The following is a 55,760-nucleotide window of genomic DNA, read 5'->3' as shown; positions in this document are numbered from 1 at the left end:
GGAGAGCATCGTGTTGCTGGCCGCGTAGGTGAGTATGCGCCTGCTGCTGGATGAGATATTTCCTGGCGCTTGGCCGCTTATCTGCGGCCGCATTGCGCGGCGGTGCTGCACGTCCGGGACATTCAACTGGATAATAGCCCTGACACGAGTATCTGGCGCTACGCCAAGCAGCATGGCTACGACGTAATCAAAGACGAGGACTTCCTGCGGCTGGTGCTGACAGAAGGCTTTCCGCCCCGCTGGTAGCCGTGCAAAACGCGCAAGTGCCGGTGGCCAAGCTGGCCGAGTATCTGCTGGCGCGTTTGCCGCAGATAGAGTCATTTTTAAGTGAGCAAACTGAGTTTGGCTTCTCACAGCTTCGCTTGCCATAACTGTGAGAAACTCTTGCTATCCTTGCCGCAGCCGTAACGGCGGGGTGGACCGCACCCGCGAGGAAGTAGTGGAGCGCCTCAAGCAGCACATGCGCCCCGAATTCCTGAACCGCATCGACGAAATCGTGATGTTCCAGCCCCTCAAGCGCAAGGAAATCCGCCGCATCGTGGATATCCAGTTCAAGCAAATCCAGTAGCGCCTGGCCGAAGCCGGCATTCAATTGGAGGCTACGAACGAGGTGTTGGATTACCTGGGCGAGTCCGGCTTCGACCCACAGTTCGGTGCCCGGCCCCTCAAGCGCGTGCTACAGCGCGTGATTCTCAACGAGCTGTCGAAGGACATCCTTTCCGGCCGCGTGTCGAAGGATGCTGTTGTTGAAGCCGTGATGGAAGACGGCGCGGTGAAGTTCGAGAACGTGGAGTTGCCCACGGTGTAATTCGTGAGTTGGGTTTTGAATGGGAAAGCCCCGTCAGCGTCGTGCTGGCGGGGCTGTTTTATTTATTCCAATTCGGGAGGTACCATCTTAATTATTTCCTCCATGAGCATTTTGGGGGAATCATAGGTGATTTTAGATGTCTTGTTGTGAATGAATGTGTCAAAAGAGATTATCCGCTGTAAGATATTTGGATTAGAAATAGCTTCAAAATAATTATTCAAACAGTTGTTGAGTTTAAGCCGTCCATCACGAAATAAATCTTGAAACTTTATTAAGCCGTCTAGACTTAATAAAGTCAAATTTTTGATATTAGTATCATTTTCAAATCCGGCATGTTTAAGCTGTGTTTTGAATTCAGTATTAAGAATTATATTGATACCAGGCACAACTAAAGAAAAGTCAGTATAAACTATTACAGGATATATTATGCAATTTTTGTTTAATTGCTTATCTATTTTGTTGGTGAAGTTTCCTTTTCGGATTTCTTTAATTGATTCAATTAGTTGACCAACGCCTGTTTTGTGTGATTTGTCATCTATTACAAACTTTTTATAAATTTCGTCTATCTTTCTCTCGATAGTTGTATTTATTTTTGATTCAGCACTTATTAGCTTGTCCTTGTATTCAAAAAGATACACCTTGTTTTTGCTTCGCATATAGTAATCTGGTTCGCCCTGTCCTAATATAGTTTTCATATCTTCTCCACTCATACGGAAGTATTTACTCTTTTCGAAAGAATAATTCATTATCTTATAGAATAAATTATTCTCGGAGAATTCACTTCCAAAAATGCTTTTAAAATCAGGATAGTTTTTGATTGGCTTGCCTTTGTAGTGAGCTTTGGCCTTTACTAATGCCTTAGCAAAATCAAACTGAATGCCTTGATATATTTTATCAATAAGAAAGTTTAAATTTAAAAACAAAAACTCGGTGTCATTGATTTTAAAAATAGGGCGTTCGCGAAGCTCCGTAAAGTCTGGCTTAGGTGAATACTTATCAGCGTCGATACATAGTTCTTCTAACCAGCTAATCATATCAGCATATTCCTCACCGATTGCCATAATAGATGGTATTCTCAATGGCTCGAACTTTCTTACATAACTACTTAATATATTTATTAGGTATTGATGCCAGTTGGGGAGGTTGATTTCCTTTAAGAAGATACTCAAGTAGCTGTTGAACAATGGGTCTTGTTCACAGAATTTAAAAAAGTAGACCGCCTTAATAAACTGAAGGCGAAAATCCTTAAATTCAATCAGTTCCGCATACGGCATTTGAAATTGAATAATGAATTTGGCAAAATCAAGTTCAGAGTTTGGTTTAACGCCTTTGACAGAATTTGCTTGTTCATCTGTCCATTGTTTTGAGCAGTATAGATAAGATTTAAATAAAAGCAGTTCTTGTTTAGCTGTTAGTTCTTCTTGGTCAAGTGAATTATAATTTTTGAAAATGTGCTGTATCAGCTTGAGCGATGAGATATTATTGATAAAGTTAAAATCAGAAGTCTGCATACTATTTGCAGGCTTCTGACTCATTATGTTACTAATTTCAATTATTACTCTGTTTTTTACATCATTTGGCAACCTGTTGCCCCATATCTGTAACATCTCAAACTGTACATTTATATTTCTTTCTTTGGTATGCATTTGGGCTAGAAAGTGCCCTATAACTTCTAGCGATTTTTTTGAAGGAATCTGTTTAAGCACGTTATCCAAATCGAAGCTTTCATAATCATCGAAAATGTTATTATAATCGAATGAAACACTCATATGATAAGTCGTGTCTAATTGGCGCATGGTTTTCAAGGTTTGAGGGTTGGAGACAAATATAAGAGGGCTAACAATCGTGTCGTTCCAAACTAGTATGGTTTGCGCTAAACTCGTACTATCATACATTCAGGAGAAACACCCGCTACCCACGCCGCGGCCGCTACGGCGGCGGGATAGGGCCAGAATAATTCCCAACCAAGCTCCCCAGCCACTTTTCTCGCCTGCCCAGCCCCCAGGTAAGCCCCAAAAGTTCTTTCGCGCCCTGCCGAGGAGCCAAATAAGCCTCAAAACAGCTTCTGCTGCCTACCAGGCTCCTAGGTAGCTGGCAAAATCAGATTTACCCCTTAGCTAGGAGCCAGGTAAGGCGCCCACGCTCATTTCGGGCCTACCCAGGCGGCACCCCTGCCCGGCGCGGGTAAATGCCGGAAATTCTGCTACTTTCACGGCAGTAGTGTACCCCTAACCCCTTGCCTCATGGAACCCACGCCGACCCCGAACGACCCGACGCCCACCCCAGCCATTCCGACCGCCCTGCGCGGCCAAGCCGATTTGGCTCTGCGCCTGAAAGATGCGTGGGCCGATAACTCCCAATAGGTGTTCCTCTGGACCACGGCGGCCGAGTTCGGGCCCAAAGCCATAGCCTTTGAGGCGGCCGTGACGGCTCGCGAAACCGCTGGTCAGCTGCGCCCCCAGGTATCGGGCGACCTGCGCGCCCTCGACGCTAAAATGGAAGACGGGCTCAACTACGTGAAGGGGTACATTGCCGAGCAGTTTACCAAGGCCCGCGCCAAGGAGCACTACGCCCAGTTTGGCATCGTCACCTACCGCGACAGCTACATCCTGCCCGCCGACCAGGGCGAACGGCTCAAGGCCCTCGACAAGCTGCTGGCCGCCCTCGCCGCCAACAACCTGGCCGACCGCACCTACGGCACAGCCTTCTGGCAGCCCATCCGCGAGGAATACGCCACCGCCACTGGCCAGGCCACCGACGCGGCCCAGGGCGTGACCAAAGCCATTGCCGACCGCGACCTCCTGCAAGCCTACGTGCTCGACGTGCTACAGGCCATGCTCAGCCTGCTCGACGCCCAGTACCGCGACCCCAAGGCCCGCGCCGCCAAGCGCCGCGAGCTGGGCTATCTGGACGAGTTCAACTAGGGCCCGCCCGCGAGAAACGCCCGCTCCCCCGGCCGCGGCCGCCACGGCAGAGCAGCAAAAAGCCCCGCCAGCATTGCGCTGACGGGGCTTTTGCATGTTAAAACCACCCTACCGAAAGCTGCCCAGAAACTCCTGCAAACTGACCACCGGCACCCGAGGAAACTCCAGGTGCTGGAGTACCTCAAAGTGCGGGTCGTTGGTGACGAGGTAATCGGCGCTGGCCGCAAGGGCGACGTCCGCGGATTTGTTGTCGTCGGGGGCGGCCTCAATGAGCTGCCATTTGTAGTAAGCTTCCTGGAATGAGGTATTGGGGGCGTTCAGCAGAAGCTGCCCCTGCTGGTACAGGCTGTCGCCGTTTAGTCGCGGTACTTCGGAGGCCTCGTACCAAATAAAGCGACGTTTTACCAGCCCCGTTGGGACCAGCCAGTACGTACACGGTGGGAACCGTAGCGCCGCTCATTGCAGCTTAAGCCGATAATATCTCAATTTGCCCGGTAGCGGGCCATTCACGTACCAGACGGCCCTGCTGGTCGCGGTAGGTAAGAAAAGAGTTGGCTGCTTTTGCGCGTGCTACCACACTGGCCCGAAACCCGCGCTTAAATTCCGGTGATGCCACGCGCTCAGCCATGTTAGCCAAATTGTCGAGTTGTTGCGCGACTAAGGCAGTAGGTGAAGAGGTGATGGAATCCATGCGTGAAATTGTAGAGGTCAGCAGCAAGTTAACGCCAAAGGTCTACAAAATGGTGCAAGCGTTACAATACCCGGCAGCCACTCTTGTAAGATACGTTCTCAGAAACTCCCGCCCCGCCGCTGCGGCAGCCACAGCGGCGGGGCAGGGAAGAAGAAATGCTCGGCTTAGTAGTTGACTATCTCCGCGCCGCGCCCTTTTCCAGCCGTTCGTTCAAAGCCACTCCCAGGCCGATATAGGGCAGCCGTTCGGCAAGCAGCTGCTGCATGCCTAGCGCGTCGAGGTGGTGCAGGGCGGCGTACAGACCATGGGCGGCCTCGGCTAAATCACCACGACCGGGGCTCAGCACCACTTGCTGCGCGGCGGGGAGGCCAGGCAGTGGCTCGCGCAAGGTGAGCGCGCCAGTGGTAGCCGGGTCAAAAACAGGCAATGCGGCCTGCCCCGGGCCGAATAATTGCAGTGGTGTGTGCGGCGAATAATGGTACGGCAGCAGGCCCGGGCTGGCGGCGGGCCGGGCCTTCTCCGAAGCAGTGCGCAAACGGGTGGCGGGTACTACGGCCTGTAACATTTCCAGCGAGATGGCGCCGGGGCGGTACACCACCGGCTCGCCGGCCGGCCCAAACCCCACCACCGTGCTCTCAATGCCGGCCTGGCAAGGCCCGCCATCGAGCACGTAGGGAATCTGGCCACCCAACTGGCCCAGCACGTGTTCGGGCCGTGTGGGGCTGATGTAGCCAAACGGATTGGCCGAGGGCGCCGCAAGGGGGAAGTCGAGTTGCCGCAGCAGGGCTTGTACGAGGGGGTGCGCCGGGATGCGCACGGCCACGTCGGGCAGGCCGGCGGTCACGAGGTCGGGCACCACGGCCGGTTCGCGGGGGAGCAGCAGCGTGAGAGGTCCCGGACTAAACGCCGCCAGTAGCTGGTGCGCTGCCGCGGGCACAGCCGCGAAACGGACGTAACCGGGCAGCTGCTCCACGCTGGCAAAATGCAGGATGAGCGGGTTGGTCAGGGGGCGTCCCTTTACCGCGAAAATGCGGCGTAGGCTGTCCTCCCGCAGGCCATGGCCGGCCAGCCCATATACGGTTTCGGTGGGGATGGCCACCAGCTCGCCCGCGCGGAGCAAAGCTGCGGCGTAGACCAAATCGGTGTCGAGTAAAGTGTCCATAGCAAGCGGTTGCGTTCCCAGTAAGGAGTGATGAAGCCTCAAAAGTAAGGGGACTCCGATTGGTGCACGGCAGCGGTGCAAAAGTTGCGACTACTTGTAATCGATGGGGTGAGGCTCGCCAACTGAGCTTCCATTGCCGCGTGGCGTCAAGTGGTAACCGGGCATTCTAGCCCCGTCCGATGTTCAAATGCGAGTTACGTTGCGCTAAACGCACGCCAGCATTGGCCGCATTGCGGCCTCAGAATCTTCCGCTCCGCCGTTGTGTGGGCCCCGGCTGCAGGCCGGAGTATCAGTCTGGAAAAATGCTCCGAGCAATGTGCTAACGACCTCCTACCTTGCGGCATCTAATCGATTATTTATCAAACGATATGGCAGACGACGAATCCCCTGAGCAACCGGCCGATGACGAGGCCGCCAAGAAGCCTTACCACGATTACCATCAGCAGGAGGCCAACAAGCACCAGCAGCAAGCCTTGGTCGACGCGCAAGTGGCGGAGGACCTGATGCACAACCCGCGCTATGATGCTTTTTTTGCGCCCTACCAGCCCCAGGTGCGCGAGCAGTTTGTGCGTGAATACGTGAGCAGGCGTCATCTCTGGACGCAGTTTGGCAATTTCTGCGAGCGGCATTTGGCCAGGCAGCTCACGCAATTTGAGGAGCAGGCATACGTCCGGCTATGGGATATTCAGCATAAGAAGCTGTTCGACCTGCAGTGCGAGTGGCGGGCCGAACTGGTAGCGGTGCCGGGGGTGAGCACCAGCGCCGACTTCGACACGTTGGGCGGCCGCATCGAGAATTGTACGGTGATACCGCCTATTACCGCCGCCGAGCTGGAAATGTATCTGGAGTGGGTGCAGGAGGCCGATTACGAGGATGATTTGCGAGACAGTGGAGGTGTGCGCGGCTGGCAGCAGTACGACGACGTGAAAGCCCAGTTAGACCCCGAATCTGATGAGGCGGGTCAACACTCTTTTTTGTTTGGAGAGGTCTCGGAGTGGTACGAATTTCACAACCAACGCACGGGCAATGGCCGCCTGCTGCGCTTGCCCGACCTGCGCGGCCAAAAAGAAGAACATTACCTGAACACCTGGCGAGCGCACAATCGTGCCGAGCGTGAGGCCAACCCAACACCCCCTGCGTCGCCGCCTGATCCGCGCCCGGCCTATATCCGCTACGACGAAGCCCGGAAGCTGCAAGGAGTCTTTGCCCAGCAATTCGAGTCGGCAGCCCTCAACCGGCAGCGCACTTCCTACGAAACCGCCAACCCACCCAGCACCTGGGAAGACGAAGAGCTGGAGCGAGTGCTGAGTTTTTTGAAAGACATTGACGAGCCCGTATCGATAGCCGCCGGCGACGACTGGCGGCTGGCGCTACGCCAGGCCAGCTACGCCTTCCGCAAGCAGAAGCTGCTCGACAGCCTGCCACAGGCTTATGAAGCCTACTGCCAGCGGCAGGAGTGGGGCATTGCGCAGCCCGCCTGCTCGGAGCGTGAGCCGCACAGCACTGCCGTCTGGTACAACAAGGCTATTCTGGATGCCCGTAAGCTGTTGGGCGAGCCCGAAGACTTTAATTTTTGAGCGATACGATGGTTGCTTCCTGATCAAGCCTCGTCGGCTGATGCCGACGGGGCTTGATCAGAAATGCCTGTAACGGATACAAACTCGCAGATGCGGCGCCTACTTAGCCGGCACCACGGGGCACCGCATTCTTGACAGACTGGACGAAGAAGCGAGGCTTGAGCTTGCGCTTCAGCGAGCGGGACAGCGGCTTGCCCGCCGCGTAATCGGCCAGAACCTTCTCTAGTTTGCTGTTGCTGAAGCGGATTATTTTAGCCGCGCCGTAGGCCGCAATTGGCAGCCCAATCAGAAGGGCCGGTCCACTCGTGCTCTCCCGGCTCACCACCGTGCCGTTAATAGTTGTGTGTATTAGGAGAGGATGCAATTCGGGCTGCTGCCGCCGCCGCGAACACTACCCAGCCAATACCGCCACCCTGACGCCGCCCATAGAGGTTGATGATGGCTTGAATGGTGTCACTCTGTGAGTATTGAGCCCGCAGCCGCTGCTTGAGCGAGCCCGAAGTGGGGACCGCCTGAGCTCGGAGTGAGCCGCTACCACAGAATAGATACAAAAGACAGAGGAGAGATAACCGTATGAACATAAAAGTTCTTGGAAGATGAAAAACAGCGTAAGTTAGAGCGCACATAGTTTTCCGTTGATTGCGGTGGTTGTGCTGCGTGAGGCTCAGCCAGGCAAGCCCCACCCTCTCAGAAATGCTTGCTATACCGGCCGCCTGCGTTTGGGGCACCTTCTGCCCCGCACCTAACAATAAATATTATCCCGAAGAGTTACTTAAATAAGCGCTGCTATCTTGAGCAGGCTAAATTTTCATTCACAGCTCAGTAGCGCATGATTTCCGACGATAACCTGCCCCCGCAAGACGACGAGGATGATGAGGACGCCCGGATGCCGGGGTACAATCAATACAACCAGGACGAGGCCGACAAGTACCAGGCGCAGGCCGATACCGATGCCTCGATAGCCAGCGACGTGCTGAATAATACCCGCTACGACGAGTTCTTTGCCGCCTACCAGCCCACAGTGCGTGAAGATTTCGCCCGCCGCTACGTGATGTACCGCGGGAGGTGGGTAGAGGACGGTGAGCAAAACGAGCGCCGCCCGGCCCGGCACCTGAACCTGCACGAAAAAGAAGCCTATCTGGCGCTCTGGACCATTCAGCAGAAGAAGCTGTTTGACTTGCAGTGCCAGTGGCGGGCCGAGGAGGTGCGCGAGCTGCCAGACGTGGCTATTAGCAATGATTTTGGGCGGCTCACGCATATCGTTGAGAACTACCCGGCCCTGTCGCCCATCACGGCCGATGAGTTTGCCCTGTTCATGGCCTGGGTGAAGCAGGCCGACTACGAGAGCAACTTCAACGATTCGCTCGACCAGCGCTTTGGCTGGCAGCAGTACCGGCTCGTGAAGGAAACGCTGGCCCCAGACGCACCTCCGGTGGCTACCCGCGCCGTGCCCACCGTCAAGCTGGTGTCCGACTGGTACCGTTTTCATAACGAGCACACCGGCAATGGGCGCTTGCTGTACCTGCCCGATGTGCGCGGCGCCAAAGAGGAACGCTACTGGAACGCCTGGCGCGAAGGCGAGCGCGAAAGAGAGGAAATCAAGCAGGCCGCCGGTCCCCCGCCCGACCCGCGCCCCGAGTATTTGCCCGAGGACCAACACCGCACCCTGGCCCGGGACTTTGCCCAGCGCTTCGAGCCACCCAGACTCAACCGCTGGCGCGAAATATCCGAGCTGCTCCACCCGCCGGTGTCAGAAGAGGAGCGCAAGTTCAATGTCATCGTGGCCCGCATGCAGATGATGACCGAACCTGTGCCCATCGCCGCCGGCCCCGACTGGCGCACCGCCACCCGCGAGGCGTTCTTTGCCCACTGCCACCGCAAGCTACTGGAGTGCCTGCCGCAGGTCTACGCGGAATACGTGCAGCGCCAGGAGTGGGGCATTGCCCAGCCCAGCCGCTTCGAAGATGGCTGGGACCCTCTGAAATATGATATAACCCCGCTCTACCGGGGCTGGCTGCTCGACGGCCGGGCCCGGCTGGGCGAGCCCCAAGATTTTGACTTTTAGTAGCGCGGAGCCTTTGCTCCGCGTCCCCGCACTGTGAAGTGCCAGAGCCGCCACAATCGCCCACAAGTCATTCTGCTGAGTAATTCAAGCAGCAGGTAATCAGCTATTTGGATTACTTAGTCAGACGCGCAAAAAAAATCGTGCGCTCGCTGCGCCAGCTCGCGCAGGTGCTCCCGCAGCGCGAGGGGCTCGACTACGGTAATGGCCCCCGCGTAGGGCAATAGCCAGGCAGCCAGGTAGGGCAGCGAGCCGATGAATAAGGTCATCTCCACGCTGCCGTCCGGCAACGGCTGCTCGTGAGCCCAGCCGTACTGGTGCTTGGTATCGTGCAGGTGCTGAGCCGAGGCGGGCAACACTGCTGCCGCCTGAAAACGTAACACGACCTTTTCTCTGTGGCGCCGGTTGGCTTCGGCGGCCCAGTGCTGCTGCAAGGTTTCGGGGCGCGCGGTAAAGACTTCCTCCCGGACCTCCAGGTGCTGGATGCGGTCGAGGCGAAAATCCCGGAAGGTCTGCCGCAGCCGGCAGTATGCCACCACGTGCCACTGCCGGCTCAGGTACAGGCCAATGGGCTCGATGTCGCGTGTGGTAGGGGCGTCGGCCTCGGCAGCCTGGTAGCGCAGGTGCACCACGCGTTGCGTCGCCACGGCCGTCACCAGCTCTTGATAGGCACTCGGGCGGTCGGCTTGGTCGCGGGGCCCTAATACCTGAATGTGCGGGGCAAGGATTTCAAGGTGGTCGCGGTCGGGGCGGCGCAGCACGGCGCGCAGCTTGTCCATGGCCGCGCCGCTGAGGCGCGCCGTGGGCGCATCGGTGAGGCGGGCCGCCAGCTTTTCAGCGGTGAGCAGGGCCGTGGCTTCCTCGCGGGTAAACATGACGGGCGGCAGCCGATAGCCATCCACCAGAGAATACCCCACCCCGTGTTCACCGATAAGTGGCACGCCGGCCAGCTCCAGGGTACGCAAGTCGCGGTAGACCGTACGCAGGCTCACGCCAAACTGCTCGGCCAAGGCAGGGCCGCTTATCATGCGCTTGGCCTGTAGTTGGATGAGAATAGCCGTAATGCGGTCGAACCTATTCATGGCTTTAAAGGAAAATGAGACAATGGTCTAAGTGAGATGATTAATATACAAGGAGGCCCCATAACCACGGCACCTGCGTGCGATGGGCCAGCGACCAGGTGAGCAGGAACGATAGCAACGGTGCATGCACTTGGCAAGCCTGTCTCTCTTATGTTTACCTCAATCAGCAACTGTTCCAGCCCGACCTGCTGAGCTAGCCGCACATTAGCCTGCAAGGAGAGTGCGATTTTCGGATGAGACCCTAGCGGATGCGCTCGACTCTGTCATCAGACACCTTGCTTACTGTCGAGCGGGAAGTACTCGCCGAGCACAAGTCAGCCGAATACGTCAGGTTAGTTGGCTGGCTTAGCGCCATTGCCGGGACCGTTGCGGCGGGCAAGACAGCCGAAATATTAGGCAAAGACGTAATTTGCCGCATGGCATCGGTTTTTCAGACCTATCTGCACCTCGGTTTTTTGCACATCTGCACGCCGCGGGCGGCCGACCACCTTACGTTTTTGCTGGCCCTGTGCGCGCCCTACGTGCTGGCCGATTGGCGGCGGGTGCTGGCCCTGGTCACCAGTTTCACGGTGGGGCACTCGCTCACGCTGGCCTTGGCTACGCTGGGGCTGGTTGCTTTTAAGCCAGCTATTATTGAAGCTTTGATTCCGGTAACCATCATGGTCACGGCATTGGTGAACTTGCGGGGGGCCGGGCGCGTGCCGCGGCTCCGGGCCCCGGTGCTGGCCGCCGCGCCCAATCTGCTGGCGCTAGGGTTTGGCCTGATTCACGGCTTGGGATTCTCAAACTACCTGCGCGCCCTACTTGGGCCGGATAGCCGCCCCATTCAGGAATTATTTGCGTTTAATGTCGGGGTGGAACTGGGGCAGGTACTGGTCGTAACGGTCATGTTGCTGCTGGGAGCGGTATTGTTGCGCGGCTTCCGGGTGGCGCGGCGCGACTGGCTGCTGACCACCAGCGGCGCAGCCCTGGGCATTGCCACGGTGCTGCTGTTGCAACAGCTGTGGCCTTGATTGGTGAATTTTTGTAACTGCCGACTGTTAGTTGCTAACAAGCACAGCCGGTGTTTAGGACTTGCCACTCAGCGGCAGATTACGTAATTGTTGGCCTCGCTGCGGCTCCCGGTTTATCTTCGTCAACTTTCCCGGCTTGGGCCGGCGCTTGTTCTGTTTTTTACTTACGTTTTTTCTATGCGTCGTTTTCTATTCGTTGGCTTGGTGCTGGCAGTGACGGGCCAGCTGCCGGCTGCGGCCCAGACCACCAATTCGGGCACCGATAAATTTGCGCAGCTCGAAACCGTGCTGCCCACGCCCAACTCCTACCGGACCGCCAGTGGCGCCCCCGGCCCCAACTACTGGCAGCAGCGCGCCGATTACGACATCAAGGTCACGCTCGATGATGCCAAGCAGGCTATTAGTGGCCGCGAAACCATTACCTACACCAACCTATCGCCCGACGTGCTGCCCTACCTCTGGGTGCAGCTCGACCAGAACATTCTGGACAAAAACTCTATCACGACGGCCACGCAGGTAAGCCAGGTGCAGGAGAAGATGCCATTTCAGGCGCTGGAGAGCCTGCTTTCGGACTTCGATGGCGGCTTCAAGATTGAGAGCGTGACGAGCAAGGAAGGCAAGGCCCTGAAAACGGTGACCAACCACACTATGATGCGCATCGATTTGCCCACGCCACTCCGGCCGCGGGAGTCCGTGTCATTCAACGTGAAGTGGCACTACAACATCAACGACCAGCTGAAAATCAGTGAGCGCAGCGGCTATGAGTACTTCCCGGAGGACAAGAACTACCTCTACGAAATTGCCCAGTTCTACCCACGCATGGCTGTGTATTCCGACAACCAGGGCTGGCAGCATAAGCAGTTTCTGGGCAACGGCGAGTTCACCCTGCCCTTTGGCGACTACAAAGTGAGCATCACCGCTCCGGCTGACCACGTGGTGGGTGCCACTGGCACGCTCCTCAATGCCGCACAGGTGCTCACCGCTGCGCAGCAGAAGCGCTTGGAGCAGGCCAAAACTGCCAAAAAGCCCGTACTCATCGTGAGCCAGGAAGAAGCCGTGCGCAATGAAAGCAGCCGCACTAGCGCCACTAAAACCTGGAATTTCGCCGCTAAAAACGTGCGTGACTTCGCCTGGGCCAGTTCGCGCAAGTTCATCTGGGATGCCATGGGTATTACCCAAAGCGGCAAGCCCGTGATGTGCATGTCCTACTATCCCAAAGAAGGCAATCCGCTCTGGGGGCAGTATTCGACAGAAGTGGTGGCCCACACCATCAAGACCTACTCCAAATTCACCATTCCGTACCAGTACCCCGTGGCTATTTCGGTGCACGGACCGGTGGGCGGCATGGAATACCCCATGATTTGCTTCAATGGGGGCCGACCAGAGAAGGATGGCACCTACTCGGCCGACCGTAAATACGCAATGATTGGGGTGATTATCCACGAAGTGGGGCACAACTTCTTTCCCATGATTGTGAATTCCGACGAGCGGCAGTGGTCGTGGATGGACGAGGGACTGAACACCTTCTGCCAGTACCTGACCGAGCAGGAATGGGAGCGTAACTATCCTTCACGCCGCGGCGAGCCCCGCAACATCGTGAACTACATGCTGACGGATAAGAGCCTGCAAACGCCCATCATGACCAATTCGGAGTCGGTGTTGCAGTTTGGTAACAACGCCTACGGCAAGCCAGCCACGGCGCTCAACATCCTGCGCGAAACGGTGATGGGCCGCGAGCTGTTCGACCACGCCTTCAAGACCTACGCCACGCGTTGGGCCTACAAGCACCCCACGCCGGCCGACTTCTTCCGTACCATGGAAGACGCCTCGGCCGTGGATCTGGACTGGTTCTGGCGCGGCTGGTTCTACTCCACCGACCGTTGCGATATCAGCCTCGAATCGGTGAAAGCCTACAACGTGAGCACCAAAAACCCACAGGTCGAGAACAAGCTGTTGCAGCAGCAGCAAGGCGCTGCAGCCCCGTCTATCTCGGCCCAGCGCAACGCTACCGACATCAAACAGACGGCGGTTGAGGAGAAGCCCGAGCTGAAGGACTTCTACAATAAGTACGACCCTCTGGCCGTGACCGCTGCCGACCAGCAGCGCTACAATGCCTACTTGAGCACGCTCACCCCCGAGCAGCAAAAGCGCCTGGGCGACACCCAGAACTTCTACGAGCTGAGTTTGCGTAACGTCGGTGGCTTGGTTATGCCGGTCATCCTGCAGCTCACCTATGCTGATAATTCCCAGGAAATCCGTACCATCCCCGCCGAAATCTGGCGCAAGAACAACGCCCAGGTCACCAAGGTCATCGTCACCCAGAAGCCCGTCATCAGCTTCGTGCTCGACCCCCTCCAGCAAACCGCCGACACGGACCTTTCCAACAACGCTTTCCCCCGCCAGCCCACTGCTTCCCGCTTCGAGTTATTTCAGCAGCAGGCCGGTGGAAACAATGCTAACCAGAGCCCCAACCCCATGCAGCAGGCCGCGCAAGGCAGCCCCATCCGGAAACAGGAGCAGAAAGCTGTGGGAGGGCAATAGCCCGCGAGAGACCGCCGCACCTACCGGGCCCGTACCCTCTTTTCAAAGAGGAGAGGCGCCAGCTTGACTCAAGCCCTAACTATGGTATTAATAAAAAAGCCCGCCGGATAGCGGGCTTTTTTTATTAATACCAAGCTAGGAACAAATTCACTAGCTTATCTTGCGGTTGAGGCAATAGGTTAAACACTGAGGCTAGCAACTGCCTCGACGGTAGCAGCTACTTGCAGCTCGGGCTCTACGCGGCCAGGATAGGTCAGCAAGGCGTGTTCCAGGCAGGTGAGGGCGGCGGCGAGGTCGGTGCGATTGATGACGTAGGCCAAGCGTACCTCCTGCCGGCCTAGGCCCGGCGTGTGGTAGAAACCATTGGCGGGCGAGAGCATCAGCGTTTGATTATCGAGGGTAAACTCTTCGAGGAGCCACTGGCCAAACTTCTGCGCATCATCCACGGGCAGGCGGGCCACTACGTAGAAGGCTCCGCCGGGCACCGGGCAAGTCACGCCGGGCATGGCCCGTAAACGAGTTACCGTGAGGTCGCGCCGGGCCTGATATTCGGCGCGGGTGCCATCAAAATAGGAAGAAGGCAGGTCGGCGGCAGCTTCGGCGGCCAGCATTTCGAGCACGGGGGGACAAATGCGCATCTGCCCGAAGTGAAAGGCCGCCAGCCACACCTCCGGGTTGCGCGTGACGAGTGCGCCCACGCGGGCCCCACAGGCGCTGTAACGCTTCGAAATCGTGTCAAGCATGACGACGTGCTGTTCGCCACCCACCAGGCTCAGGGCGCTGGTAGCGCGGGCGCCGTCGTAGCAGTATTCGCGGTATGCTTCGTCAGAAAGCAGGTATAAATCGTGGCGGATGCAGAGGTCCAGCAACGCCTCCAATTCATCGCGCCGGTACACGTAGCCAGTAGGGTTGCTGGGGTTGCAGATGAGAATGGCCCGCGTGCGCGGCGTAATAACAGCTTCAAAATCAGCCAGCGGTGGCAAGGCAAAGCCGTCCTCGATGTGTGCCGTAACCGCTACAATGCTGACGCCCGCCGCAATGGCAAACGCTGTGTAGGTGCCGTAAAAGGGCTCCACTACTATCACCTCATCGCCGGGGTTGAGGCAGGTGAGCATGGTGAAGAGAATAGCCTCGCTGCCTGCTGTGGTCACCATAATGTTCTCGAATAGAGCTGGTATGCCTGCCCGCTGGTAATAGCTTTCCAACTTACGACGGTAGCTGTCGGTGCCGGCGCCGGGGGCGTAGCCAAGTACCGCCACGTCGGCCTTACGCACCGCATCGAGCATCGCGGGCGGCGTCAGCACGTCGGGCTGCCCAATGTTGAGGGGATAAACAATCTTGCCCTGTTGGCGGGCCGCCTCGGCATACGGCAGTAGCTTGCGAAATGGCGATACGGGCATGGCCTGCCCGCGTTTTGATACTTCTAGCATAGAATAAAGGTAAACCCCCGGCCGGCGCTGCGTCAGCAGTCAACTCCCACAGTTGCCTAAATATAAGGGCCAATAACTAGGTTACAAATACTTCTTATAGAGGTTGAATAAAATCCGATTATCAGCATCGGAGAGCGGGGCGCTCACATTCTGCTGAATAAAATGCAGCTTGAAGGCTTGAATGGCCGCGGGCAGGTCGCGGGTGTCATACCCGATAATTCGCAACGCCTCCCGGGGATTAAAAGGCGGAGCCATACTGTTGAGGCGAGCGAGCTGCGCATCTAGCACCACGCTATCAGCGGGCGGCGACACGCCCGGCAGGGGTGGGGTAACGGCCAGCCCGCCGAGGCTGTCGGCCGGTAGGGTAGGGGCCGGCTCGGTAGGACTAGGCAATGGCCCCGCGTCGTACCACAGGCCAAAGCCATTATCGGCCAGCCGCTTCCAAGGGAAAAAGGCGCTGGGGTCGTTCTTGCGGCTTGGGGCAATGTCGGCGTGGCCGATAAAATTAGCAGCGGGAATGTTGTAGGCTTTTTTCAGGCCTGCCAATACTCGCAGCAGGCTGGTTATCTGCGGCTCCGCGAAAGGCCCGTTACCATTATTATCCAGCTCAATGCCAATGGAGCAGGAGTTGATGTCGGTATTGTTGCCCCACTTAGCCAAGCCGCCGTGCCAAGCCCGCAGGTAGTCGTTGAGCATGTGGTAGACCCGGCCATCGCGCCCGATAACGTAGTGCGCGCTCACCTGCGTGCGGGGCAGGGTGAAGGTCTTGAGTGTCTGGGCCGTCGAATCCTGGGCCGTGTGGTGGATGATGACGTAGTTCGGCTTGCGCAGGTTGAAGTTGGTAGTGCCTACCCAGTCCTTGCCCAGTAGCAAGCTGTCGCCGCCCGGCGTGGGTGCGGGCGTGATGCACAAGGACTTGGCGTAGGCCTCCACCTGCTGTCGGTAGGAGCGGTTGGTGACAGCATAGGGGTTGTGCACGGCGCAGGCAGCAAGGCCGCCCCATGAAGCGGTAAGTAGCAGCGGCAGCCATCGGTTTCGGCTCATCGAATGCGAAGTTCGCATCAAGCGCTTTATCAGTGCAACCTATCTTCAGTCCTCGATTGCCTGCCCTGCCGGTTTATATCTCAGTAATAGTGCTATTCATGAGTCAGATACAAGGCACAGTCAAGAAGAGCCAGGGGAAATAGCAGGCTGAAGATAAGCCAAAAAAGCTCCCGCTACTCTCGCTGCGGGGGCTTTTTGGTGGGCTGAGTACGAGCCAAAGCAAGTGCTGCGATGCACTATTTGGCGTAGGCCACGGCGCGCATTTCTCTGATTACTGTGATTTTGATCTGGCCAGGGTATTGCATTTCCTTCTCAATTTTCTGCGAGATTTCGAAGCTCAGCTCAGCGGCGCGCTCGTCGCTCACGTTCTCGGCGTCCACCATCACGCGTAGCTCGCGGCCGGCCTGGATGGCGAAGCACTGGTTCACGCCCTTGAAGCCGTTAGCGGTTTCTTCGAGCTGCTTGAGGCGCTTGATGTAGCTTTCCATCATCTCGCGGCGGGCACCGGGGCGTGAACCTGAAATAGCGTCGCAAGCCTGCACGAGCGGCGAAATCATGGCCGTCATCTCAATCTCGTCGTGGTGAGCGCCGATGGCGTTTACTACGTCGGGGTGCTCTTTCCACTTCTTGGCCATCTCCATGCCCAGGATGGCGTGGGGTAGCTCGGGCTCCTCGCTGCTCACTTTACCAATGTCGTGAAGCAGGCCGGCGCGCTTGGCTTTCTTCACGTCGAGACCCATTTCGGCGGCCATGGTGGCGCAGAGATTGGCTACTTCGCGCGAGTGTTGCAGTAGGTTCTGACCGTAGCTGGAGCGGAAGCGCATCCGGCCCACCATCTTAATCAGTTCCGGGTGCAGGCCGTGAATGCCGAGGTCGATGATGGTTTTCTCACCGATTTCGACGATTTCCTCCTCAATATTCTTGCGGGTTTTGGCCACGATTTCCTCCACGCGGGCCGGGTGAATGCGGCCGTCCTTCACCAGCAAGTGCAGCGAGAGGCGGGCAATTTCGCGGCGCACCGGGTCGAAGCCCGAGATGATGATGGCTTCCGGCGTGTCGTCTACGATGATTTCGACGCCCGTGGCGGCTTCCAGTGCCCGGATGTTGCGCCCCTCGCGGCCGATGATTTTGCCCTTCACGTCGTCGCTTTCAATGTTGAAAATCGAAACGCAGTTCTCGATGGCGTGCTCTGACGCGGTGCGCTGAATGGTTTCGAGCACAATCTTCTTGGCGTCTTTGGTGGCCGTGAGTTTGGCCTGGGCCACGGTGTCCTTGATGTAGGAACTGGCCTGAATCTGCGCCTCGTTTTTCAGCGATTCCACCAACTGCTCGCGGGCCTCAGCGGCCGTCAGGTTGGCAATGGTTTCGAGTTGACGCTGCACGTTGTGCAGCTGCTCATCGGCCTCTTTTTCCTTGGCTTGCAGCTCGGCCAAAGCTGCTTCGTGGGCGGCGCGGCGCTTCTCGTCCTGGGTTTCCAGCTTCTCGCGCAGCTGCTGGCTGTCTACCTGAATCTTTTCGCGGGTGCGTTCCAGGTCCTGCTCCTTCTTCTGAAGCTGTTCGAGCTGACGCTGGGTGGTTTCGGTCAGCAGCTTAATGCTTTGCTCTTGCTCTAATACGCCCTGGCGGCGCTCGGTTAGCTCTTGCTCAAGGGCTTGCTTGAGGCGGCGGCTTTCCTGGTCAAATTCGTTGCGTAGATTTTTAAACTTATTCTTGGACTGTTCGAGCCGCTCATCGGCCTGCTTAATTTTTTCGTCGCGGAGACGGTTGCCTTTCTCTTCCGCATCGCGGAGTATTTGCTGGGCGCGGGCCGTGGCCTCGCCTTCGTGGTCCAGCCGGGCTTTGCCGGCCAGCTGCTTGCCCACCACAATGCCCGCCACAAGGGCGACCACGGCGGCCAGCAAACAGTACATTATCAAAGGGGTCATATCAGTATGGTTTTGGATGGGTGAAAAAACCATAACTGGGTAGAACAGATTTGCCCGGGCGGGGGCGGAGGCGGCCGATTGCCGCGTCGCCCAGCCGGGCCAACGAGTGTGTGAGTGCCGGGCGGGGCTCAGCCCGCCAGCACCACGCCGGATAGTAGCTCGTCGAAACGAGCCAGCCGTTCGGTTAGCGCCGCATCGGTGCCATCCTTTTCCTTGCTCACTTTCAATTGGTCGGCCATGGTAGCCAATGCAATCATGGCCAGCAGGTCCTGCTTGTCCTGAATGCCGTAGCCTTCTCTGAATTCGCGCAGCTTGTCGCCCAACAGCCGCCCGGCCAGGCGCAGCCGTTCTTCATCCTGCACGTCAACGCGCATGGGATAGTCCCGGTCAGCAATACGAATTTTGATAGCTAGCTCGCTCATAAGGCGGAATTTACGGCTTGGGGGTGAGGGTCACAATATGGTTAGTCTCTCAAATAGGCAAGACACTTATCCAGTTCGCGGATGTATTCGTTAAGGCGCAGTTTTAATTCGTTGGCGTGGGTGGGTTCTCCAGCTATGGTTTGCACAAGTTTAACAATATTTTCCTGGTTTTGTCGCTCCTTCAGCTGCCGGTCGCGCTCGCGCACGTCGGCGCGAAGCTGCTGCACGGTGGTGTTGGCATCGGCCAGCTCCTCGCGCAATTGCTGATAGGCAGCCACTAAGGTGGTAATCTGCCGCTCCAGGCGGTCGAGTTGCGCAAGCTGTTGGGAAGAGGCCACGGTCGTGATAATTTTTGGGTGAAGATAAAGCGGGTCCCCGAAAGCTACGCTTTACCAGGGACCCGCTCGTCACTTGCTACTCAGGGAAGTTTGATAAAAGGCTAGGCGCTGTCGAAGATACAAAACAGGAGCCTGTCACACCCAGCGCAGTAGCTCGCTCGCGCAATGGTACTGGAACTACGAGCAGCCGGTCAGCTACTTTGCACTGTGCGGTAGCCGGTTCGGCTTTAGCTCTTGCCCTTCTTGGTCTTGGTTTTGATTTTGCCGCCGTCGTCGGTCTTGCTTTTCATCTTCTCATCGGCTGGGGCGGTCATCTGTGTTTCGGTGGGCGCCTGGGTCGACATTTTCAGGGCCGCGTCGGCCACGCGATTGCCGTCGAGGTCCAGCTCCACCACTTCGTAGCCGAGCGCCTGCACCGCGGGCAGCTGCTTGCGGTCGCCCACTACCACGATGTACATCTTGTCGGCCGGCAAGAATTTCTTGGCCGATGCCTGAATGTCCTCCTTGGTCAGCTTCTTCAGAATCTGGCTCTGTTCATCCACGAAAGTAGTGGGCAGGTTGTACTCCACGATGCGGCTCAGGAAGCTGGCTTTCTGCTGGCCGGTTTCGTACTTCAGGGCGTCGCTCTGGCCCACCGATGATTGCAGGAACGCCAGTTCCTCATCCGAAATACCGTTGGCGTAGTTGGTGATTTCGCTCATGAACTCCTTCACCGAAGGAGCCGTGGCATCAGCGCGCACGCCGGCCTGGGCCGTGAACGGACCCACGTAGCTTGTGCCGCGGTAGCCGCTGCCGGCGCCGTAGGTATAGCCCTTGTTTTCGCGCAGGTTCAGGTTGATGCGCGAGTTGAAGGCGCCGCCCAGTACGTAGTTGGCCAGGTAGGCGCGGTAGTAGTCGCCGGTAGCGTCGTAAGGCAGCGCCAGGTAGCCAACGCGGATTTCTGACTGGGGCGCGCCGTCCTTGTTCACGAAGTAAAGACGGGTTTTGTCGGGCTGTGTGGCAGCCGTGGCGGTGGGCAGCGTCACGTCTTTCTTGGCCCAGGCTTTCAGGAAAGCCAGCTTGGGCGTCAGGTCCTTCTGGTCTACATCGCCCACCACCGTCAGGAAGCTCACGTTGGGCGCGTAATTCTGTTGATAAAACTGCTTCACATCGTCGAGGGTGATGCTGGCAGCCGTAGCAGCGGTGCCGCTGCCCGGGATGCTCATAATGTCGTTCGGGCCGTAGAGCAGTCGGTTGTAGGTTTTATCGGCAATGACCACCGGCTGGGTATTCTGGTTGGCGATAAGCTCCAGCGTTTGCTTCTTGAGCCGGGCGAAATCAGCCGGGTCGAAGCGGGGATGCAGCAGGCGCTGGTCGAGCAGCGCCAAGGTGGCGGGCAGATTTTTGGTCAGGCTTTGCACGTATACCGTGGTGCGGTCATCACCCGACGACACTTGAATGGTGCTGCCCAGCTTGTCTAGTGCCGTTGAAAACTCCTCGCTCGTGTACTTTTCCGAGCCTTCATTCAGCAGTTGGGCCGTCAAGTAAGCCACGCCCGCCTTCGCCGGGTTGGCCTGCTCCAGGCGGTGCCCGCCGCGGATGGTGAGCAGCATGGTCACGGCCGGAATCTCGGTATTGCGCGTGCCGATAACCTTCAGGCCATTGGCCAACTCCTCACGGTACAGGGCTGGCACTTTTATCACCGGGTTGGCCCCCGCCGCTGGTTGCTTGCCGCGGTCGAAGTTGTCTTTGGCCTTCACGTAGGTCAGGCCACTGTACTCGTCTTTTGGCGCTTTGTAGCCCGATTTGTCGATGGTATAATTATCCGGCTTGGCTGCTACCGCACCGCCGGTTTTGGGCAGCACGCTCAGCACAACGGCGTGCTTGCCTTTGACATACTTATCGTAAGCCCGCTGGATATCAGCCTTGGTAAGGGCCTGCAAGCGCTTGCTTTCAACGGTAATGTAGTTCGGGTTGCTGAAGAACGTCTGGTTGGCGGCCAGCTGGCTCACCTTGCCTTGCACGCTGGCCAGGCCGTTCACGGTCTGCGCTTCGATCTGGGCTTTGAAGCGCTGCAAATCTTCATCGGTCACGCCGCGCTTTTCAAACTCGCTCAGGGTGCTGCGCACGATGGTTTCGAGGCTGTCGAGACCTTTGCCGGGAAAGGGCAGGGCCACGAAGGCCAACTGACCACCAAGCTCCGAGTTGCGTTGGCTGGCATTGGCCTGCACGGCTTTCTGGTTCTTCACCAGGTTTTTGTAAAGTAGCGAGTTGTTGCCCCCACCCAGGATTTCGGCCAGGGCATCCAGCGGCATTTCGTCAGGATGGCCGTGGGGGACGGTCGGGAACACCACTTGCAGCATGGGAAAGCGCACGTTGTCCTGGTAGCTCACGTAGCGGTCGGCGGCGAGCACAGGGGCGGGCAGTGAGGCTTTGGCCACGGCCGGGCCGCGCTTAATCGAGCCGAAGTATTTTTCCACCAGCTTTACTACCCGGGCGGGCTGCACGTCGCCGCCCACGGTCAGGGTGGCATTGTTGGGGCCGTACCAGCGCAGGAAGAAGTTCTTCAGGTCGTTCACATCCGAGCGGTCCAGGTCTTCGAGGTAGCCAATGGTCAGCCAGGAATAGGGATGGCCATATGGGTACAGCGTTTTGCTGACGTATTCGCCCGTGAGGCCATACGGGCGGTTGTCGTAGTTCTGGCCCCGCTCGTTTTTCACCGTCGAGCGCTGGATTTCAAACTTCTTCTGGCTCACGGCGTCGAGCAGGAAGCCCATACGGTCGGCTTCCAGCCACAGCCCGGTTTCGAGTTGGTTGCTGGGCAGGGTCTCGAAATAATTGGTGCGGTCTTGGTTGGTTGAGCCGTTCAGGGTACCGCCGGCGGCCGTCACCAGCTTGAAGTGCTGCTGGTCGCCCACGTGGTCAGACCCCTGAAACATCATGTGCTCGAAGAAGTGGGCAAAGCCCGACTTCCCGATTTGCTCGCGGGCCGAACCTACGTGGTAGGTTACGTCCACATGCACCAGCGGGTCGGAATGGTCCTCGCTCACGATAAGCGTGAGGCCGTTGGGCAGCACGTATTTTTCGTAGGGAATGACGAGCTGGCCGGGCTGCTTGGTCACTTTCTCCACCAGCTTGGTGCCGCCGGGCGTAGTGGCCAGGGCCGCTTTGGTGGTCGGGGCTTTAGCGCCCTTACCAGCCGGTTTTTGCTGGGCAAAACCGATAGTCGTTAGCAGAGCTAGTCCCAGGGTTGACAAGAATCGAAGATTCATTTTTGCGAAAAAAGAGTAAGAGATGAAAAGCGGTTGACCGAATTCGGGCGGCAACTTAGCAACGCGGGCGCAGACTCGGGCCTACCAATTGCTTCGGGCACTGCTTATATCGCCGCTGCTAGGCCGGTATTACAGGCGCTTGGGACATTTGTTAAAACAAAAGGCACCACGAGTTCCCTTCGGGGGGAGTGGTGCCTTTTCGTTCGGGAATACCCCGGTAGTTCTAGCGCCGGATGACGGCCCCGGCCTGCTTCTCAAACTGCCCGATGAGGCGCTGCATCACCTGGTCGATAGCCTGTTCACTGAGCGTCTGGCTGAAATCCTGCAAGGTGAAGCTGACCGAATAGGACTTCTTGCCCGCGCCAAGGTTTTCGCCCGCGTACACGTCGAACACGTTGATGCTTTGCAGGAGTTTCTTTTCGGTGCGTTGGGCAATCTGGCGGAGCTGGTCGAAGGTTACGCCGGCATCTACCACCAGGCTCAGGTCGCGCCGCACCTCCGGGAACTTGGGCAGCTCGCGGGCCACCAGCGTGGGCTTGTACTTCTTCGACAGTGCGTCCCAATCCAACTCGGCGTACCACACGGGCTGCGTCACATCGAGCTGCTTTAGCACCGAGGCCGCCACGGCGCCGAGCTGCGCCACGGGCTGATTGTGCACCAGCAGGGTGAGGCCCCCGGCCAGGTAGGGGTGCTGCACCGGCTGCGAAGCCGCGCCGCCGAAACCCAGAGCAGCCAGCACCTGCTGCACCGCACCCGCCAAGTCGTGGAACGTGGCTTTCTCCGATTTGTGCTGCCAGGTTTCGCCAGTCGCATTGCCGGTCAGGTAAATCACCAGCTTGTTCTTCTCCTGATACTTGCCCTCGGCGGTTTGCGAGTACACTTTGCCGAATTCGTACAGCCTCAAATCGCGCTGACGGCGGTTGATGTTGTGCCGGATTATTTCCAGCCCCGAATGCAGCAGCGTGGGCCGCATCGCGTTCAAGTCAACGCTGTTATAATTCAGAATGCGCACCAGCGAATCATTCGCTTCGCCGTCTTTGTCGAAATACTGCGAGTTGGTAAGCGAGTTGGTCAGAATCTCCGAAAAGCCCTGCCCACTCAGCAGCGAAGCAATTTTTACGCGCGTCACCTCGGGGTCGGGGTTCGGAAACTTCGCGAGGAACGACGCCGAGTTATTCGGCCGCAGCGCCACGTTATTGTAGCCGTAAATCCGCAGAATTTCCTCGATGATATCGGCCTCCCGCGTCACGTCCACCTTGTGCGGCGGCACCGTGAGCAGCCAGGTGTCCTGGTCGCCAGCATCCGGGTTTTCATTGGTGATGACAATATCGAGGTCCGTCAGAATCTGCCGGATGCGCTCGGGGGCAATGTACTGACCCACCAGCCGTTCCACGCGGGGCAGCCGCAGCCGCACCGTGGCGGGCTCAACCAGCGTGGGGTACTCGTCCACGACGGGGGCGGCCACGGTAGCCCCAGCCACTTCCTGGAGAAGCAAAGCTGCCCGTTGCAGCGCCACAGGCACCATATTCGGGTCGGTGCCGCGCTCGAAACGGAACGAGGCATCGGTCTTCAGCTGGTGCGTTTGGGAGGTGCGCCGCACGGCGGCCGGGCCGAAGTAGGCGCTTTCCAGGAATACGCGGGTAGTGGTTTCGCTCACGCCTGAGGTTTTGCCACCGAATACGCCAGCCAGTGCCATAGGAGCACCGTTGGCATCGGCAATAACCAAGTCGTCGGCTCTCAGGCTGCGTTCCACCCCGTCGAGGGTCACGAATTTCTCGCCCGCCGCGGCGCGCTTCACCCGAATCTGGCCGCCCGTAATCTGGTCGGCATCAAAAGCGTGGAGGGGCTGCCCCAACTCGTGCAGCACGAAATTGGTCACGTCCACCACGTTGTTGATGGGGGAGAGGCCGATGCTGCGCAGGCGCCGCTGCAACCACTCCGGCGAGGGGCCGACCTGCACGTTATCGAGTAGCAAGCCGGCGTAGCGCGGGCAGGCAGCTTCGTCCTCAATGGTGACGGCAATATTGGCAGCGGCCGAGGCTGGCGCCTGAAAGCTGGTGATATCCGGCAAGTGGCAGGGCTGGCGCAGCAGGGCGCGTAGTTCGCGGGCCACCCCGTAGTGCGAGGCGGCATCGGCCCGGTTGGGCGTGAGGCCAATCTCGAAGACCATATCCGACCCCAGGCCGAAATACGCGGCGGCGGGCGTGCCATTCGGCAGCTCGGTTTCCAGCACCATAATGCCGGCATGCGAAGTTCCCAGGCCGATTTCGTCCTCGGCGCAAATCATGCCTTCGGAAGCCGCCCCGCGAATTTTGCTTTTCTTGATTTTGAACGGCTCGCCTTGGGAAGGGTAGAGGGTGGCCCCTTCCAGTGCCACCACCACGCGCTGGCCGGCGGCCACGTTGGGGGCGCCGCACACTATTTGGCGCGGGGTGTCGTCGCCCACATCCACGGTGGTCAGGCTGAGCTTGTCGGCATCGGGGTGACGCTCGCAGGTGAGCACGGTGCCCAGTACCACGCCGCGCAAGCCGCCGGGAATGCTTTCCAGCTCTTCCTGGCTCTCTACTTCCAGGCCCGAGCCGGTGAGCAAGGCACCGATTTCGGTCGCGGGTTTATCGGTAGGAATGAGGGTTTTAAGCCAGTCGAAAGAAATACGCATGGGTTGGGTGGTTATTTGTTGAACGGGTATCGATTGCTGTTCAACCCATGCAAAGGTAAGGCGATGTGGGATGGTCCAATTCGTTGGCGGCGCCTCGTGCTCGTCCAGCCTAGCGTAGTTTCGGGTCGTAGTGGTTCCGCACCTCTGAACGATACCCGAACGATGCGACCGGCGCGGGGACGCGGACTCGCAGAGTCTACGCTACAGTTCGAACCCGCGCCAACTGGTTTCAGCGAAGCCTGCTGGCGCGGCTCACTGACTTGGCAACTACGCCTCAAGCAGCCCCTGGCGGGCGGCGTAGAGCACCAGCCCCGTTGAGTTGTGGGCCCCCGTTTTTTCCAGCAGATTTTGCCGGTGGCCTTCCACGGTGCGGGGGCTGATAAAAAGCTGGCTGGCGATTTCCGCGGTCGTGTGGCCTTCGCAGATATAATGTAACACCTCCAGCTCGCGTGGGGTGAGCTGCACGAGGTCAAGCAGTTTGGTCGGGGTTTGGCGAATGGGCTCCTGGATTCCCCGCATTAGCGCCCGCGAGATGCGCGGGGTGAAATGGTGGCCCGTCGTCAGAACGTCCTCAATGGCTTGCCGAAGCTGCTCCTGGTCGGCGTCTTTGGGCAGGTAGCTACGCACCTTGAGCTTCATCATCTGAGTGATGAATTTATCGGCCGAGTACATCGACAAAACAATGATTTTCAGGTCTGGAAACTCGTTGAGCAGCTGCTCGGCTGCCGCGGGGCCGTCCACGCCGGGCATTTGCAGGTCAAGCAGCACTACATCAGGCAGGCGCTGGCGGCAAAGGGTGAGCAGCTCAGAGAATTCAGCGGTTTCTATAACGGTTTCCACGTAGGGCAACGTCTGCAGGATGTAGCGCATGCCCTGCCGAAACAGCGCGTGGTCATCGAGCAGGGCAATCTGAACCGGGTAATCAATGGCAGACATAAGAGAAAAGAGTAGAAAGGTAGAAAAAAGCAGTGGTTAATGTGAAGCCGGAACGGGCAACTCAACGGCCATGCGCGTGCTCCGGTCGAGCACCGATTCGACCAGCCGGGCCTGAAGCATTCGGACCCGAACGTCGATGCTACACAGACCTGCGCCGCCAGCCGCTGGCCGGAGCGCTTCATTACCGAGGAGCCCCGTGTCGAGGCCGCCATTGCAGGTAGACCTTTCAAAGATAGGGTTTGGTGACAACTAACCTATATGCGGCTATGTTATTTTATCGGCTTCGCTGTGGGATAAAGATATTATATGATATGACGAGACACTTGATAAGGTTTTTCCTTGTGAATGCTGGTGTTTTATCAGGCAGGAGGGTCGGGGTGTATAGCTGTTTCTTAGCCAGGTAGAACTACGTGGTTTTATAAAACAGGAAATTATACTCGTGTGCAGGGGCAGGGCAAATCCGAATTTTGATTTGTCAACAGGGTAGTAGCTGTTGGCGGATTGCGCAATCCAGATTCACTAGGCGGCCGCCGAAAAGCCTTAACCAGAGTAGGCGCTACAAAACAAACTACCCCATTCGTCATGGATTTCTCCCTGAACGTCGCTTTCACCAACGAGCAGCTACAAATACTGTACGCTACTGGCACCAACGTAATCATCGCCAAACCCACCCAGGGCGGCAGCCCCAACGTGGCCTGGTTGGCCTTCAAGGCGCTTAATGCCAATACTATCAGCTGGGCCGAGGAATACGGCATCTATGCCTCAACTAGTGCAGTCCAAAATGGAGCAGTGCTCACGCAGCTTTCCAGTGTGCCGGTACCAGCTGCCGACAATAAGCTGTACTCCCTGGAACTCAGCGGGGTTATTACAGGGCCCGACTCAGGTGGACAAGCGGGCTCGTTCTCTCTTCTGAACCAGTATGCTAACGCGCCCTACATGACCGTAGGCCTGTATCAGAATGCCAATGTCAATGGTACCGACATTTTGAACAATGCCGTATCGGCCGCTCCAGTGCTGCTACAAAGCACGGCGAGCATGACGCCTTTCACTACGGTATACATCTGGCTGCAGTCGCAGGTAAAAGGTAATTCTGTGGTGACGAACGTGACCTCGCCCATGACGGCCTTGAAGTTTGGTGGGAAGGTTGATAGTATCTCCGTGGCTTACGACTCAACTTCGGGTAAATTCCTCCCCGCGTCGGGCAATAAAGTCCTTGCTGAGCAGTACGAAGTGCTGGAAGCCGCGCTGTAACGGTACCCTTAACGCCACCAAACAACTGGTGCCGGGTTACTCCATGCCCAACGGACTGCATCCGGACGCCCGGCACCAGCTACCGGCTACTTGCTTATCAATCAGACCCATCAGGCTAAAAGCCATAGACAGACTATGCCTAGAAACATCCACGATGTGAACATTGTCGACCTGTATGGCGACGGGTTCCTCAACCATCACGGCATTGGCAGCGCCGTGGTGGACGCTACGGGCACTATTACCAGTATCACGTGCGGGATATTCGCTCAAATTAAGCCAATTCCGAAAGTTGGTACCGAGTATTCAATTTCGGGTATTTACGACGACAACAATTTGCCGTTTCAGGTAAACCTGAGGTGCACGACGGCAGCGCGTCCTGCTTCCATTTTTGACCGCTAGGTGTGGGCAATAAACCAAGACAAGTTGTGGTATCAGGCTGAACTACAGAGTTCGCACTACGCTACGCCCACTCCGAAAATGCTCTAGGCTCCCAAAACCCTGCTTCTGAAGCAGGGTTTTGGGAGCCTAGTCGTGAAAAGACTTCTCACCGGCTGGAATGGCAACCTGGAGGCGGTTTTCGGCGGGTGGTACCGGACAACTGTATTCGTTGTTATAAGCGCAGTAGGGATTGTAAGCTTGGTTAAAATCCAGCTTTATTTCCGTGGCTTCCGGCTCGGGTAAAGGGGCATCGAGGTAGCGGCCCCCGCCGTAGGTTTCGTGGCCGTTGGTGAGGTCCGTGAAAGGAATAAACAGCGTGGAGTCGGTACCAGTTGCTTTTAAATAAATACCCAATTGCTGGCTTTTATTGGCAATGGTAAATTTGGCCTGTCCCCATTTGAGGTATTTCTCCGCTTGGTTGTCACTCATCTGAATAAGCACCGTATCCGGGCGAGAATTGCGCGAAATAGCGGCGTCAATTACCAGCGATAATTCAGCGGGATAGTATTTCAGACTATCAAATCGCGCCTTCTGCTCTGCGGATAAAGGGGAATTTGTGGACTGACGGAAGGACTGGTTCTTTTCGCTGCGGGACTTATGTAACTGGGCCAAATAAGCGCCGGAATCCGGTTTCATTCCATTCAGTGAATAGAGGATAATACCGAGTAATGCGGCAGCCAGTGCTATTTTTTTGATCATGCTAACATTCCTTTTTGAAAAGAGAGCCAACGCTGCAGATAGGGGGCCAACCCTTGGCTCCACTACCACGGGAGTTCCTGCCTTGTTGGCTTTATAGTTTATGAGTTTATGGCAGCCGGAAGCGGCGCGTTCAATCACCAAACCACAATTCGCATCTACAGCATGCCCTCGTCCGCGAAACTGTAGTAGCCCTGGTCGGAATAAATAAGGTGGTCCAGGATGGGCAAATCCAGAAAACTGCCGGCCTCTTTTAATTTTTTAGTGAGTTGAATGTCGGCTGCGCTGGGGTTGCGGTTGCCGCTGGGGTGGTTGTGAACCAGAATGATGCTGCTGGCTAATTGTTCCAGGGCTTCTTTGAAAATCATTTTGGGGTCGGCTACGGTGCCGGCTACGCCGCCGCGGCTGATGGCCGTTTTGCGCATCACCACGTTGGCGCGGTTCAAGAGAATCACCCAGAATTCTTCGTGCGGCAAGTCCATCAGGTTGGGCCGAATCAGGTTGTAAATGTCGCGCGAGCAGGTGATGGTGGTGCGCGGGGCGGCGTCGGCTTCCTTGCGACGGCGGCCCAACTCCAGCGCCGCTACTACGGTAATGGCCTTGGCCTCGCCGATGCCGGGGTGCCGACAGAGCTGTTTCACGCTCTCCCGGGCCAGCGCATTGAGGTCATTATTCACGCCTTGCAGCATGAGCTTGGCCACGTCGACGGCTGAGAGTTTCACGGTGCCGGAGCCGAGCAGAATGGCGATAAGCTCGGCATCGGACAGGGCGGCGCGGCCTTTGGCCATCAGCTTTTCGCGGGGCCGGTCTTCCTCGGCCCAACTCTTAATGCCGAGCGCGCCGGGCGGCGCGTAAGGCGGGGCAGGCTGGGGGTTTTCGGGCAGGCTATCAGAGGCTTCCATGGGGCGCGGAGCTGGTAGAGGGTAAAATCTAGGCTAAATGTAAAGCAAAAGCCGCCTGACCGCGTTTAAACCCCAAGCCCGTACTAGCGTTATGCAAACGTAGTACTTCCGGGCGTCTTTTTGGTTTATGCGAAATCCTTTGGTAGTATGGTTGGTGCTGGCCCTTATCGTGCTGGCCGAATGGTATGGGTATCAGGCGGCCCGCACGCTGGCGCAACACCTCTCGCTGAATGCCCGCCGGGGCGTAGCGGCCGGTTATTGGTTACTCACATTGGTCATCTGGGGCCTGGCTTTCTGGGCCGGCTCGACCCGGCAAATGGGGAACACGGTATTGAAAAACTACCTGATGACGCTGCCGCTCCTGCTACTGGGTGCCAAGCTGATTATCCTCATTCCGCTGCTGCTCGAAGACCTGACGCGCCTCGGCCGCTGGGCCGTGAGTTCGGCCACCCGACCCGCCGGGGTGGAGGGCGAACCCATTCCGCGCAGCGAATTTCTAGCGAAGCTGGCCGTTGGGCTCGGCGCAATTCCCTTCTTCGCGTTACTATGGGGCATGTTGAAGGGCGCGACCGACTACCAGGTGCGCCGCGTGACGCTGCATTTCCCGAATCTGCCACCCGCCTTCGACGGCTTTAAGGTCATCCAGATTTCCGACCTGCATACTGGCAGCTTCAGCTCGACGGAACCTTTGCAGCGGGCCGTGGCCATCATTAACAAGCAAAATGCCGACCTTGTGCTGATGACCGGCGACTTGGTGAACAACCGCGCCACGGAGGTCGAGCCGCACATTCCGGCGCTGCAACAAATCAAATCGGACCTGCCCATTTTCTCCAGCCTCGGCAACCACGACTACGGCGACTATGTGCAGTGGGACAGCGCTGCCCAAAAGCGCGAAAACCTGGAGCGCCTGATGCGCAACCACGCCAAAATGGGCTGGACACTGATGAATGATACCAGCCACACCATCACGCGGGGCGAGGACAAAATAGCCGTTCTGGGCGTGCAGAACTGGAGCAGCCATGCCAACTTCCCCAAGCATGGTAATCTCTCCAAAGCTCATGCCGCCAGCGGCGACGCCCCATTCAAAATCCTGCTCTCGCACGACCCCTCGCACTGGCAGGCCCAAGTGCTCAACTACCCCGATATCGACCTGACTCTGAGCGGGCACACCCACGGCATGCAGTTTGGCGTGAACCTACCGCACCTGAAGTGGAGCCCGGTAGAATACGTGTATAAGCAGTGGGCCGGCCTCTACGAACAAGGCCGCCAGAAGCTGTATGTAAACGTTGGATTGGGCTATTTGGGGTACCCGGGCCGGGTAGGTTTTTTGCCGGAAATAACCTTGTTTGAGTTGCGGCGCGCTTAGGCTGTGCTCGCCTCTTTCCCTCTCCCGCGGAGAGGGAGCCGGACGAACTGGAGAGACATCTTAAACGGCTTTAAGAAGCCTTTCAATACCTTTTCTCCGGCTGATAAGCGGAACGTCCGGCTCTCCTCTCCGTGGGAGAGGGAAAGAGGCGAGCACAGCCGTGCCCGAATAAAAACTGATGAAAATAAAATCGAAAATGCGGATGGCACCAAAATAGAATAGTACGGGTTTGGTCGGTATAATCGGCCGAACCATCGCCGAAAAGCCCGCACCTGCAACGGTGTGGGCTTTTTTTGGCTCATTGAGTTGCAACTTTGTCGCTGTGTTGTGTCGTATTAGTGGATGGTTTCTGAAATAGAGCCTTGTGTAAGTGCCGTTTGGCTAAAGCTGAGCCGTGGGCTGGGCGTGCTCGTGGCACTGTGGCTACTGGCCGGTGCTGCGCGTGCCCAGGCCCCGTCAGTGCGCGTGAGCGGGAGCGTGTCGGAGGCGCAGACGCGCCTGCCCGTGCCAGGCGCTACGGTACAGGTGCAACGCACGCGGCGCGGCGTGGTAACAGGTACCACCGGCGACTTTTCTGTTGATGCCCTGCCTACCGATACCATCCTGTTCCGAGCCCTGGGCTACAAAACGCATCGGTTGCCGCTGGGTGGCACCGGCCTCTCGCAGCTCGTGGTTCGGATTCAACTGGTGCGCGACAGCGTGCGCCTGGGCGAGGTGCAGGTGACCGCCGACCGGCCCGACCGGGCCATTATCAATCGAGCGTTGCGCAACGTGAAGCGGCCCGCTCCGCCCGTAGCGAGCGGTGCCAAGCGCCCGCCGAAGCCCAAGCCGCTCTTTGCCGTCGACTCAGCGGCCCCCAAGGCGCCCGTACCGACCATTGCCAGCCCTGTGAGCCTGCTCTACGACCAGTTTTCACGTGAGGGCAAGCAGCGCCGTAAAATGGAACAAATTGAAGCCGAGCAGAAGGCCGAAAAAGCCCGCAAGGCTCGTGCTGAATACAACAAGGCCTTCAAGGATAATCGCGGGTACGAGCCGTGATTTTTCGATAGATAAATGAGCAAGCAGTGAATCCGTCCTGCTGAGCGGAGCCGAAGCGTCTCGTTCGGAGAAGTAAATCAGCCGGTTGAGTTGCTATCACACGCGAGATGCTTCGGCTCCGCTCAGCAGGACGCCCTCATTCCTGTTTGCTCATAGCCCATTAAATAACCTGCTGCTGGCCCCTGCCGTAAGCTCAGGGTATGAAAATCGGGTATCCCTGCGTGAATGAGGCGATGGATTGCAGCGCTGCCAATACCTTCCGGCTGGCGTCGTACTCGGAGGAACGTCTGATTGCGGCTGTGACGGCTAATCTGACTTGCCTGCGCCGCATGCTGGAATGGAATGTGGCGCAGGGCCTGCTCTTTTTCCGGATGGGCTCGGGCATTGTGCCGTTCGGCTCGCACGAAATCAACACCTTCCCCTGGCAGACGCACTTCGCGGCCGAGTTTCGGGCCATTGGCGACTACATCAAGGCTAACGATTTACGTGTCAGCTTCCATCCCGACCAGTTTGTGGTGCTAAATTCCCCCAGTCCGGATATTGTCAAGCGGAGCATTGAGGAGCTGGTTTACCAAGGCTCGATGCTGGATTTGATGGGCTTGGATGGCACCGCCAAGTTGCAGATTCACGTGGGCGGGCTGTATGGAGAACGGGAGCTGGCCATCAGTCGGTTCGCGGCGGTGCACGGCACGCTGCCCGACGCCGTGAAAGCCCGGGTGGTGGTCGAAAACGACGACCGGCTGTTTCCGCTGCGCGATTGCCTGCACCTGCACGAACTGACCGGCGTGCCTATTCTCTTCGACAATTTCCACCACGAATGCCTTAATCATGGCGAACCCATGCATGAGGCTTTACGCTTGGCCGCCGCCACCTGGCACCCCGTTCGCGACGGCGTACCAATGATGGATTACAGCTCGCAGGCCCTGGGCGAACGCAAAGGCAAGCACACCGACGACTTGGTCGATGACCTGTTCCGCTCTTTTCTCAAAGAACTGCGTGGGCTCGACATGGACCTGATGCTGGAAATCAAGAATAAGGAAGCCAGTGCGCTGCGTGCCGTGGCTATTTTGCGGGAGCTAGGTCTGAGCGCACCCGCGCCCAATGTGCCCAGCCCACCGCTTACTTTATCACCCGACCCCAATGCGCCAGCCAAAGCCAAGCGTACTAATAAAGAGCTAAAAGTCAAGAGCTAAGCGCCGTAGTAGGTTCAGCGCGCTCGCGCTTAGTGCGACTAATGGCTGGTTTTTTATCCTTTAATACGTCATCACTTCATCACCCAACCCCAATGCCTTTCGACCACCTTCACGCCACCGTCAGTGCCCTCAAAAACGGCCTCACTAGCCTGCCCTTGGGTTCGGCTATGGACAATACCGAAACCTGGCAGCAGAAATTTCTGCAAAGTGGCGAGCCGGGCCTGCAGGACATTGCCCGTGAAATCGGCAACCTCCAGTCACTGCTTACCAGCGGGGCTCTCAGTGCGCGGGCCATCGGCAACTCCCTGACCATCCTGGGCAACCAAACCAGCCAAGTCAGCCAGCAAGCTCCGGACGAACTGAAGAAGCCCCTGCTGGAATTGGCTGATTTGCTGCGTCGTCATGGTGGCGACTTGCTGGCTCACGACGACAAGAAAAAGAAGTAGGTCCTGCTGCCACCAGGACCTTACTAAAAAGCCCCATCCAAGGTGGATGGGGCTTTTTGCTGTTATTCAGGTTGTCTCTTAAACCCTTATACGGATAAAAAAGAAGTTTGGAATGATGCCGGCTGGTTGCTCAATGCTGCCCTATGTTGCTGCTTTTGCTGCGGCGGGAACGGCTGGGCACTACTTCTGTGGACTGGCGCGGGCGGTCATCGCGAATAAGGGGCTGCTCGCGAATGTCGGGTACGGCCGTGGGCGAAGTTTCGGGCGTGGCGGCAGGCGAGAAGCCACGGTCTTGCAATAGGCGGCTGGGCTGGGCATCGCGGTTGGTGAGCGTGCGCTGCACTTCGGGCGGCCCCTGAATAGTGCTTTGGTTGAGGGCAGGATTGACGGGAGGCACCGTTGTCTGGCCTTGGCTGCCGGCTCGTACCGGGGCCGTGGGGTCGAAGGGGATGGTCTGGGCCTCAGCCGCAGCAGTTAGGAGCAGACCAGTAAGTAATAATAGCGCCTTCATGATATATATGGTAAGAGGGTGGAAAACTAAAAAGCCGGCTGCTTCGGAAGAAACAGCCGGCTTTCGCCTATTTACGGCATTGAAGCCTAAATAGTTATTTCTTCTTCTTGTCCTTGGCCTTCTTGGTGCTGGTGCCGCTGTCCGAAGTAGTGCTACCCGAAGCCGAAGTCGAGCTGCCGGAAGTGCTGCCCGCGGTAGTGCCATAGGTAGAGCCGCTGGTAGTACCTGAAGTCGTGCCGGTAGCGCCCGTGCCCGATGTGGTACCCGAAGTAGAGCCGGCAGTGGTGCCGGAGGTAGTACCCGAAGTCGTGCCGGCCGTGGTGCCCGAAGTCGTACCGGTCGTAGCACCGCTGGTAGTGCCTACTGAACCGCTCGTGCTAGTACCAGCCGTGGTACCTATAGTGCCCGAAGTCGTACCAACAGCACCGCTAGTGCTGGTTCCCGAAGTAGTGCCGAGGGTACCGCTGGTGCTGGTGCCCGAAGTCGTGCCGGTCGAGCCAGCGGTAGAGGTGCCAGTCTGCGCGAAAGCAGCGCTGCTCAGGCCCAAGGTCAACAAAGCGGCAAGGAAAATTTTGTTCGTCTTCATGATGTGTGAATGTGGTAAATGAAAATATAATGAGTGAAAACGTGGAAAGAAAAGCTCAGAGAAGGCGGCAATTTAGTAACGCCGCAGTGTCTTTACGGTTCCTAGCCCCATTTTGTTTACCCAATGCGCTGAGAAAAGTCCGAAATAATAAGGCTAAGCAGAACAACTCATCTGGGAAGCAACGGTTTGCTTGCGCGTGCTTTTTTTGGGTGTTAGGGCGTCAAATCCATTGTTTTCAAAAAAAATCATCCCCTTCAGTAACCTTCTCTGGTTGGCGCGGTGTCCACAGGCAAATACCCTAAAAACCCATTTTATTAGGTTGGACTCGCTATCGGATAATGCACTAATGCTGCGGGTGAAGGCCGGCGACGTAGACCGAATGGGCCTGCTCTTCGAGCGCTATAATCGTCAGCTGTTTGGCTTTCTCTACCATATGTTGGGCCGGGCCGACACCAGTGAAGACTTGGTGCAAAACGTGTTCTACCGAATGCTCAAGTACCGCCACACCTTCACCGGCGACGGTGAGTTTCGCGCCTGGATGTACCACCTGGCCCGCAATGTGCTGGCCGATTACATCAAGAAAAACCGCCACGCCGCCCACCATACCGACGTGGACAACCTGGCCGAACACCTCAGTGGCGGCAGCAGCGCCGACGCTGCCCTGGAGCAAGCCCAGGAGGTAGCCCTGCTGCACCAGGCGCTGGGCAGGCTAAGCCCCGAAAACCGCGAAGTCCTTGTCCTGAGCCGCTTTCAGGAAATGAAATATGCCGAAATAGCCCGCGTGCTCGACACCACTGAAGGCGCTGTGAAAGTGCGCGTGCACCGTGCCATGAATGAATTAAAAGCCACCTACCTACGCATCGAAAACTAGTGCTATGAACTGTGAACGTACCCAAGAGCAATTAGTCGACTACCTGAGCAGCCAACTAACCGATACGGAGCAAGCCGCCCTCACGGCCCACCTAGCTACCTGTGCTGAATGCCGTGAAGAACTGCAAACCACCCAACGCCTGTGGCAGATCATGGGTGCGGTGCCCACACCCGAGCCCAGCCCTAGCCTGCGCCCCGAGTTCTACGCCATGCTGGCCACCTTCAAAAAAGAAGTCAAAAACGCCCCGGATTATTCCCTCAAGGGCTTGTGGCAGCGCTGGTTGAGCCTACAAATTCCGCTGCCGGTGTTGCGGCTGGCTTATAGCCTGTGCCTGATAGGCGTAGGGTTGCTGGGCGGCTACTGGCTGAATAATAAGGGCCAGGAAAAAGCCGCCGACCAGCAGCAAATCACAGCCTTAGCCGCCGAAGTGGGCGAGATGCGCCAGGTGCTGCTGCTTTCGCTCATTGATAACCCCTCGGCCACCGAGCGGCTGCGGGCCGTGAGCTACACCAAAGAGTTGGATGACCCCAACAGCCGCGTGGTAAATGCCTTGCTGAGCACCCTCAATAACGACAGCAATGTGAATGTGCGCCTGGCTACACTCGAAGCCCTCACGCCGCTGGCTCAGGACGACGCCACCGTGCGCCTGGGCCTGGTGCACTCGCTAGCCAAGCAGCGGTCGCCGCTGGTGCAGTCGGCCTTGGCCGATGTGATGGTGCAATTGCAGGAGCACCGTTCGGTGCAGCCGCTGCGCCGCTTGCTGAAGCAGCCCAACCTCGACGAATCGGTGAAAAGCAAAATCCAGGAAAGTATTCAAACTCTCTCAACTGGCCGGCCCGCCGCGCCCTCAACTCCCTCCCGTCATGACCAGACTATCTCTTCGCCCCAGCCTGTACGCCCTGGCACTATTGCTGTCTAGCAGCGCCTGCTGGGCCCAAAGTAATGAATCAAAGGAAGTTATCAAGCGGGAATTTACGCTTACGGCCGACGCCGGGCGCAGCACCTTTGCCCTGTACAACATCAGCGGCTCGGTGACCGTGGAAGGCTACGCCGGCAACAAGGTGCTGGTAGAAGCAACCAAAACTATTCGGGCCGACGACGCCAAAACGCTGGAAATCGGTAAGAGCGAAGCCAAGCTGGGCTTCACGCAGCGTGGCGACAGCGTGGTGGTGTACATGGCCGAGCCCTTTGACTCGCGCCCCCACCAGAACGACCACCGCGGTTGGAATCACAATGACATTAATTACAAGTACACATTTGACTTCGTAGTGAAAGTACCTTATCAGGTCAATCTGCACGTGTCGGCGGTGAACCACGGGGCCGTGTTGGTGCAGGATGTAAGCGGCCTGCTGCGTGTCTTCAACGTGAACGGTGCCATCACCCTCAAAAACGTGAAGGGGACCACCAAAGCCCACACCGTGAATGGAGACGTGGACGCCACCTACGCGGCCAACCCGCCCGGGGCCTCGTCTTACCACACCATCAACGGCAAAATCCGGGTGCATTACCCGGCCAGCCTGGCCGCCGACCTGCACTTCAAGAGCATGCACGGCGAGTTTTACACTGACTTTCCCAATGCAGAAGTGCTGCCGGTGCAAGTCACCAAAAACCAGGAAGGCCGGGGCGGCGGCACGGTGTACAAGCTGACCAAAGACACAGCCGTGCGCATCGGCAAAGGCGGGTCCGATATCCGCTTCGAAACCCTTAATGGTGACGTAATTATTTCCAAGCAATAGCCAATCAATTCCTTACGATGAATAATTTTCTTCAAATATCCCTCGCGCCCACCGCGAGCCGGCTGTGCCTGGCTGTGCTTTTCCTGGGCAGCGCGCTGGTGGGCCAGGCGCAAGACGCCAAAGACAATAAAGAATCATTGACTGTGGCCCTGAGCGCACCCGACAAGCCCGGTACGCTGGAAGTAGAGCAGGTGAACGGTTTCATCCACGTGACCGGCTACGGCGGCAAAGATGTAGTGATTGACGCCGCCGTCCGGCCCAGCAGGAGCAGCCAGCGGAGCGAGGCAGTTGCCCCCAATGGCATGAGGCGCATCTCGGCCGTGAAGGGCCTGAACCTAACCGCCGAAGAAAAAAACAACCACGTGGAATTGACCACTGAGTCTCACCTGCGGCCGGTCGACCTCACCATTAAGGTGCCCCGAAACTTTTCGCTTCAAATCAGGACCGTCAACAACGGCGACATCATCGTCGAGAACGTGAACGGTCAGTTGGAAGTCTCTAACGTGAACGGCCCTATTCAACTCAATGACGTATCGGGCTCAGCCGTGGCCAACACAGTCAACGGTAACCTCACAGCCATATTTAAAAACGTGACCAGTGGCGCGCCCATGGCATTTTCCACGCTTAACGGCAAGGTCGACGTGACCTTCCCAGCCAACGCCAAGGTGTCGCTTAAAATGAAACCGGAGCGCGGCGACGTGTACAGCGACTTTGAAGTGGCCGTGGACAAAGCCGCGGCCAAGGTCATCCGCACGTCGCAGAATGGCCTCACCCGCCTCAGCACCGACGAATGGACCTACGGCAAAGTAAACGGCGGCGGCGCCGAGGTTATGATGAAAACCTTCAACGGCAATATCTACCTGCGCAAAGCCAAGTAAGTGAAAGCTGCTTGGTACAACCAGCCAAAAAAGAACGTCCTGCTGCGCGGAGCCGAAGCATCTCGCTTGGGGAGTAATTCAATCGTCAATCGAAAGAGTTACCACTCCGAGCGAGATGCTTCGGCTCCGCGCAGCAGGACGTTCTGTTGAACCTGTGCTCAGCTCAGGCGAACCTTACCGCACCACGAGGCGGCTGGTGGCACCATCCGTAGCGCGCAGCAGGTACAAGCCGGCCCGCAGGCCTCGTACATCGATGCGGTCGGCGGCGGTGGGCAATTGGCGTACAGTGCGGCCCAGGCCGTCGAGCAGGGCGCCGGCTACGGGGCGGCTCAGGCGCACGGCTGCGTCAGATGCGGCTGGGTTGGGGTAGCAGAAGAGGGCGGTGGGGCCTGTTGCGCCGTTTTTAGCACTGGTCACCACGCCGCGCAGGCCAATCTGGTACACGGATATGGTGCTGCTCACTTCGTTGGCCAGCAGCAGGAGGGGGGAGCCGGTGGGGCTGTTCGTAGCCGATACGAACACGAGGCCTTCGGGGCCTTGGTCACCGGTGCCGTTGGTAAGGCTGCGGTTATTCACGTACTGCACCAGGCGCGGGTTGGCTGGGTCGTTTACATTCAGTACCACCACGCCGCCCTGGCGCTCCAGGCTTACGAAGGCGTAGGTAGTGTCGCGAATAACGCCCGTGGTGGCGCCTTCGGGCTCGGGACCTTTGTCGTCGGAGCGGTTCTTTCGGACGGGGTTGCCGGTGGTGTTGCTAGCGTTGAAGATGGCGCCAAACGTTGGGTCGGTGCTGGTGAGGCGCTCCAGCAGGTCGCCGCTGTCGTGCACCAGCGCGCCGGTGCTGGCGTTGAGAATGCTGAACGAACGGCCTCCGAAGGCATAAATCTGGTCAAAGTCGCCGTCGCCATCAGTATCGCCGAGCTTATTGGTCACGTTCAGGCGGCCCAGGGCACTGGCGTTTTTCAGCAGCGCGGCCTGCGGGAAAGTGGTGGGGTCGAGCACGTAGCTGGCATCGCCGAGGCGCGCGACTTCTTCGAGAGCGTTGTATTCGCGGGCGTCGCCTTCATTCGCGGTAAGAATGTAGCGCCCGCCGCCGAGCGAAGTGGGCAGGTCGAATGCCGCGATGGCGTCAGGCTGGCGCATACCACGGACGGGCCAGTTGGCCAGCAGCACATCCGCCGCTTGGTCCGACGCATCGAAGCTGAAACCAGGCTGGCTATGGTCCTGGTAGCCAATGGGCCGCAGGCTGGTAAACTGCAGCGTAGTCAGGTCCAGCGTGGCCAGAGCGTTATTTTCCTGCATTGCGATGTAAGCCGTCCGCGAATCAGCGGAGATGGTCACGTACTCCGGCTCCAGGTCTTGCGCCACGGTGCTGGGCGTGGTGGCCGTTCCGCCGTAGATGCGGATACCGGCTGTGCGCAGCGCAGCAGCCTGGGCATTGTAGCCAGTAAAATCCAGTGTGGTCACGCTGGCCTGGGTCACGGCGGCAATGCCCCCATTCAGGTCTACCACCGAAACCGAGCCGAGAGGGTCGTTGGTGTAAAGACTGTTGGGCTCGCCTTCATTGGCGGTAATGACGTAGCGGCCATCGGGCGAGAAGGTTACCATGTCGGGCAAGCTGCCGGCCGTCACCTGCTTAATGAACGTCCCGTTCTGGTCAAAGAATACGATTTTACCGGGGTTCTGAAGCGAAGAGCCGTCTTCCACAGCGCAGGCCACCAAGCCATTGCGCACGGCCACCGAGTTGATGCCACCGAAGGGCGCCATGCTGATGGACGCTACCGACGTCAGCGCACCGGGCGTGGAGAAGCTAAGAATGTCGAGCTTGCCACCCACCGAGTTAGCCACGTACAGGCGTTGGGTGGTAGGGTCGTGCGCCACGATTTCGGCGGAGTTAGTGCCACTCACTCCGTTCTGGTAGCTGCTGAGGAGGTTCAGGCGCAGGTTGCTGGTGCGCGGTGGTGCCTGGCTGTCGTTGTCCTTGATAAACACCAGAAACTCGCCGGTTCCGGCCGTAATGGTGGCGTTGGTGGGGTTCTGGAGGCGAACGGTGAAGTATTCGGCGGGTTCGGCCGTGGCGTCGTCGGCGATAGGCAGTGTGAGCGTGACGGGGGCGGTGCTGCCCGGCGTGAAGGTGATGGTCTGGGTTGTAGCGAAGGTGAAGTCAGCCCCGGCGGTGGCAGTGGCTAGCGGTGCTACTATTACCTCAACCGTGCTGGCGGTGGCATTAGCATTGCGAATGCTAAGCGGCAGCACCACCGAGCCCGCGTTTTCGGCCACAATGCTGGTGGTGCCGGTGAAACCCAGGTCGGGTGCCACGACCACGGTACTTTGGCCGAGGCTCACTTCGTCGAAGGCCACCCAGTCGTCGTTGCCATTTTGGCGCACGGCCAAGCGCAGGCGGGCATGACTGCTGCCTGCCGGCACGGGCACCGTGACGGTGGTCCAGGCCTGGGTGTTTTTATTTAGCTGAGTGTAGGTGCGCGGTACGGGCCAGGTGGTGCCGTTGTCGAAGCGGACCACGTAAGCCAGCGAATCGGGGTTGTCGAAGGCGTTACTGAAGTATTTGAAAGTAATGGCATTGGCCGCGGCTGTGCCAGTCTGAATGGCTATCGGTTCAAAATCCAGATAGTGCCAAATGCTGCCACCGGGAGTCAGCGGCCCTTCCAAGTCGCGCCCGCCCCACAGGTTGGCGCCGGCCGAAGGGGGGGCGACGGTAACCCCCGCGCCCGCTGTACCCACGCTGGGCAGCACCGACCATTGGTCGGTAAGGGCCGGGTCGTTATAGGTGGCTGGGGTGGGTGTGTAGGTCCAGGTATCGGCGGCGCTGCTTTCGAAGCCTTGGGCGACGTTCTGGGCCTGGGCTACCGTGCTGACCGCGCCGAGGCCCAGCATCAGTGCAGTGGAAAAACAAGAAAAGTAAGAGTGTAAGGGCATGAAAGCAGGGAGTTAAGAAACGATGCGCCAAAGCTATTAGCAACCTGTTACCCCAGCATTACAAGTGTGTTATCCAATTTAAGGAGCCACTTATTTCGCGTCATTAAATTTTTTTTCGGGCCTTTGTAACGGATGGCCCAAACTCCGGTACTCCTCTCATTCCAACCCCTAACTCTATTCCGTGGAAGCCACGAGCGACGAAGCACTAATGGCCGCTGTACGAGCCGATGACCTCGACCAACTCGTGCCTTTATTCGAGCGCTACCATGGGCCCTTGTTCAACTACCTGACTCGCCTCACCAACGACCGCGAAACCAGCGAAGACCTCACCCAGACCGTGTTCGAGCGCATCCTCAAATACCGCAGCAGCTACCAGCCCACCCAGCCCTTCAAAGCCTGGGTGTACCAGATGGCCCGCAACGTACACGCCGACTACTGGCAGCGCAAGGAAAAGCTGCGCGCCGCCGACGTGGACGAAGTGGAGCGCACCGGCGGCCTGCGCGGCGCGGCCTTCTCCCAAATGCGCGTCAGCAGCCACCACGATGACCTCCACGAAGCCCTCGCTCTACTCCCCACTCCCCAACGCGAAATCCTGGTGCTGAACCGCTTCCAGGGTTTTGGCTACGAGGAAATTGGCAAGCTGCTGGGCTGCACCGCCGAAGCGGCTCGCGTAAAAGCCCACCGCGCCCTGCAAGCCCTACGCAAAATCTATTTCGCCGGAGACTGATTGGGGCCTAGAGCTTAGTCGTGAAATAACCAATAGTCTCAAACGAACAAGAAATAGCAAAACACGTGTCAGATTACTCCTCACCAATACTTAATAACCGCCACTAAAACGGTGTCAAAAGGCCAAGTACCAGGCACTGAGCACTAAAAATTAGCAACTAAACAATGAAAACGCCCGAACTTACTGCCTGCCATGAGATGGAAGCGCTGCTGCCGGCCTATGTCGAGCGTAGCCTGCCCACCATCGAGGCTGAGCGCGTGGCTGCCCACCTTGCTGGCTGTCCAAGCTGCCAGCTGCAAGTAACCCAGCTCCGTGCCCTGACCGACGACCTCGATGCGGCGCTGCCCGAAGTGCCCCGTACCGCCTTGCGTGCCAACTTTATGGCCATGCTGGAGCAGCAAAAGGCGCTACTGCCCACGGCTGCAACAACCGCCGCCCCAACCCCAGCGCCGCCTGCCAAAGTAGTATCAATGTGGCCCACGGCCGTGGCTAATAATTGGATGCGCATCGCCGCGAGCATCGTGCTCATTGCTGCTGGCGTGTTGCTCGGCCGGCAACTGCCTTGGAGTGGTGGGAATGATAATGGTCTCGCCACCAATACCAACGCTAGCAAGGCGGCACCCGCAGCCCTCGCTGATGCCTTGGTTGGCGACAGTGGCCGCCACATTTCTGCCAGCGACCGGATTCAGTTGGTTACAAATTCGACCAAGGTAACGGAACCCGGCGACGCCACGGTGCAGGTGCTCCTCAATACCCTCAATTTCGACCCTAGTCCCAACGTGCGCCTGGCCGCCTGCGAGGCCTTGTACCGCCTCCGCGACGACCCCCGGGTGCGGGAGGGACTGACTAACTCGCTGCCCCTCCAAACCGACCCCAACGTGCAAATCGCCCTGATTGACATGGTTGTGTCGTTGCGCGTGCGGCGGGCGGTGCCGCAACTAGAGCGCCTCGCCAAGCGTCCCGACGCTCTGCCCGTAGTGCGCGCTCAGGCTGAAGCCGGCATTGGCAAACTCATTTAATCGTCCGTTTCAAAGAACGTCCTGCTGAGCTTGTCGAAGCAGCTCTCCCGCTTCAGTGCCACAACTTGATTACGCACGCAGTAGCGCTGCTTCGCGGTACCCGGCATGACGCTCAGAGGCATTTTCTTACCTGCTTTTCTCCTTTTTTTCTGCACGCGGCGCCGGCTTCCGGCGCCGCGCTAAAGTCTCATTTGCCTAAATTTTCTCTTTATGAATAAGCTCATTCTCCTCATTATTACGGGGCTGCTGATGGCCCAGGCTGGGCATGCCCAGGAATATAAAACCAAGCTCAACGGCAAAGACCGTAAAATCGTCATTGAAATGCAGGGCAGCGACGTAACGGTGGAAGGCATCGACGGCGACGAATTGGTGATAAAAGGTGACGGTTTCCAGGAACCTCCCAAGCGCGCGGAGGGCTTGCACTCCATCTATAACACAGCCGTGGATAACACCAAAATTGGCTTATCGGTGACGCAGCAGGATAATACTGTACGCATTGTACGGGCTTCGCGCAAGGAAGCCAATTACGTTATCCGGGTGCCACGGAGTTCTGCCGTACGGTACAACCAAGCCGGCTGGAACAGCGGCGACCTCGTGGTGCGCGACGTGAATGGTGACCTCGAACTGAGCGTGAAATCCGGCGATATCAAGCTAACCAACGTGGCCGGCCCCGTGGTAGCCAACACCGTGAGCGGTGATATTCAGGTGCGGTTTTCGACGCTAGGGCAGAAGCCCAGCTCTATTTCTACGGTGAGCGGTGATGTAGACGTGAGCATGCCCACCAACACCAAGGCCACCCTAAAGCTGCGCTCGGTGTCAGGGGAGGTCTACACCGACTTCGATATGAACGTGGGCAAAGACCCAAGCAATATGCGTCACATTGGCGGTCAGGTGGTCGACGGCAGCATTAACGGTGGCGGTACTTCTGTGTCGCTAAAAACGGTGAGCGGCGATATCTACGTCCGCAAAGCCAAGTGAATTAGGTAGGTAATTCACATTATCGAAGAATATCCCGCTGAGCGGAGCCGAAACACTGCTCTACGAACGTAATCAGCTGCTTCCACAGCTTGGCAACAAAGATGCCCTGGCTCCGCTCAGCAGGACGATTAAGTATAACTACCATCCAACTCCTCTCACCTTAACCTTCTGCATCATGCGCCGCTTCCTATTCTTCTTATTGCTGGTCCTCGCCGCAAGTGGCGTCCAGCAGGCATCAGCTCAGAAAATCATCGAGAAAACCGCGAGTCTGGCTGCCGGCCAGCAGTTATACCTCAACTTGCGGCAGGCTAGCAGCATTCGCATCCGGGCCGGGGCCAGTGGCAAGATGAGACTGAAAGCTTCCGTCAGCATCAACCAGAACAAGCTCAACGAGGCCCTGCTGCTTACCGTGGAGCAGGCCAGCGATGAGCTCAAGGTAGCATCAGACTTTGATAAAGAATTGTTGCGCAACGCCCAGCCGGGCGACTGCCCCAACGGCGGCTCCTACTATGGCGATACCTACATCACCACCGGCAAAAATGCCGACGTGCGCGACCAGGATGGCCGGCATGTGAACCAAGTATGCGCCGTGATAGACTATGAGATTACCGTGCCCGCCGACGTGGCCCTGCGTGTGAATACCCTCAGCGGCAACATCGACATCAGCGGCCTGACAGGCCCCATTGATGCTAAGTCGCTGAGCGGCTTTGTAGACGTGGCCTGGCCATCTAGTAAAGGAGCCGAACTGTCCCTAAAAACCATTACGGGCGAAGTCTATACCGACCAGGATATCGCCTTTACCACTGCCCTTCAGAAAAACCCCATCGTGGGCTACCGCCTCCATGGCACGCTCAAGGATAGTGGCCCCCTCGTCAAGCTCGAATCCATTAGCAACGACGTGTATTTCCGCAAGCGGAAGTAACCATTTTTACTAACTGTAGTTTCCACGCAAAATGGAGCCATATCGATTGCTGGATAGAAGAATCCGAACTAATGATAAAGGCTTCTAGAGGTAGAGAACACGGTGTGTCTTTTACTTTGGGCATAAAAATACTTTTGCAATTCCTGATAAAACCCGTTGATTATCAATGGATTTATGCCTGATAGTTTTTCGCTGAGACTCTAAAACAGCGGGATTGGGGCGCCGCGGTTGAGCCGGTCTGCAAGCTGGTGCAACAGAGGTAGTGGCTTGGGGAAGATTCTTGGTGAGTGAGAAATCAGCCCTAAACCTGCCCCATCCCGTTGCTTTTGGGGTGCTGGCAGTACGCCGGAGTCCTGCCGAGCCGGACCCCGATTACCGTCACCATTAAACGCGCCTTAACGCCGAGACGACGGTACGTCTTTCTACCTTTGTGCGTCGTTCTCCAACCCCTTCGCGCAGCATGCCGGCAATCAGTGCTCCTGAACTTCGAACCGTAGCGGTGACGCGCTACGTGACCCCGTTACGGGAAGGCGGCTCGCTGCCGGCCCTGGTAGAAGCTGACGACGGCTTCCTCTACGTGCTAAAATTCCGGGGTGCCGGTCAGGGCGTAAAGGCTCTCATCGCCGAACTGATTGTGGGCGAAATAGCTCGTACGCTAGGCTTGCGCGTGCCCGAGTTAGTTTTCTGTGAGCTTGACGAAGCTTTCGGCCGTACCGAGCCCGATGAGGAAATCCAGGATTTGCTCCGTGCCAGCACTGGCCGCAACTTGGCGCTGCACTACCTCTCTGGCGCCATTACGTTCGATGCCCTTGTCACCACCATCGAGCCCTACTTAGCATCGCAAATCGTGTGGCTCGATTGCCTGACGCTGAACGTGGACCGTACCGCCCGGAACACCAATATGCTGATGTGGCACAAGCAATTGTGGCTCATTGACCACGGCGCGGCTCTCTACGTGCACCACGCCGGCCCCGACTGGGCCGCGCCGCGCCCGCGCTCCTTTCGCCAGGTGAAAGACCATGTGCTGCTGCCCCAGGCCAGCGAGCTAGCCGCCGCAGATGCCGAAGGCCACGCCCGACTCACGCCCGAGCGCTTGCGGGCCATTGTGGCGCTGGTGCCCGACGAATGGCTCACCAACGGCGATGCGTCAGCCGAGGAGCAGCGCGCCAGCTACGTCCGCTTCGTAGAAACCCGTCTGGCAGCCTCAGAAATCTTTGTTCAGGAAGCCCAAGATGCCCGCAATGCACTTATTTGAATACGCCGTGCTGCGCGTGGTGCCCCGTGTGGAGCGCGAAGAATTTCTAAACGTTGGTGTCATCCTGTACTGCCGGTCGCTGGGTTTTCTGCAAACCCAATTTGTCTTGCCTGAGGCGCGCCTGCTCGCCTTTGCCCCAGACCTGGACCTGGTAGAGGTGACGGCCCGTTTGCAGGCCTTCGAACGAATTTGTCAGGGCCGGGCTACTGGCGGCACCATTGGTCAACTGCCAGTTGCCGAACGCTTTCGCTGGCTCACAGCCACGCGCAGCACCATCGTACAAACCTCGCCCGTGCACCCCGGCCGCTGCACCGATGCCGCCGAAACACTAGCGCGCCTCTATACGCAGTTGGTTCAATAATCAGCTACAGGCCAAAGCCATGTATTGGACACAAACTGCTGCGTTACAATGAGAACATGGGAATGAAAACCCGCCGTACGTGGACTTCTCCTTCCATTAGTCAGTAAAGCACGAAGTCGGCGCCTAAGCTCAAATACCAGCCGTCGTAAAGCCTAGTACTGGGGCATCTTCACCCTCACCGAGCAGAAATGACGGTTTCTCCGCGGCCATTTCGTAGCGCATCACGATGTCGGTTTCGAAGGCTACGAAGTACCGGCAGAGCAGGGTTAGGGCTCTCGCTGGCCATTCGCCGGCCAGGTACATTTCAAGTTCGGCGACGGATAGTTTTTGCAGGCTGATTTCGAGCGCAGGCAGGGTTTCCTGATACTCGCCACCCAGCATTAGGTCGCGGCCCAGTGCCAGATTACCCAAAGTGCCACCGCCACTATTGGCCTGCGCGGTAGGAGCCACAGGCAGGGCATGACGCCGCGGCGCTATCACGCGCAGCTCCACCGGGAGGCCCAGCACACTCTCGAAGCACAGCTGAGTGCGGGGCAGGTCACCAACAATATCGTGAGCCAGGGGCAAGAGGTAAAGTAAATTGGTGAGCGGGCCGGGCGGGAGGCCACTATCGGCCACGCCCCAGAACCGGGCCAGCGCCTCGTTGTACCAGCGGGCGGAAAGGTTCGTGAAGTAGCGCCGCTCCTCCTGTTCGATGCGTACCCGGCAGTGAAAAAGCTCCTGCTCGAAAGGCAGAAAAAATAACCGCGTAGCTTTTTCCTTGCGCCGCTGCAACCGGATGTCCTCTATCATGGCCCGCGTGCCCGGCTGGCCATTGGTTATCGAGGAGCCGATACCGGGCTGGTGAAACACCTGCTGTGGCAACGCGTCGTAGAGGCCCTCCCGGTGGAGTTCAAGCACGGTGCGAACCACCGGGCGGCTGCCGCGCTCAAACGACTCGTCGCGCACGGCCCCGAGGTCGCGGCGGTAGCGACGGGCAAAAATGCCCACCGGGCGGATGAGAAAGTCGTCGAACGCGTAGCCATGCGCCAATAGCTCGGCCAGTATTACTTCGAGGCGCAAGTCGAAAGGTTGCTGGCGCAAGTGGGCCAGCAGGCGATGAACAGAGGTAGTTTCGGACACGTAACCAGAACAATAACGAACAACTGAAAGCGCGGGCGCCGCACTTCTACTGCAAACCTACACCCGCGGCGCCGACCAAGTTAAGCCAGCCAAGCCATTGTGCTTTGGCGCGGGCCTAAAATTTTCCGTACTTTGGTCCAATACTGCCCGCTAGCGTGGGGTAGACTCAACATCGCTGTTTTGATTGTAATTTTCCCGAATGCTTCCCAATCCGCAGTCCCAGGCCCGTGGGGCCATATCTAATATTACCTCGCGAGTACAAGGTAGTAAGATCTTTATCAGCGTTCTGCTTTACGTATTATGTACGGTGTTGGCTTTTGGGCTGCTGGGGTTGGCCGCAGTGCGTAGCCCTTTTGGGTTTCAGCTCACGCTGGGCTTATTGCAGCTGGCTATTCTGCTGCTGGGCTGGCTCTATGCCGCGCAGCTACAGAACTGGCTGAGTTGGCACGACTCCAGCCAACGCTGGCAGTCGGTACTGATATTGGTGGTTACGGCTGCCTTGGGCAGCGGTGCCATTTTCGCTTTGCGCTGGGTGCCATGGGCTAAAAACTACCTGCCACCCTCCGGATTCATGATGGCCGTGATACCGTTTTTGCTGCCCTATTTTTTCTGGGAATCTTACCGGGCCTGGAAAGCCGTTCCGCACCCGGAATATAAGCTGTGGTATTACAACCCAATTGCCCCCGGTCCCGATTTGTCGCGCATCGACTTGAGCCACTTTATGGTAATCCATTTTTGGATGACGCGTCGGCATGGCGAATCGCTATACCATGATTTTTCGTCAAAAGCACCTTACCAGATGCGGTTGAGCGACTTGTTTGCTATTTTCGTCACCGATTACAACCAGCTCAAGCCCGACCAAGCCTTGCAGTACATTGACAGTCAAGGCCAGCCCTTCGGGTGGCTCTTCTATGCCAAACGGCCCTGGTGGCGCACCCGCCATTACTTTGATCCGGATTATACTTTCCAGGATAATTTTTTGCGCCAGGGCAGCATCATTGTCGCTCAGCGAGTGCCGCCCGCTTCGTCCTTCGAAAACTAAACCGTCGGCGGGCCGTGCCGGCATTTTTCCTTTTACTTTCGTCTCTCTTTCTCGGCTATGCTTCCTGAAATTACTTATTACCCGGTGAACTGGGTAGACGGGATGAAAATCTCCCGCCGCCACTTCGCCGAAGTCGAGCGCTTCACTACCGACCACCTGCGCGATGCCACGGCCCTGCAACTGCGCCCGGACTACTACGGCCTGTTGCCCACCAGCAATGAACTGGGTAGCCCCAACGCGTTTGAATTGCTGCTGACCGTGGACGCCCAGAATGAAGTGCAGGCTCGCCTCACACAATGCCGGGCCATTACGGCCGGTGGTGCGCGCATCGAAATCACGGCCAACAGCTCGCCGCTAACAGCGCGGACCAGCTTGTCCCAACTGCTCGCCTCCTTCAGCCTGACTGCTACCGAAGGCTTGCGCTTCAGCGTGGTGCTCACGGTCAATCCGTTCGAGCGTGTGGCTGCTGGCACTCCGTCGCCCGAGGAGGTGCCCCCCCGTCACCCGTACACCCGCCCTGCTTACGAGCTGAGCTTTGTCCCCACCCAGCAGCTGAGCGGCACCACTAGCGCGGCATATACTCTGATAGTGGGTGAGTTGCAATACGCCGAAGGTGAGTTGCGGCCAATAACGCACTTCATCCCGCCGAGCACGGCGTTAGCCAGCCACCCCGCACTTTTACAGGCCCTGCATCAGCTCGATTTTCAACTGACGGAGTTGGAAACGGATGCCTTTAAGATTATTCACAAAGTGAAGCTGCGCACGGACAAGCGCAGCCACTTGGGCGACATGGTACGCGACTTGGCCGAACACACGCTGCTTGCCTTGGCTCAGCAATTGACGACCTTGCGTCTGCTTGCTGTAAATCAGCCCCCCATCTACCTGCTCGACGTGCTGCTGCGCGTGGCCAAGCAAGTGAAAACATCGATTGACAGTCTCACCGAAGGCGAGCGGGAAGAATTACTTAAGTACTTCGAGCAGTGGTCCGAAACGCTGCCAGCAACCCTGCTTGGGGCGTTGCATAGCGCTGTTACGATTACCTACAACCATCACCAAGTGCACGACCACCTGCGGCAGCAGCAGTACCTGTGGCAATTAATAGGCGCTATTTTCCGCCAGCTGAGCCAGCTCGAATACATTGGTAAGAACAAGGAAGGCTGGCAGAGCTTTATCAACGAAAACCCGGTGGACCCTTCGGCGCCGGTCGTGCTGCCGCAGCCTGAGAACCGCCCCGCCGGCAACGTGCGCTGGAATCCGTTTTAATACCTCGCTACCGTTGCTGTCCGCTGTCATCTTCCTGCCTTCATGAAACCCCTTAATCAACCCGAACGACGCACCCGCCTGTGGCAGTTTATGCTGCTGTACCTCTTGGCGCTGCTCATTCCGCTGGGTGCCTCATACTATCTGTTTTCGAACAACAGCATTGCCGATGAAAATACTCGGCTCAAGCGTGAGCTCGACCGCACCCACGAGGAGCAGGCTCGCCTTGTTGCCCAGTTTGATACGCTCACCCACCACTTGCGGCGTATCGACGCGGTCGATGCAAAAATGGTGGGCGAATCCAATGAGCTTGTGCGAAGCAAGCTTACCATCAGCAATCAGGATTATTTGAACGACATCGCGGTAGGGTTGAGTGAGTTGCGTAACGATTCCAGCCGGATGCAAATCCCCGCTCACCGCCTGTTGGCCCGCAACATATTGCGTGATTTCGACCTCTACCGCTCGACCCGTAATACTATTGATGTGCTCCGCCAGGAATTGGCTAAACGCGGCGATGATGCCCGGGGCTGTGAAAAGATTGCCGTAGAATTAGCGCAGGCTAAGCAGCAGATTATCATGCTGCAGGCCAGCCTCAATCGTCCTGCACCGTCTGGGGGCCCCGGAACTCCCCCGCCCCCGCCTGCTGCCAGCTCTTCGGCTCGGCTTCAGATTGCCTTGTTGCGCGACCAGGTCGCCTTCGCTGAGGCCGACTGTCAGCGTCAGCGGGCGCTCGACCATAAGCCCCGCAGCAAAGAGCGTCGTCAGCTGCTGGAAGCTTCGCGCACATCCTTCATCCAAATCCTGCAAGACCCCGCCACCGACGACCTGAAGCAAAGCATCGAGAAAACGCTTGAGCCCATCAACCTTGAATTGGGCCGTCCGGCACGCTTCTTCGGGTTGCTGTAGAGGTCAGCAAGGGGGCTGGCCGACGCTGTTAGCTCTGCTTTAACTGAGTCTAGGCCTTCGGCTGGTAATGTCGGTAGGCGTTCTAAAAAGAAAGGCGAGCAGAATATTCTGCTCGCCTTTCTTTTTAGATATCAGTATCTTATTGCTGTGGGCTCACTCGCCTTTGAGGTGGTTGCCTTCGGTGTTGCGTGTAGCCCTGCTAGGAAAAAGGCTGCCTGACACTAAAGGAATGATGGCCGGGCAAGCTGCTTGGCTATGTCGCCCTCCCGCTCACCGTACTCGGCATAACGGCTTGGCTGATCTGGCGCTCCCATCCTGCTTCGGGCTAATCTATCACCCGTCGTTCCTCAACCGGCAAGTAGCGCTTCCAGCGCTTTGACTTCGGTTTCGAGGACATGGAGGCGGACCAGTCGTAGGGCCCGTTGGGTGGTAGTGAGCGGGACGGACGCGGCTTTCGTATCGAGGGCGAGGCGGTCCAGCCAACGGCCATCGGCCACGGGGTCCGGCGTGGCCCCTGGGTAGGCGAGGCGGCCGGGCGCGGTTGGCGCCGCGCCGACCGTTCCCGGAGGTAGGAGAGCCGCCCTTAATACCTGCACGGCCCAGCGGCGGCGGGCGTAGTTATGGGCCGGCTGGTGGCGCTGGTTCAGCTCAAACCGCGCCTTAACCACCAAGAACCGGCAACGCCGTAGCCGCGCCTCAATGGGGGCGGGGTCGAGCGGGCCGGGCAGGTCGGTAGCCGGGGCAGGGTCGTCGGGGTCCGTGCCGAGGGCGAAAGCCGGGGCGGGTGGGCCCTGCCCGTCTGGCGGGGCCAACTGCCGGGCCAGCACCCATAGCCGGTGCCGGGGGCCTTCGGAAAACTCTTTATGACCAGCTTCAACGGCGGACACCAATGCCCGGCTTACCCCCATAAAGCGGGCCAACTCCGCTTGCGTCAGAGCAAAATTGGTGCGCACGGCCGCGGCTAAGCTGGGCGAAGGATGGGAACGGCGAGCCATGAAGCGCTATTAGATGGCGAATAGTAAAAATTAAAATTTCATTGCTACCTGCTGAGTGGCGAATTTAATAAAAGAATAATTCATTGCTACCCGATTGGTGGCAAATTGTATAAAAAAATAATCGATTGCTTTCCGCTCCAAGTAATGGTAGTAGCGCAGCTTGTTGGGCGCCAGCAATTCTCAGCGAAAGCAGCAAAGCTCCTGCCACACGCTGTCTTCGTGGAGGCTCCGCGAGGCAGGAGCAGTGCAGCCGCGTCTCCCGTCACTGGCTGCCGCTGAAGCACCTGATTGGGGGCAGGTGACGCGGGAGTGCGGCAATGCGTGTCATGCTGAGGCCCTCTGCCAGCGCCACAGCATGGGCGCGGGCACTCTGACCCCGCTAGCCTGGAGTACCTGCCGGGCAGGTCGGGTAGCTAGAGGTCGAAGAGCTCGACGGGGCTTTTGGGCAGGGGGATGACGTGCTTGCCGACGCGCAGGGAGAGGACAGCCTTGGTGAGCTGCTCGTTGGTGTCGATGAAGAGGGTGAGGACTTCGTTGGGGTACTTGGCGTGCAGGGTCTGAAAAGCGTCCATGGTCTCGTGCTCGTCGAAGGTATCCACCTTGAAGAGCTTTTTGCGGCCGTAGGCCCCGGCCACGTAGAGCATGGCATAGGAGGGCACGGGCTTGGCGCTGGGAGCGAGTACCAGCTGGGCGTAAGCGGCCATGTCGGGCGTGAGCGGGGCGCTTAATTTCTCGGCATTGACGTAGCCGACGCCGAACTCAGTCAGAGTCAAGGGCTGGCTGAAGGCGAGTTTCCAGGGGTAGGTCTTGAGGTAGGCATCCCACTTTTTGGTGCTGAGCGTGCCGGTGGCCATCTCGTGCTTGACCTCGGGCGAGAGCGGCTCGCGGCCCTCGCGCACCACCTCGGCGCGGTCGGCCATGGGAATGAAGCTGGCGAAGTCGAACTCGATTTCGCGGGCCTGGTAGCGGCCGATGAAGACCGTGTTGGTGCCATCGAGCCAGACGTAGACGCCGCCGGTGGGGGCCACCGAGACGGTGAAGGAGGAGTAGGTTTCCTGCTGCTTGGTCTCGGCATTCCAGTAGCCCTGCTTGAGCAGGTGGTAGATTCGCTCCTGGGGGAGCAGGAAGTGGCCCTCGTAGAACTTGTCCTCGGTGTAGGAGAACCAGCGCAGCTCCAGGCTGTCGGGCACGGCCTGCATTTCCTCGCCCACCGCCCAGCCGACGCCCGAGCCGCTCCAACTGCTGTTGAGGGTGTGGCCCCAGGGCAGGGGAAAGCTGCCCCCGGCCGAGTTGATGAAGCGCCCCTCCATAATCGTACTGGGGTAGCCGTCAGCACTGCCGGGACGGGCGGAGAGGCGAAATTTTTCAGTTTGGAAGGCGGGCAGCATGGCGGTGGTGGTGGGGGAATGGGGGGACTGGCAGGCGGCGAGCTGCGCGGTAGCCAGCAGCAGGCTGCACAAGCGGAAAAGGGACATAGCAATAAGCAAGGGAAGTGGGCGAGCAGTCGTGGAGCATCCGTCAGCGCTCCGGTAATGGCTCAGTCCTCGTTGAGCAGCAGCGGACACAGGCTCATGAACGCCGTGCGCACGCCCTCGACCTGGGGCAGAGCAGGCAGGCCAGGCACGGCAATCTGCAGGGTGAGCAGGATGCTGACCTTGCCCCCGAAGGAGCACATGATGGTGCTCTTCTCCAGCAGCGGGTGGCTCATGGGCGAGTCAACGCTCACGAGGTCGAAGGCATCCTGCCAGAGCAGCATGGGCGTGCACGGCAGGTTATTTTTAAGCATGCACGTGCCGAAGGGCAGGAAGGTCTTATCCTGGGTGGTGGCCACGAGCTTGCCCTGTAGGTACACGTGCTGGTTACTGGTCACTTGCAGCATGCTTGGTAGCGTGCCCTTGTCGCACTGGCACAGCGCGCCGTTGCACACCAGTTCTTGTCCGGTTTGGCTCATATTCGTTGCAGGGTAAGGGTGTATTCTTTGTTGTACAGCTCAGCTAATCGGCCATAGACCGTTAGCTCAACGCGAAAGGGCAGGCCCGTGTCTGGGTCTAGCACGTAGGTTGCCTCATACTTGAAGTGCGGGGCCAGGGCCGGGTCAGCCGCAGCCCCCACTGCCTGCATCATCAATTCCCGAATAGCGGCCACGTCAGTTTGTTGCGAGTCGAGAGTGCCCTTTAGCGCCAGCGTCATGGGTTCGTCTGCCGCAATGGGCACTACCTCGACCTGCTCGGAAAACCACAGAGGCAGGTCATCAAAAAACTGGGAGAAACCCCGCGTGCGTGCCGCGTCGGCTGCTGTTCCCAGGCGCTGGTCATAGAAGTCGCCCAGCAGGGTTTGGTAGAGGTAGTCGTGCCGGAGCGAGCGCAGCACGTTGTGCGGGTCCTGCAACTGCCGCCCTATAAAGTCGAGGAGGGTAGGGGTTATTTGGTCGTCGGGGCTGCTCGTTTCACGCAGGCTTTGAGCCAAAATCTCCCAGGTGTGGAGCAGGTGCTCGTGGTTCACCACTGCCAAGAGCCGGCCCGTGGGCGCCGCCTGAAGGGATACCCACTCATACGAAGCCGACAGCCGTAGCGCCAGGGTTTCCATCGACTGCAAGTCTTCGGGCTTCGTGAGCACTGGCGGCCCCATGCCGAAGTCAAGGACATAGCTGCCGTCCCCAGCGGGCCGCCCGCCCAGCGTTACCCGCTTGGTAATGTCACTCACTAAATGTCCATTGGTCGACACTTAATTTGCCTTAGCGGGTGGCCGTTCGGTAGCGTATACTTGGCAAAACGACTATTCCAGCTTAACCCATCACCCGTTAGTTCTCGGGAAGCACTTCGACGGGGGCCTTGATGAGGGGAATTTCGCGCCACTCGTTCTTGAGCGAGAGGGTGGCCTTCTGATACGGCTTGTCGATAGCGAAGAAGAAGGTGAGCGGGGCGGCCGGGTGCTCCTTTAGCAATTGCTCAACGGCGGCATGCAGTTCGGCCTGGTCGAACTCAGCTACGCTGACCAAGTAGCGGGCCTTGTGGGGTGTCTGGCCGTAGAAATAGAGCTTGCGCGGCAGGGGCTTGGGGCTGGGAGTCAGCACCACGTCGCGGTAGGCATCCATGCCCTGGCGGGTGAGCGGGTTAAGGGTGCGTTCGGCGCTGGTGTAGTAGGCGGCGTAGCGATAGAGGGTCAGAGGCTGGGCAAAGGCGACCTGCCAGGGGTAGGTCTTGAGCCACTCGTCCCACTGCGTGGTGCTGAGCGTGCCCGCCTTAATTTCGGCCTGTACGGTGGCCGGCATTCTCGCTCGTATGTTTTTGACCATCAGGGTGCGGTCAGCCGGGCCATAGTAGCGCTGGTATTGTTCGGCCGAGGGGGTGAACGGTGCGGCCTGGAAGCGGCCGACGAGCACCTGGTTGCCGCCGGTGAGCCAGACGACGACCACGCCCTTGGGCAGTACGCACACGGTCAGCCGGTTGAAGGTGACCTGTTTTTGTTTTTCGATGTCCCAGGAGCCTTGTTTGAGCAGCTGATAGATTTTCTCCTGGGGGAGCAGAAAGGTGCCCTTGTAGAACGTGTCTTCGGCGTAGGAGAACCACGTCAGGCTGAGCTGTTCGGGGGCGGGGTGGCGGTCGTCGCCGGAGGACCAAGTCGTGCCCGAGGCCCCCCAGTTGCCTTCCAGTACATGACCGGCGGGCACGGTCAAGATGGAGCCGTCGGAACAACGGAAGGCGCCGCCCTGGATGGTGACCGAGTAGCCGTCAGCCGCACAGGGGCCGGCGGTAAGTAGAAATTTTTCGGTTTGGAAAAGAGACATGTGTTTAGAAGCAGGAAGGCGCTGGGCGCAGGCCGAGGTGGCGGGCAGCAGGGCGCCGAGGGTGAGCCAGCGGGTGAGCAGGGAACGAAGCATGGGGCAGGGTTAGCCGGGAAAGACGAGGCGGTGGGGCTGCCCGTTCTTTCGGCGCTCGCCCATGCCGGGGCGGCCGTCGCTGAGGCCTTGCAGGCCGCGGCTGGCCGAGCGGTTGAGGTAGCGGTTGCGCACGAGTTGGGCCAGGGCCAGGTCCACGGGCAGGGGGACGGGGGTGGGGGCGGGCTCGAAGGGCAGGTCGGGGTCGTAGGGCAGCTGTAGCACGTGGCGGCCCTGCTCGCCGTGGGTAGCCACCTGGGCCGTGATGGCGGCTTGCACCGGCACCAGCGGGTGGCCTTCCGGCAGCGTGTACTTGGCAAACGGGCTGCCCAGGTTTAACGCAAAGAGCTCTATGCCGTGGTTGTGAGCGCAGTCGGCCATAATGGCCAGGGGGATGAACTGGTACTCCCAGCTCAGGCCCCGGCGTCGGCCGACGGCCGAGTAGGTGGTGTAGAGCAGCCGGCCGGTGTCGGGGTCATGAACGGGGTGGGGGGTGCGCGTGATTTCTTCCGGGCGGTACCAGCCCTGGGCGAGGAGTTCCTGGCACTCGGCGTCGAGCAGGTGGCGCTCCTCCTCGTTGGT

General features: G+C 58.3%; 52 protein-coding genes and 1 pseudogene (1 of these 53 running past the window's edge). 28 read left to right on the top strand and 25 right to left on the bottom strand.

Going from position 1 to position 55,760, the window contains the following annotated elements:
* The 3 genes and pseudogenes from WX88_RS09540 to WX88_RS32095 all read left to right on the top strand — a co-directional run.
* On the top strand, positions 1-28 hold the final stretch of the coding sequence (locus WX88_RS09540) for a DUF433 domain-containing protein (RefSeq protein WP_231590666.1). Its footprint begins 230 nt before the window's first position; the window shows 28 of its 258 coding nt (coding positions 231-258); its start codon lies off the left edge, out of view; its stop codon occupies positions 26-28.
* Between the two features lie 41 nt (positions 29-69).
* Entirely contained in the window at positions 70-246 is a 177-nt protein-coding gene (locus WX88_RS29945; RefSeq protein ID WP_156176036.1) for a DUF5615 family PIN-like protein, read from the top strand.
* 169 nt (positions 247-415) lie between these two features.
* Positions 416-808 (top strand): annotated as a pseudogene (locus tag WX88_RS32095) (type VI secretion system ATPase TssH); the annotation flags it as partial.
* Positions 809-870: 62 nt separating this feature from the next.
* Here the strand turns inward: WX88_RS32095 and WX88_RS09530 are convergent.
* Positions 871-2,604: a hypothetical protein gene (locus WX88_RS09530; RefSeq protein WP_046244139.1), complete on the bottom strand. Its 1,734-nt coding sequence runs from the start codon at positions 2,602-2,604 to the stop codon at positions 871-873.
* Between the two features lie 567 nt (positions 2,605-3,171).
* Between WX88_RS09530 and WX88_RS09525 the strand changes: the two genes are divergently transcribed.
* Entirely contained in the window at positions 3,172-3,732 is a 561-nt protein-coding gene (locus WX88_RS09525; protein ID WP_046244138.1) for a hypothetical protein, read from the top strand.
* A 90-nt stretch (positions 3,733-3,822) separates the two neighbouring features.
* On the top strand, positions 3,823-4,035 hold the full coding sequence (locus WX88_RS29420) for a hypothetical protein (RefSeq protein WP_046244137.1): 213 nt from the start codon (positions 3,823-3,825) through the stop codon (positions 4,033-4,035).
* Between the two features lie 163 nt (positions 4,036-4,198).
* On the opposite strand, the gene WX88_RS09515 is transcribed toward WX88_RS29420, so the two are convergent.
* Both WX88_RS09515 and WX88_RS09510 read right to left on the bottom strand, forming a co-directional pair.
* Complete coding sequence (locus tag WX88_RS09515; RefSeq protein ID WP_046244136.1) at positions 4,199-4,423, bottom strand: hypothetical protein; 225 nt, start codon at positions 4,421-4,423, stop codon at positions 4,199-4,201.
* A gap of 175 nt (positions 4,424-4,598) precedes the next feature.
* Positions 4,599-5,585: an L-threonylcarbamoyladenylate synthase gene (locus WX88_RS09510; protein ID WP_046244135.1), complete on the bottom strand. Its 987-nt coding sequence runs from the start codon at positions 5,583-5,585 to the stop codon at positions 4,599-4,601.
* A gap of 368 nt (positions 5,586-5,953) precedes the next feature.
* Between WX88_RS09510 and WX88_RS09505 the strand changes: the two genes are divergently transcribed.
* Complete coding sequence (locus WX88_RS09505; protein WP_046244134.1) at positions 5,954-7,162, top strand: hypothetical protein; 1,209 nt, start codon at positions 5,954-5,956, stop codon at positions 7,160-7,162.
* 103 nt (positions 7,163-7,265) lie between these two features.
* Here WX88_RS09505 and WX88_RS09500 read toward each other — a convergent pair whose 3' ends face one another.
* Entirely contained in the window at positions 7,266-7,526 is a 261-nt protein-coding gene (locus WX88_RS09500; protein ID WP_156176035.1) for a hypothetical protein, read from the bottom strand.
* 465 nt (positions 7,527-7,991) lie between these two features.
* On the opposite strand from WX88_RS09500, the gene WX88_RS09490 reads away from it, so the two are divergent.
* The gene (locus WX88_RS09490) at positions 7,992-9,227 is read left to right on the top strand and encodes a hypothetical protein (RefSeq protein ID WP_046244131.1); all 1,236 of its coding nucleotides are present in this window, start codon (positions 7,992-7,994) and stop codon (positions 9,225-9,227) included.
* A gap of 116 nt (positions 9,228-9,343) precedes the next feature.
* Here WX88_RS09490 and WX88_RS09485 read toward each other — a convergent pair whose 3' ends face one another.
* Complete coding sequence (locus WX88_RS09485) at positions 9,344-10,306, bottom strand: helix-turn-helix transcriptional regulator (RefSeq protein WP_046244130.1); 963 nt, start codon at positions 10,304-10,306, stop codon at positions 9,344-9,346.
* A 275-nt stretch (positions 10,307-10,581) separates the two neighbouring features.
* On the opposite strand from WX88_RS09485, the gene WX88_RS09480 reads away from it, so the two are divergent.
* Together WX88_RS09480 and WX88_RS09475 are read left to right on the top strand one after the other, a co-directional pair.
* A complete protein-coding gene (locus tag WX88_RS09480; protein WP_231590665.1) occupies positions 10,582-11,319 on the top strand; it encodes a HupE/UreJ family protein in 738 nt (245 codons plus the stop codon).
* A gap of 177 nt (positions 11,320-11,496) precedes the next feature.
* Positions 11,497-13,860, top strand: a complete 2,364-nt coding sequence (locus WX88_RS09475) for a M1 family metallopeptidase (protein ID WP_046244129.1) — start codon at positions 11,497-11,499, stop codon at positions 13,858-13,860.
* Positions 13,861-14,039: 179 nt separating this feature from the next.
* On the opposite strand, the gene WX88_RS09470 is transcribed toward WX88_RS09475, so the two are convergent.
* The 8 genes from WX88_RS09470 to WX88_RS09435 form a co-directional block, all read right to left on the bottom strand.
* On the bottom strand, positions 14,040-15,290 hold the full coding sequence (locus tag WX88_RS09470) for a pyridoxal phosphate-dependent aminotransferase (protein WP_046244128.1): 1,251 nt from the start codon (positions 15,288-15,290) through the stop codon (positions 14,040-14,042).
* An 81-nt stretch (positions 15,291-15,371) separates the two neighbouring features.
* A complete protein-coding gene (locus WX88_RS09465; protein WP_046244127.1) occupies positions 15,372-16,334 on the bottom strand; it encodes an N-acetylmuramoyl-L-alanine amidase in 963 nt (320 codons plus the stop codon).
* A gap of 236 nt (positions 16,335-16,570) precedes the next feature.
* Positions 16,571-18,259, bottom strand: a complete 1,689-nt coding sequence (rny, locus tag WX88_RS09460; RefSeq protein WP_082115945.1) for a ribonuclease Y — start codon at positions 18,257-18,259, stop codon at positions 16,571-16,573.
* Positions 18,260-18,387: 128 nt separating this feature from the next.
* A complete protein-coding gene (locus WX88_RS09455) occupies positions 18,388-18,681 on the bottom strand; it encodes a cell division protein ZapA (protein WP_046244125.1) in 294 nt (97 codons plus the stop codon).
* Between the two features lie 41 nt (positions 18,682-18,722).
* Entirely contained in the window at positions 18,723-19,019 is a 297-nt protein-coding gene (locus tag WX88_RS09450; RefSeq protein WP_046244124.1) for a hypothetical protein, read from the bottom strand.
* A 227-nt stretch (positions 19,020-19,246) separates the two neighbouring features.
* A complete protein-coding gene (locus tag WX88_RS09445; protein WP_082115944.1) occupies positions 19,247-22,270 on the bottom strand; it encodes a M16 family metallopeptidase in 3,024 nt (1,007 codons plus the stop codon).
* A gap of 223 nt (positions 22,271-22,493) precedes the next feature.
* Positions 22,494-24,929, bottom strand: a complete 2,436-nt coding sequence (gene pheT / locus WX88_RS09440) for a phenylalanine--tRNA ligase subunit beta (RefSeq protein ID WP_046244122.1) — start codon at positions 24,927-24,929, stop codon at positions 22,494-22,496.
* A gap of 267 nt (positions 24,930-25,196) precedes the next feature.
* Complete coding sequence (locus WX88_RS09435) at positions 25,197-25,865, bottom strand: response regulator transcription factor (protein WP_046244121.1); 669 nt, start codon at positions 25,863-25,865, stop codon at positions 25,197-25,199.
* Between the two features lie 582 nt (positions 25,866-26,447).
* Here WX88_RS09435 and WX88_RS09430 point away from each other — a divergent pair.
* Positions 26,448-27,116, top strand: coding sequence for a hypothetical protein (locus tag WX88_RS09430; protein ID WP_046244120.1), 669 nt, complete (start codon positions 26,448-26,450; stop codon positions 27,114-27,116).
* A gap of 135 nt (positions 27,117-27,251) precedes the next feature.
* The gene (locus tag WX88_RS09425) at positions 27,252-27,515 is read left to right on the top strand and encodes a hypothetical protein (protein WP_156176034.1); all 264 of its coding nucleotides are present in this window, start codon (positions 27,252-27,254) and stop codon (positions 27,513-27,515) included.
* Between the two features lie 126 nt (positions 27,516-27,641).
* Here WX88_RS09425 and WX88_RS09420 read toward each other — a convergent pair whose 3' ends face one another.
* Together WX88_RS09420 and radC are read right to left on the bottom strand one after the other, a co-directional pair.
* On the bottom strand, positions 27,642-28,391 hold the full coding sequence (locus WX88_RS09420) for a DUF1684 domain-containing protein (RefSeq protein WP_197076732.1): 750 nt from the start codon (positions 28,389-28,391) through the stop codon (positions 27,642-27,644).
* A gap of 17 nt (positions 28,392-28,408) precedes the next feature.
* Positions 28,409-29,152: a RadC family protein gene (radC, locus tag WX88_RS09415; protein WP_082115943.1), complete on the bottom strand. Its 744-nt coding sequence runs from the start codon at positions 29,150-29,152 to the stop codon at positions 28,409-28,411.
* A 127-nt stretch (positions 29,153-29,279) separates the two neighbouring features.
* Here radC and WX88_RS09410 point away from each other — a divergent pair, with 127 nt between their 5' ends.
* From WX88_RS09410 to WX88_RS09390, 4 genes are all read left to right on the top strand, one after another.
* On the top strand, positions 29,280-30,518 hold the full coding sequence (locus WX88_RS09410) for a metallophosphoesterase (RefSeq protein ID WP_046244118.1): 1,239 nt from the start codon (positions 29,280-29,282) through the stop codon (positions 30,516-30,518).
* 411 nt (positions 30,519-30,929) lie between these two features.
* A complete protein-coding gene (locus WX88_RS09400; protein WP_197076731.1) occupies positions 30,930-31,556 on the top strand; it encodes a carboxypeptidase-like regulatory domain-containing protein in 627 nt (208 codons plus the stop codon).
* Between the two features lie 200 nt (positions 31,557-31,756).
* Positions 31,757-32,749, top strand: a complete 993-nt coding sequence (gene uvsE, locus WX88_RS09395) for a UV DNA damage repair endonuclease UvsE (RefSeq protein WP_082115942.1) — start codon at positions 31,757-31,759, stop codon at positions 32,747-32,749.
* A gap of 92 nt (positions 32,750-32,841) precedes the next feature.
* A complete protein-coding gene (locus WX88_RS09390) occupies positions 32,842-33,195 on the top strand; it encodes a hypothetical protein (protein ID WP_046244116.1) in 354 nt (117 codons plus the stop codon).
* A 130-nt stretch (positions 33,196-33,325) separates the two neighbouring features.
* Here WX88_RS09390 and WX88_RS09385 read toward each other — a convergent pair whose 3' ends face one another.
* Positions 33,326-33,706 carry a hypothetical protein gene (locus tag WX88_RS09385; RefSeq protein WP_046244115.1) on the bottom strand — a complete coding sequence of 127 codons (381 nt, stop codon included), beginning with the start codon at positions 33,704-33,706 and terminating at the stop codon, positions 33,326-33,328.
* Positions 33,707-33,800: 94 nt separating this feature from the next.
* Entirely contained in the window at positions 33,801-34,292 is a 492-nt protein-coding gene (locus WX88_RS09380; protein WP_052732527.1) for a hypothetical protein, read from the bottom strand.
* 346 nt (positions 34,293-34,638) lie between these two features.
* Here WX88_RS09380 and WX88_RS09375 point away from each other — a divergent pair, with 346 nt between their 5' ends.
* From WX88_RS09375 to WX88_RS09360, 4 genes are read left to right on the top strand one after another with little or no spacing between them, the layout of a single operon-like run.
* Positions 34,639-35,163, top strand: coding sequence for an RNA polymerase sigma factor (locus tag WX88_RS09375; RefSeq protein ID WP_046244114.1), 525 nt, complete (start codon positions 34,639-34,641; stop codon positions 35,161-35,163).
* 4 nt (positions 35,164-35,167) lie between these two features.
* Positions 35,168-36,082 (top strand): HEAT repeat domain-containing protein, encoded by a 915-nt coding sequence (locus WX88_RS09370; protein ID WP_072052981.1) that lies wholly within the window; start codon positions 35,168-35,170, stop codon positions 36,080-36,082.
* Complete coding sequence (locus tag WX88_RS09365; protein WP_046244113.1) at positions 36,027-36,899, top strand: DUF4097 family beta strand repeat-containing protein; 873 nt, start codon at positions 36,027-36,029, stop codon at positions 36,897-36,899. The genes WX88_RS09370 and WX88_RS09365 overlap by 56 nt, the downstream gene beginning before the upstream one ends.
* A gap of 17 nt (positions 36,900-36,916) precedes the next feature.
* Positions 36,917-37,777: a DUF4097 family beta strand repeat-containing protein gene (locus WX88_RS09360; protein ID WP_046244112.1), complete on the top strand. Its 861-nt coding sequence runs from the start codon at positions 36,917-36,919 to the stop codon at positions 37,775-37,777.
* A gap of 174 nt (positions 37,778-37,951) precedes the next feature.
* Here WX88_RS09360 and WX88_RS09355 read toward each other — a convergent pair whose 3' ends face one another.
* Positions 37,952-40,714: a choice-of-anchor I family protein gene (locus tag WX88_RS09355; RefSeq protein WP_082115941.1), complete on the bottom strand. Its 2,763-nt coding sequence runs from the start codon at positions 40,712-40,714 to the stop codon at positions 37,952-37,954.
* Positions 40,715-40,895: 181 nt separating this feature from the next.
* Here WX88_RS09355 and WX88_RS09350 point away from each other — a divergent pair, with 181 nt between their 5' ends.
* The 6 genes from WX88_RS09350 to WX88_RS09325 all read left to right on the top strand — a co-directional run bounded on the left by WX88_RS09350 (position 40,896) and on the right by WX88_RS09325 (position 45,976).
* Complete coding sequence (locus tag WX88_RS09350) at positions 40,896-41,441, top strand: RNA polymerase sigma factor (protein WP_082115940.1); 546 nt, start codon at positions 40,896-40,898, stop codon at positions 41,439-41,441.
* A 164-nt stretch (positions 41,442-41,605) separates the two neighbouring features.
* On the top strand, positions 41,606-42,460 hold the full coding sequence (locus tag WX88_RS27415) for a zf-HC2 domain-containing protein (protein ID WP_052732525.1): 855 nt from the start codon (positions 41,606-41,608) through the stop codon (positions 42,458-42,460).
* A 210-nt stretch (positions 42,461-42,670) separates the two neighbouring features.
* The gene (locus WX88_RS09340) at positions 42,671-43,438 is read left to right on the top strand and encodes a DUF4097 family beta strand repeat-containing protein (protein WP_046244111.1); all 768 of its coding nucleotides are present in this window, start codon (positions 42,671-42,673) and stop codon (positions 43,436-43,438) included.
* A 175-nt stretch (positions 43,439-43,613) separates the two neighbouring features.
* Positions 43,614-44,360: a DUF4097 family beta strand repeat-containing protein gene (locus WX88_RS09335; RefSeq protein ID WP_046244110.1), complete on the top strand. Its 747-nt coding sequence runs from the start codon at positions 43,614-43,616 to the stop codon at positions 44,358-44,360.
* Positions 44,361-44,820: 460 nt separating this feature from the next.
* A complete protein-coding gene (locus WX88_RS09330) occupies positions 44,821-45,615 on the top strand; it encodes a HipA family kinase (protein ID WP_046244109.1) in 795 nt (264 codons plus the stop codon).
* Positions 45,593-45,976, top strand: coding sequence for a DUF3037 domain-containing protein (locus WX88_RS09325; RefSeq protein WP_046244108.1), 384 nt, complete (start codon positions 45,593-45,595; stop codon positions 45,974-45,976). The genes WX88_RS09330 and WX88_RS09325 overlap by 23 nt, the downstream gene beginning before the upstream one ends.
* A gap of 129 nt (positions 45,977-46,105) precedes the next feature.
* On the opposite strand, the gene WX88_RS09320 is transcribed toward WX88_RS09325, so the two are convergent.
* Positions 46,106-47,098, bottom strand: coding sequence for a type VI secretion system baseplate subunit TssG (locus WX88_RS09320; RefSeq protein WP_046244107.1), 993 nt, complete (start codon positions 47,096-47,098; stop codon positions 46,106-46,108).
* Positions 47,099-47,297: 199 nt separating this feature from the next.
* Here WX88_RS09320 and WX88_RS09315 point away from each other — a divergent pair, with 199 nt between their 5' ends.
* The 3 genes from WX88_RS09315 to WX88_RS09305 are packed head-to-tail and all read left to right on the top strand — an operon-like array spanning position 47,298 to position 50,306.
* Positions 47,298-48,140: a TssN family type VI secretion system protein gene (locus WX88_RS09315; RefSeq protein WP_156176033.1), complete on the top strand. Its 843-nt coding sequence runs from the start codon at positions 47,298-47,300 to the stop codon at positions 48,138-48,140.
* Between the two features lie 57 nt (positions 48,141-48,197).
* The gene (locus tag WX88_RS09310) at positions 48,198-49,403 is read left to right on the top strand and encodes a hypothetical protein (RefSeq protein WP_046244105.1); all 1,206 of its coding nucleotides are present in this window, start codon (positions 48,198-48,200) and stop codon (positions 49,401-49,403) included.
* A 42-nt stretch (positions 49,404-49,445) separates the two neighbouring features.
* Complete coding sequence (locus WX88_RS09305) at positions 49,446-50,306, top strand: hypothetical protein (protein WP_046244104.1); 861 nt, start codon at positions 49,446-49,448, stop codon at positions 50,304-50,306.
* Positions 50,307-50,653: 347 nt separating this feature from the next.
* On the opposite strand, the gene WX88_RS09300 is transcribed toward WX88_RS09305, so the two are convergent.
* The 6 genes from WX88_RS09300 to WX88_RS30770 all read right to left on the bottom strand — a co-directional run.
* Positions 50,654-51,301 carry a helix-turn-helix domain-containing protein gene (locus WX88_RS09300; protein WP_046244103.1) on the bottom strand — a complete coding sequence of 216 codons (648 nt, stop codon included), beginning with the start codon at positions 51,299-51,301 and terminating at the stop codon, positions 50,654-50,656.
* Between the two features lie 413 nt (positions 51,302-51,714).
* Positions 51,715-52,776, bottom strand: coding sequence for a DUF2931 family protein (locus WX88_RS09295; protein ID WP_082115939.1), 1,062 nt, complete (start codon positions 52,774-52,776; stop codon positions 51,715-51,717).
* Between the two features lie 62 nt (positions 52,777-52,838).
* Complete coding sequence (locus WX88_RS09290; RefSeq protein ID WP_052732524.1) at positions 52,839-53,252, bottom strand: DUF4280 domain-containing protein; 414 nt, start codon at positions 53,250-53,252, stop codon at positions 52,839-52,841.
* Positions 53,249-54,004: a hypothetical protein gene (locus WX88_RS09285; protein ID WP_046244101.1), complete on the bottom strand. Its 756-nt coding sequence runs from the start codon at positions 54,002-54,004 to the stop codon at positions 53,249-53,251. Before WX88_RS09285 ends, WX88_RS09290 begins: the two co-directional genes overlap by 4 nt.
* 97 nt (positions 54,005-54,101) lie before the next feature.
* A complete protein-coding gene (locus WX88_RS09280; RefSeq protein ID WP_046244100.1) occupies positions 54,102-55,181 on the bottom strand; it encodes a DUF2931 family protein in 1,080 nt (359 codons plus the stop codon).
* Between the two features lie 9 nt (positions 55,182-55,190).
* A partial coding sequence (locus WX88_RS30770) for a hypothetical protein (protein WP_046244099.1) occupies positions 55,191-55,760 on the bottom strand: 570 nt, incomplete at its 5' end.

This window comes from Hymenobacter terrenus, from assembly GCF_000972495.1.
Taxonomy (GTDB): Bacteria; Bacteroidota; Bacteroidia; order Cytophagales; family Hymenobacteraceae; genus Hymenobacter; species Hymenobacter terrenus.
This window is presented reverse-complemented; position numbering and strand designations above follow the sequence as displayed.

What these genes read in the sequence shown, in the direction of transcription:
- WX88_RS09530 (WP_046244139.1), bottom strand. Translation starts at nt 2,604, where the DNA reads ATGCGCCAATTAGACACGACTTATCATATGAGTGTTTCATTCGATTAT.
- WX88_RS09515 (WP_046244136.1), bottom strand. Translation starts at nt 4,423, where the DNA reads ATGGATTCCATCACCTCTTCACCTACTGCCTTAGTCGCGCAACAACTC.
- WX88_RS09510 (WP_046244135.1), bottom strand. Translation starts at nt 5,585, where the DNA reads ATGGACACTTTACTCGACACCGATTTGGTCTACGCCGCAGCTTTGCTC.
- WX88_RS09505 (WP_046244134.1), top strand. Translation starts at nt 5,954, where the DNA reads ATGGCAGACGACGAATCCCCTGAGCAACCGGCCGATGACGAGGCCGCC.
- WX88_RS09490 (WP_046244131.1), top strand. Translation starts at nt 7,992, where the DNA reads ATGATTTCCGACGATAACCTGCCCCCGCAAGACGACGAGGATGATGAG.
- WX88_RS09485 (WP_046244130.1), bottom strand. Translation starts at nt 10,306, where the DNA reads ATGAATAGGTTCGACCGCATTACGGCTATTCTCATCCAACTACAGGCC.
- WX88_RS09475 (WP_046244129.1), top strand. Translation starts at nt 11,497, where the DNA reads ATGCGTCGTTTTCTATTCGTTGGCTTGGTGCTGGCAGTGACGGGCCAG.
- WX88_RS09470 (WP_046244128.1), bottom strand. Translation starts at nt 15,290, where the DNA reads ATGCTAGAAGTATCAAAACGCGGGCAGGCCATGCCCGTATCGCCATTT.
- WX88_RS09465 (WP_046244127.1), bottom strand. Translation starts at nt 16,334, where the DNA reads ATGAGCCGAAACCGATGGCTGCCGCTGCTACTTACCGCTTCATGGGGC.
- rny (WP_082115945.1), bottom strand. Translation starts at nt 18,259, where the DNA reads ATGACCCCTTTGATAATGTACTGTTTGCTGGCCGCCGTGGTCGCCCTT.
- WX88_RS09455 (WP_046244125.1), bottom strand. Translation starts at nt 18,681, where the DNA reads ATGAGCGAGCTAGCTATCAAAATTCGTATTGCTGACCGGGACTATCCC.
- WX88_RS09445 (WP_082115944.1), bottom strand. Translation starts at nt 22,270, where the DNA reads ATGAATCTTCGATTCTTGTCAACCCTGGGACTAGCTCTGCTAACGACT.
- pheT (WP_046244122.1), bottom strand. Translation starts at nt 24,929, where the DNA reads ATGCGTATTTCTTTCGACTGGCTTAAAACCCTCATTCCTACCGATAAA.
- WX88_RS09435 (WP_046244121.1), bottom strand. Translation starts at nt 25,865, where the DNA reads ATGTCTGCCATTGATTACCCGGTTCAGATTGCCCTGCTCGATGACCAC.
- WX88_RS09430 (WP_046244120.1), top strand. Translation starts at nt 26,448, where the DNA reads ATGGATTTCTCCCTGAACGTCGCTTTCACCAACGAGCAGCTACAAATA.
- WX88_RS09425 (WP_156176034.1), top strand. Translation starts at nt 27,252, where the DNA reads ATGCCTAGAAACATCCACGATGTGAACATTGTCGACCTGTATGGCGAC.
- radC (WP_082115943.1), bottom strand. Translation starts at nt 29,152, where the DNA reads ATGGAAGCCTCTGATAGCCTGCCCGAAAACCCCCAGCCTGCCCCGCCT.
- WX88_RS09410 (WP_046244118.1), top strand. Translation starts at nt 29,280, where the DNA reads ATGCGAAATCCTTTGGTAGTATGGTTGGTGCTGGCCCTTATCGTGCTG.
- uvsE (WP_082115942.1), top strand. Translation starts at nt 31,757, where the DNA reads ATGAAAATCGGGTATCCCTGCGTGAATGAGGCGATGGATTGCAGCGCT.
- WX88_RS09390 (WP_046244116.1), top strand. Translation starts at nt 32,842, where the DNA reads ATGCCTTTCGACCACCTTCACGCCACCGTCAGTGCCCTCAAAAACGGC.
- WX88_RS09385 (WP_046244115.1), bottom strand. Translation starts at nt 33,706, where the DNA reads ATGAAGGCGCTATTATTACTTACTGGTCTGCTCCTAACTGCTGCGGCT.
- WX88_RS09380 (WP_052732527.1), bottom strand. Translation starts at nt 34,292, where the DNA reads ATGAAGACGAACAAAATTTTCCTTGCCGCTTTGTTGACCTTGGGCCTG.
- WX88_RS09375 (WP_046244114.1), top strand. Translation starts at nt 34,639, where the DNA reads ATGCTGCGGGTGAAGGCCGGCGACGTAGACCGAATGGGCCTGCTCTTC.
- WX88_RS09370 (WP_072052981.1), top strand. Translation starts at nt 35,168, where the DNA reads ATGAACTGTGAACGTACCCAAGAGCAATTAGTCGACTACCTGAGCAGC.
- WX88_RS09365 (WP_046244113.1), top strand. Translation starts at nt 36,027, where the DNA reads ATGACCAGACTATCTCTTCGCCCCAGCCTGTACGCCCTGGCACTATTG.
- WX88_RS09360 (WP_046244112.1), top strand. Translation starts at nt 36,917, where the DNA reads ATGAATAATTTTCTTCAAATATCCCTCGCGCCCACCGCGAGCCGGCTG.
- WX88_RS09355 (WP_082115941.1), bottom strand. Translation starts at nt 40,714, where the DNA reads ATGCCCTTACACTCTTACTTTTCTTGTTTTTCCACTGCACTGATGCTG.
- WX88_RS27415 (WP_052732525.1), top strand. Translation starts at nt 41,606, where the DNA reads ATGAAAACGCCCGAACTTACTGCCTGCCATGAGATGGAAGCGCTGCTG.
- WX88_RS09340 (WP_046244111.1), top strand. Translation starts at nt 42,671, where the DNA reads ATGAATAAGCTCATTCTCCTCATTATTACGGGGCTGCTGATGGCCCAG.
- WX88_RS09335 (WP_046244110.1), top strand. Translation starts at nt 43,614, where the DNA reads ATGCGCCGCTTCCTATTCTTCTTATTGCTGGTCCTCGCCGCAAGTGGC.
- WX88_RS09330 (WP_046244109.1), top strand. Translation starts at nt 44,821, where the DNA reads ATGCCGGCAATCAGTGCTCCTGAACTTCGAACCGTAGCGGTGACGCGC.
- WX88_RS09325 (WP_046244108.1), top strand. Translation starts at nt 45,593, where the DNA reads ATGCCCGCAATGCACTTATTTGAATACGCCGTGCTGCGCGTGGTGCCC.
- WX88_RS09315 (WP_156176033.1), top strand. Translation starts at nt 47,298, where the DNA reads ATGCTTCCCAATCCGCAGTCCCAGGCCCGTGGGGCCATATCTAATATT.
- WX88_RS09310 (WP_046244105.1), top strand. Translation starts at nt 48,198, where the DNA reads ATGCTTCCTGAAATTACTTATTACCCGGTGAACTGGGTAGACGGGATG.
- WX88_RS09305 (WP_046244104.1), top strand. Translation starts at nt 49,446, where the DNA reads ATGAAACCCCTTAATCAACCCGAACGACGCACCCGCCTGTGGCAGTTT.
- WX88_RS09300 (WP_046244103.1), bottom strand. Translation starts at nt 51,301, where the DNA reads ATGGCTCGCCGTTCCCATCCTTCGCCCAGCTTAGCCGCGGCCGTGCGC.
- WX88_RS09295 (WP_082115939.1), bottom strand. Translation starts at nt 52,776, where the DNA reads ATGTCCCTTTTCCGCTTGTGCAGCCTGCTGCTGGCTACCGCGCAGCTC.
- WX88_RS09290 (WP_052732524.1), bottom strand. Translation starts at nt 53,252, where the DNA reads ATGAGCCAAACCGGACAAGAACTGGTGTGCAACGGCGCGCTGTGCCAG.
- WX88_RS09280 (WP_046244100.1), bottom strand. Translation starts at nt 55,181, where the DNA reads ATGCTTCGTTCCCTGCTCACCCGCTGGCTCACCCTCGGCGCCCTGCTG.